Annotated in this window: 29 protein-coding genes and 2 pseudogenes; 15 read left to right on the forward strand and 16 right to left on the reverse strand. The window is 39.6% G+C overall.

Features of this window, described 5'->3' with window-relative positions; all coding sequences use genetic code 11:
• Positions 1-231 precede the first annotated feature (231 nt).
• Both RT138_RS07330 and RT138_RS07335 read left to right on the forward strand, forming a co-directional pair.
• Positions 232-669, forward strand: a complete 438-nt coding sequence (locus RT138_RS07330; protein WP_313190139.1) for a hypothetical protein — start codon at positions 232-234, stop codon at positions 667-669.
• A gap of 653 nt (positions 670-1,322) precedes the next feature.
• Positions 1,323-3,851, forward strand: coding sequence for a phosphocholine-specific phospholipase C (locus tag RT138_RS07335; RefSeq protein WP_313190140.1), 2,529 nt, complete (start codon positions 1,323-1,325; stop codon positions 3,849-3,851).
• A 50-nt stretch (positions 3,852-3,901) separates the two neighbouring features.
• Here RT138_RS07335 and RT138_RS07340 read toward each other — a convergent pair whose 3' ends face one another.
• The 7 genes and pseudogenes from RT138_RS07340 to RT138_RS07365 all read right to left on the reverse strand — a co-directional run bounded on the left by RT138_RS07340 (position 3,902) and on the right by RT138_RS07365 (position 13,924).
• Positions 3,902-5,410 carry a redoxin domain-containing protein gene (locus tag RT138_RS07340; RefSeq protein WP_313190141.1) on the reverse strand — a complete coding sequence of 503 codons (1,509 nt, stop codon included), beginning with the start codon at positions 5,408-5,410 and terminating at the stop codon, positions 3,902-3,904.
• 14 nt (positions 5,411-5,424) lie between these two features.
• Positions 5,425-6,960 carry a RagB/SusD family nutrient uptake outer membrane protein gene (locus RT138_RS07345; RefSeq protein ID WP_313190142.1) on the reverse strand — a complete coding sequence of 512 codons (1,536 nt, stop codon included), beginning with the start codon at positions 6,958-6,960 and terminating at the stop codon, positions 5,425-5,427.
• Positions 6,961-6,970: 10 nt separating this feature from the next.
• Positions 6,971-10,423 (reverse strand): SusC/RagA family TonB-linked outer membrane protein, encoded by a 3,453-nt coding sequence (locus RT138_RS07350; protein WP_313190143.1) that lies wholly within the window; start codon positions 10,421-10,423, stop codon positions 6,971-6,973.
• A 268-nt stretch (positions 10,424-10,691) separates the two neighbouring features.
• Positions 10,692-11,867: a FecR domain-containing protein gene (locus RT138_RS07355; RefSeq protein WP_313190144.1), complete on the reverse strand. Its 1,176-nt coding sequence runs from the start codon at positions 11,865-11,867 to the stop codon at positions 10,692-10,694.
• Between the two features lie 143 nt (positions 11,868-12,010).
• Positions 12,011-12,196: pseudogene (locus tag RT138_RS18885) on the reverse strand (RNA polymerase sigma factor); the annotation flags it as partial.
• 12 nt (positions 12,197-12,208) lie between these two features.
• Positions 12,209-12,610, reverse strand: a complete 402-nt coding sequence (locus RT138_RS07360) for an RNA polymerase sigma factor (RefSeq protein WP_313190145.1) — start codon at positions 12,608-12,610, stop codon at positions 12,209-12,211.
• Between the two features lie 84 nt (positions 12,611-12,694).
• Positions 12,695-13,924, reverse strand: a complete 1,230-nt coding sequence (locus RT138_RS07365; RefSeq protein ID WP_313190146.1) for a DUF3748 domain-containing protein — start codon at positions 13,922-13,924, stop codon at positions 12,695-12,697.
• Positions 13,925-14,404: 480 nt separating this feature from the next.
• Here RT138_RS07365 and RT138_RS07370 point away from each other — a divergent pair, with 480 nt between their 5' ends.
• The 11 genes and pseudogenes from RT138_RS07370 to RT138_RS07420 all read left to right on the forward strand — a co-directional run bounded on the left by RT138_RS07370 (position 14,405) and on the right by RT138_RS07420 (position 30,236).
• Positions 14,405-15,058: a hydrolase gene (locus RT138_RS07370; protein ID WP_313190147.1), complete on the forward strand. Its 654-nt coding sequence runs from the start codon at positions 14,405-14,407 to the stop codon at positions 15,056-15,058.
• Positions 15,059-15,112: 54 nt separating this feature from the next.
• Positions 15,113-16,405 carry an alginate export family protein gene (locus RT138_RS07375; protein ID WP_313190148.1) on the forward strand — a complete coding sequence of 431 codons (1,293 nt, stop codon included), beginning with the start codon at positions 15,113-15,115 and terminating at the stop codon, positions 16,403-16,405.
• 27 nt (positions 16,406-16,432) lie between these two features.
• Complete coding sequence (locus tag RT138_RS07380; RefSeq protein WP_313190149.1) at positions 16,433-18,349, forward strand: amidohydrolase; 1,917 nt, start codon at positions 16,433-16,435, stop codon at positions 18,347-18,349.
• Between the two features lie 9 nt (positions 18,350-18,358).
• Positions 18,359-18,781 carry a DoxX family protein gene (locus RT138_RS07385; protein WP_313190150.1) on the forward strand — a complete coding sequence of 141 codons (423 nt, stop codon included), beginning with the start codon at positions 18,359-18,361 and terminating at the stop codon, positions 18,779-18,781.
• Between the two features lie 5 nt (positions 18,782-18,786).
• Entirely contained in the window at positions 18,787-19,470 is a 684-nt protein-coding gene (locus RT138_RS07390) for a YoaK family protein (protein ID WP_313190151.1), read from the forward strand.
• Positions 19,471-19,666: 196 nt separating this feature from the next.
• Complete coding sequence (locus RT138_RS07395) at positions 19,667-19,933, forward strand: amidohydrolase family protein (RefSeq protein WP_313190170.1); 267 nt, start codon at positions 19,667-19,669, stop codon at positions 19,931-19,933.
• Positions 19,908-21,287, forward strand: a pseudogene (locus RT138_RS07400) (amidohydrolase); the annotation flags it as partial. The gene RT138_RS07395 and the pseudogene RT138_RS07400, both read left to right, overlap by 26 nt.
• Before the next feature lie 655 nt (positions 21,288-21,942).
• Positions 21,943-24,927, forward strand: coding sequence for a SusC/RagA family TonB-linked outer membrane protein (locus tag RT138_RS07405; RefSeq protein WP_313190152.1), 2,985 nt, complete (start codon positions 21,943-21,945; stop codon positions 24,925-24,927).
• 10 nt (positions 24,928-24,937) lie between these two features.
• Positions 24,938-26,344, forward strand: coding sequence for a RagB/SusD family nutrient uptake outer membrane protein (locus RT138_RS07410; protein ID WP_313190153.1), 1,407 nt, complete (start codon positions 24,938-24,940; stop codon positions 26,342-26,344).
• Positions 26,345-26,364: 20 nt separating this feature from the next.
• Positions 26,365-28,347 carry a S9 family peptidase gene (locus tag RT138_RS07415; protein WP_313190154.1) on the forward strand — a complete coding sequence of 661 codons (1,983 nt, stop codon included), beginning with the start codon at positions 26,365-26,367 and terminating at the stop codon, positions 28,345-28,347.
• The gene (locus RT138_RS07420; protein WP_313190155.1) at positions 28,347-30,236 is read left to right on the forward strand and encodes a CocE/NonD family hydrolase; all 1,890 of its coding nucleotides are present in this window, start codon (positions 28,347-28,349) and stop codon (positions 30,234-30,236) included. Before RT138_RS07415 ends, RT138_RS07420 begins: the two co-directional genes overlap by 1 nt.
• A gap of 42 nt (positions 30,237-30,278) precedes the next feature.
• Here RT138_RS07420 and RT138_RS07425 read toward each other — a convergent pair whose 3' ends face one another.
• On the reverse strand, positions 30,279-30,599 hold the full coding sequence (locus tag RT138_RS07425; RefSeq protein ID WP_313190156.1) for a hypothetical protein: 321 nt from the start codon (positions 30,597-30,599) through the stop codon (positions 30,279-30,281).
• Between the two features lie 180 nt (positions 30,600-30,779).
• On the reverse strand, positions 30,780-31,871 hold the full coding sequence (locus tag RT138_RS07430; protein WP_313190157.1) for a helix-turn-helix domain-containing protein: 1,092 nt from the start codon (positions 31,869-31,871) through the stop codon (positions 30,780-30,782).
• A gap of 178 nt (positions 31,872-32,049) precedes the next feature.
• On the opposite strand from RT138_RS07430, the gene RT138_RS07435 reads away from it, so the two are divergent.
• Complete coding sequence (locus tag RT138_RS07435) at positions 32,050-33,303, forward strand: YaiO family outer membrane beta-barrel protein (protein WP_313190158.1); 1,254 nt, start codon at positions 32,050-32,052, stop codon at positions 33,301-33,303.
• A 3-nt stretch (positions 33,304-33,306) separates the two neighbouring features.
• On the opposite strand, the gene RT138_RS07440 is transcribed toward RT138_RS07435, so the two are convergent.
• The 6 genes from RT138_RS07440 to RT138_RS07465 form a co-directional block, all read right to left on the reverse strand.
• On the reverse strand, positions 33,307-36,705 hold the full coding sequence (locus RT138_RS07440) for a sulfatase-like hydrolase/transferase (RefSeq protein WP_313190159.1): 3,399 nt from the start codon (positions 36,703-36,705) through the stop codon (positions 33,307-33,309).
• Between the two features lie 2 nt (positions 36,706-36,707).
• Positions 36,708-37,775: a hypothetical protein gene (locus RT138_RS07445; RefSeq protein WP_313190160.1), complete on the reverse strand. Its 1,068-nt coding sequence runs from the start codon at positions 37,773-37,775 to the stop codon at positions 36,708-36,710.
• A gap of 3 nt (positions 37,776-37,778) precedes the next feature.
• Positions 37,779-38,132 (reverse strand): response regulator, encoded by a 354-nt coding sequence (locus tag RT138_RS07450; protein WP_313190161.1) that lies wholly within the window; start codon positions 38,130-38,132, stop codon positions 37,779-37,781.
• A 4-nt stretch (positions 38,133-38,136) separates the two neighbouring features.
• The gene (locus tag RT138_RS07455) at positions 38,137-42,039 is read right to left on the reverse strand and encodes a response regulator (RefSeq protein WP_313190162.1); all 3,903 of its coding nucleotides are present in this window, start codon (positions 42,037-42,039) and stop codon (positions 38,137-38,139) included.
• A gap of 313 nt (positions 42,040-42,352) precedes the next feature.
• The gene (locus RT138_RS07460; RefSeq protein ID WP_313190163.1) at positions 42,353-43,036 is read right to left on the reverse strand and encodes a TrkA family potassium uptake protein; all 684 of its coding nucleotides are present in this window, start codon (positions 43,034-43,036) and stop codon (positions 42,353-42,355) included.
• Between the two features lie 3 nt (positions 43,037-43,039).
• Positions 43,040-44,425 (reverse strand): TrkH family potassium uptake protein, encoded by a 1,386-nt coding sequence (locus RT138_RS07465; RefSeq protein WP_185217038.1) that lies wholly within the window; start codon positions 44,423-44,425, stop codon positions 43,040-43,042.
• A 277-nt stretch (positions 44,426-44,702) separates the two neighbouring features.
• On the opposite strand from RT138_RS07465, the gene RT138_RS07470 reads away from it, so the two are divergent.
• Positions 44,703-45,545, forward strand: coding sequence for a mechanosensitive ion channel domain-containing protein (locus RT138_RS07470; RefSeq protein WP_313190164.1), 843 nt, complete (start codon positions 44,703-44,705; stop codon positions 45,543-45,545).
• 50 nt (positions 45,546-45,595) lie between these two features.
• On the opposite strand, the gene RT138_RS07475 is transcribed toward RT138_RS07470, so the two are convergent.
• A partial coding sequence (locus RT138_RS07475; RefSeq protein ID WP_313190165.1) for a hypothetical protein occupies positions 45,596-45,836 on the reverse strand: 241 nt, incomplete at its 5' end.

The raw sequence follows: 45,836 nt of genomic DNA on the forward strand, positions 1-45,836 counted from the left end.
ATTCCATAAATTTCCAGCTTTTGCCATTCTAACAACCCTAAAAAACACTATTATCTTAAACGACCCATTTAACGGGAAAATATTATTAACAGGAACAAAAAAGATACTCTAATAAATCAATAAATACTTCGCTAAGTATTCTTTTCACTGTAGTAAATTAACTAATATTGCCAAAATTATCTCTACATGAATAAAAAAACATTTTTTATATCATTGCTTACCTTGTGCACAATGAATGCTTTAGCACAGCACCGAAAATTAGCCTTCTTTGAGCTGGGAGGATCAAGCATATTTGGATCTGCTAATTACGACATGAGGTTTTCAAGGAATGTCAATGATGGATGGGGAGCAAGGCTAGGCTTCGGTGGAACTTTTGGCGCATTTGACACCGACAGAATCTTCACGGCACCCATAGGGATAAACTATATCTATGGAAAGGGCAAAAACGGTCTGCTGATTGGTGCAAATTCTGTTTTTGCATTTAATGGAGAAGTTGAAAAGAAACCCAATGACTTCAAATCTGTTATTTTTTCGGCTGATATCGGTTACAGATATTTTCCCAAGGATAATGGATTGAGCTTTCAGGCAACCTATACACCTTTATTCAATACCATTGATGGAAACATGCCTTTCTGGATCGGAGCTGGAATTGGATATTCCTGGAAATAATGGAATGAAGATTTAGAGTTCTTCAACCGAAGATCAGCTACATACTCTTGTCCTGACGAAGGACGGATCTAGGGACTATACCTGCTTATTACCTAATCAGAAAAAAAAACATTGGTGAACTGTTCCTGCACCTGAGGTGCAGGACGACAGGATCGTAGGGAGGAGAACCGTACAGATTCTTCACTAATCGTTCAGAATCAAAATCCGCTAAAGAGGGATTCAGAGTGAAACGAAGAATCTATTTCTTGTTTTTTTAGGATTTTTGTCATCTTGAGCACAGCGAAAGAACTGTTTTCTTCCTTCAAAAAGATTTATTGAAAAATATTTCTCCCCCGCTAGGGGTTGCCCACTACACACATCCAATTTCTACAAAGATTTCACCCCCGCTAGGGGTTGCCCACTACACACATCCAATTTCTACAAAGATTCCACCCCCGCTAGGGGTTTCTCTATATCAACAAACATCAATCCTTACAAAGAAATCCCTTTATAAAATATCTCCTTTCCTTAGCGGAAAAACGGAAAGAATGCAGTAGGCTTGCGATTCCTCATTCGTAACAATTCTATTCACTTAACAATTTCATAATCAATTCTCTCGAATTTATCTCTCCCAATGGGGTAAATTAGGTAAACCTAAACAAACCCAACATCTCATGGATAACCGCAGAGAATTTTTAAGGAAAGTAATTATGCTTTCAGGGGCGACAGGAATGGTGAATGTAATTCCTTCCGCTATTCAAAAAGCAATGGCCATCGATCCCGACCCTGGGAGTACCTTTCTAGATGCTGAGCACATTGTGATATTAATGCAGGAAAACCGCTCTTTTGACCATGCCTTCGGCTCTCTTTCTGGGGTTAGAGGTTTCAATGATCCGAGAGCAGTATTGCTTCCAAACAAAAATCCTGTTTGGTTCCAAACAGACCTCGCAGGTAAAACCTATGCTCCTTTTCGTTTGAATATCAAAGAAAGTAAAAGTACATGGATCGGGGATCTACCACATTCTAGAGCAAGTCAGGTCGATGCCTATAATCTTGGGAAATATGACAAGTGGTTGCCCTCTAAACGATCCAGCAACAAGAAATATGCAGATATGCCTTTGACTTTAGGCCATTACAATCGTGAGGACCTCTCCTTCAATTATGCCATGGCAGATGCCTTCACCATTTGTGACCAAAACTTCTGTTCGGCCATGACCAGTACAACCCCCAACCGTTCTTTTTTCTGGACTGGAAAAATCATGAGTACCCAAGACGGCTTGCCAAAGGCAAACATCCGGAATGAGGACTATTCCTATGGACAGGAGACCTGGAAAACATTCCCTGAATTACTAGAAGACAATGGCATTTCTTGGGGCTTTTATCAAAATGAATTGAGCAGTGTCGGTGGATTTAAAGGAGAAGAGCGATCTTGGCTCAGTAATTTCGGATGTAACCTGCTTGAATTTTTTGAAGCTTATCAGGTAAAATTCAATGATCGCTATATAGTAGGCCTTAAAAACAGGATAGAAACCCTACCAGGTGAAATCAATAAACTCCAGGAAGAAAGTCCCTCTTCCCAAGAACGGGCAAAGAAAGTTCAAGCCAGCATCCGAGATAAGCAAAAAGCATTGGATGATGCCATAGCAGAATTGGAAAAATGGAGCAAAACTAATTTTGAAAAACTGACTCCAAAACAGAAAAGTCTATATAAACGTGCATTTATTACCAATGAAGGTGATCCTGATTATAGGAACCTTGATACATTGACCTATCAGGACAAGGATACCCAAAGAGAACTAGCGGTGCCAAAAGGGAATTTACTTTATCAGTTCCAAGAGGATGTCCAAGCTGGAAAATTACCTACAGTTTCTTGGCTGGCCGGACCACAGAATTTTTCGGATCATCCTAGTGCTCCTTGGTATGGGGCTTGGTATGTTTCTGAGATCTTGGATATTTTGACCAAGAACCCTGAAGTATGGAAGAAAACCATTTTTATTGTCACTTACGATGAAAATGATGGATATTATGATCACATTCCTCCTTTTAGCATTCCTGACAATAACAAACCCGAAACGGGTAAAGTTTCCAAAGGGATTGAAACTGAAGAGGAATTCGTTAGGTTGAGCAATGAATTAAAACAAGGGATTCCAGAGAAACAAGCAAGAGAGGGAGCGGTAGGCTTAGGGTTTCGAGTTCCCATGATCATTGCATCACCATGGAGCCGTGGCGGAAAGGTATGTTCGCAGCTGTTTGATCACACCTCGACCCTACAATTTCTGGAGCATTTTGTTAATAAGAAATTCAATAAAAACATTCATTTCGATAATATAGGTAACTGGAGGAGAACGGTTTGTGGAAATTTAACCTCAGCTTTCTCCCCTTTCAATACTAAAGAGAAAAGCATCAGTTTCATAAATCGCAATCCATTTATTGAAAGCATATACAGTGCGAAATTCAAAGAAGATCCAGGGAACTTCCATGAGATCAGCGATCAAGATATCCAAGAAGCTCTTAAAACGGGAAATTATTCCAAATTGATGTCCCAACAAGAACCTGGAAAAAGAATATCAACAGCTCTGCCCTACCAGTTAAACGCTGACCTTGAATTACTGGATAATCGGCGAATCCGCATAAGCATGAAGGCTGACAATAAAATATTTGGCGATCATGCTGCCGGTTCAGCATTTACTGTATATGCTCCGGATAGTTTTACACAAAAAGGAAAGCAAGAAAGATGTAGAAACTGGTTTTTTGCTGTTAAAGCTGGCGATGAAATCCAATATGAGTGGCCTATCTCAGCTTTTGATTCAGGTAAATACTACTTACATTTACATGGTCCAAATGGATTTTTTAGGGAATTCGCCGGTACGGCAGAAGATCCCAAAATTCAAGTCCAAGTTTCAGGAGAATTGAAACGAATGACTAAAGCAGCAACTGAAAATATTAGCCTAAGGATAAAGAACAAAGGTTCTTCAACTTTACAGATTAGTGTGAAAGATATGAGCTATAAAAAAGGCGTCCTATTTGAAAGGAATATTCAGGCGAGCGCAGAGGAGAATTTGAGCATCGATTTGACTGGTAGTTCAGGCTGGTATGATTTCGTTTTAACTATACAAGGAAATAAAGATTTTTATCAAAGATTTGCTGGAAGAGTGGAAACCGGCAAAGAGAGCATAACAGATCCGTTGATCAATCGGGTATGATAAATTAAGAAAGGCGTTTCTGTCATGGAAAAGCCTTTCTTAATCTCCCTCTATTTCATCATGGATTCTATCATCAAGGTCAACATCTGTTCATTTTCTGCATCAACGGTAAAATCTGAATAGACGATCCTCCCCTGCTGATCGATGATAAAATTAGTCGGTGCAGCGACTATTTGATAATCTTTTTTGATTTCTTTACTTGCTCCCAAAGGGGTAAAACTAAAGCCTGTATTTTCTAAAAAGGATTTGATGAGCTTATCCTGTTCCCTATAGATATTGACTCCTAGGTATTGAAATTTATCACGATCGAAGCCTTTGATTGCATTTTCAAAGTGCGGCATCTCTCCTCTGCAGGGTCCACAGGCAGGATACCAAAAAGTCAATAAAGTCACTTTCCCTATTAGATCTTCAAGGGTGACTTTCTTTTCGGAGTCAAATGAATCAAGTGAAAAAGGCTTGGCATTTTCTGCCTGCTTCATGACATGCTGATAAACATCTTTATCCACTACCTGATTGCTCTTGTTCAATTTCGCTCCATACATATAAAGGGCTTCCTGACTGGCTAAGGAAGGTTTATGCGCCTGAAGAATAATCAAACTATCATATGCTGCTTGGGTCTCTTTGTTCGCATCTAAAGCCAAAGCCTTCTTCAGCATCAGTAAGCTCCCTAAATCATTACCATTCAAAGTTCTATATTGAATGTTGATGATCTGTCCTTTTGCTTCTGCAAATTGACTAGCATTCATATTTGCTTCAAATTTTTTGAGGTTTTGCGCTAGGGTGAGCTTTTCTCCTAATCCTAAATCAGCTTCTCCCTTATCCTTAAATTTTGTTGCTAGATCAATAGCCTTATCGTATTGTTCAGTCTTAATATAAGAATCCACCAGTCGCACCACCGCTACCAAGAAAACCAGACTTTCATTGTCCGGAAACAATTTCAACATGCGTTCACCGGACTGGATCTTATCAGCATCATTTTTTAATACGATTCCAGCAATATTAAATATGGTAATGGCTTGTTCGGAGTCAGGGTATTTATCGATAAATTCATTGGCCTTTACCTTAAACTCATCTGGATCATCAGAAAACAGGAACACATACCTGGCCTTTAGATCAAGGCTTTCTGGATTAGCTTGAATAGCTTGTTGTATATACCTGATTTCATCTTCTTTGTTTCCTTTGAAGGCTGCATCGCTTGCCAGATTTTCCCAGTTCTCTACATTTTTTGGGTCAATTTCTGCCGCCTTCAATAAGTATTGCTTTCTTTTGGGATTGAAATCGCCTAATTTATTGGCAATAGCTATCGGAAAAGTTGCAGAATTTGGGAATTTAGCTATTAATTTGATGTACTCATTTTCTGCCTGTTCAGGCTTAGCAAATCCCGCAAGATACTCTTCATGCAGCTCCATACTATCAGGATGAGCAAGTACCGCAGCGCGAAGATCAGCCATTTCCTTGGCAGAATATAAATACTCCTCTCCGGTTTGGGCATTTAGCTTTGCCAAACCTGCCATGAATACAATGAATAGGCAAGTGCTTTGAATAAGTTTGATTTTCATAATAAATCCGATTTCTAGTATTTATTCTGTTCAATTTTTCCATTACTAGCTTCTATATCCGAAACCGGAATCGGCGCTGCCCATCTTCTTGAGTCCTTGGATAACGTATAATCCTGTTTTGCCTGATCATCATTGACAACCGAATTATTATACGGATAGAAGGATTTTTTCATTATGATATCATCTGAAGAAATTTCATTGTGATTATATCGACGGACATCAATCCATCTTTGGGAAAAAGGCATTTCACGTCTCCTTTCTTCAGAAACCTTTTTAATGGCATCTTCCTTATTTGAAGCTGTTAAGTTGACCCAAGGTCCCGCCAACATTCTTTTAGAGCGTAAAGTATTTAACGTTTCCATGGCAGCAGCTGAATTACCTAAATGAGCTTGGGCTTCTGCTTTTGTCAATAGCACTTCAGCAACCGTTGGACCTGATGGGATACGATCTTTATAGAAGAAAACATAGCCCGGATAATCATAGGATGGCTTTATCATCCCTCTATCATAGGAGTAACCTTTTACGATATTAAATTTATACCGCAAGTCATTCTTTTGATCATACAAAGCTAAAAGATTGGGACTAGGCACATACCAGAAACTGGGATTGGAGAGCATCCTGAAATAAATAAACTCCTTCCATCCGATCATATCGGTATATTCCTCTTGGTTATTATGGGTATAGGGATATTGAATGGTAAATGATTTCTGGTTTGCCGCTCCGGCATCTAGCGTGACCGTTTTAGGTATTCCAAATCGCATTTGGGAATTATAATCGACAAGGGTACTGTAACCCGATAAAGCATCATTGGCATATTGCAGGGATTTGGCATAATCATTCCTGTTTAACCAATACCTCGCTGCAAAGGCATTTACTGCAGTCTTATTGGCTCGCCAATGCACTGCTCTCCCACTTTGGAGCAATGGCGTATTGATCTTTAAGGCCTCAGCAAGATCACTTTCAATCTGCGCATAGGTATTTGCCAAAGATTGACGCTCGCTATTTTCTTCAAAACTGATGGTCAATTTTATAGGCAATCCGAGTTCATTTGCATTGGCCTCCGTATAAGGTAAGCAATAGGTATTTGCCAATTGCCATAAACTATAAGCTCTGATAAAATGAGCTTCGGCTTTCATGTTGTTTTTCTGCTCAGCAGTTCCACCCGAAACTTGGTCCAGATAGGTCAAAACGGTATTTGCATAAAAAATCTTTTTATACTCAGCTGTCCAGAAATCATCACCCGTGTTTGTTGGCAAAAACTTGCTATCCCAAAGACCGTATTTAACTGCTGTGATGGATACAACCGAAGGATCAGCATCATAAATGGCCGTACTTAAGAAATAATCATCAGAACTAAAGACCGCAGTCATGTTTAAATCTTCAGCAAATACCTCGCTATAGTTATTCAACAACTGGTTCAACTGATCAAAGGTCTTGATTTCCAATTCCGAGGTTTTGCTTGGAGGTTCATTCAAGAAATCATCGATTTTACTACATGAAGCCAATAACACGGAAGATATGATCGATATCGCTAATATTCTTTTTTTCATTTTCTAAGTTTTAAAAGTCAAACTTCAACCCGAAGGTATAGCTAGGCATCAATCGCATTCCACCCATTGGAAATTCTGGGTCTTCCCCAGCCTTGTTGGAATAGATGCTGAATAGATTGTTCCCCTGCGCATACAACAGCACATTGTTGATCCCAATCCTTTTGGTTAAGGTTTCTGGAAAATGATACCCTAAATAGATTTCTTGAAGTCGCACATGTGATGCTGATTGGATCAGATAGTCCATTGAACTGGTCACGTAACTCCAGATATAATATTCCGAATCATCTTTATTCAACGGCAAAGGGACCATCTTGCTAGGATCTGCAGTATTCACCTCCGATAATTTTGAATTCGGCAAAACCCTAGAAACCCAGTTTGGTGGGTAATTGAATCCTAGCGTTTGAAATACATGACCAAATTTACCTGTGAAAATAAAGGAGAAATCAAAGTTCTTATACTTAAAGGAGTTCAAAAAGCCAAGAGTATATGGTGCTACCATGGTACCCATATTCCTCAAATAGGTTAATGGATTGCCTTCAGGAAAAGAAGATAATGGGAATGGTTCACCATCTGGGCCAATTCGGGTCGGTTGATTATCTACAATACCTGAATATTGCCATCTCCATGCAGTATTTGCATCATAGCCTTTTACATAAGCAGCGGAACCGCCCAAAGGCATTTGGAAAGCATTATAATTTACCACAAATAAATCCGTGATTTCATTTTTGTTATAAGCGAAATTTACGTTTCCGGTCCACTGTACTTGGTCGCCAAAATTCTGCGAAGTCCCAAGATCTATTTCAATACCCTTATTGACCATTGCCGCATTGTTCAGTTTCTGGATAAACGTACCGTGGATAGAAGGAATTGACAATTCTGCCAAAAGGTCCTTACCAGATTTTTTATAGAGGTCTACCTTACCAAATAGCTTATGTTCAAAAAATGAAAAGTCTACTCCGAAATCCCAATTACTGGTCTGCTCCCATCGTAGCGTTGGATTACCGTAACTTGCAAATCCAGCAATCAGTGCATTGATATATAGATCGGGAGACTGACTAGGTGTGATCAAGGGCCTGAATGTGGTGGATGGATCATAGTTGCCTAACTTTCCATAGGTCAAGCGCGTGGTTAACCGGTCTATCCAATCTACATTTTCCATGAACCCTTCCTTAAAGATATGCCACATACCCCCAACGGAAAAGAATGGGGCATATCGATATTTAGGATCATCAGTAATTAAATTGGATGCATCAAAACGGTAACTTCCGGATAGGATATATTTCTGCTTATAAGTGTATGCAGCATTCCCGTAAGCAGAGAATAGACGCTGTGTCGTGTATCCAAAAACATTAAGGTATGGAAAGGTAATTTCCTGTCCCATATAATCTAGGATAGGGTTCGTTGGTCCTCCCGGGCCATTAGGAAAAGTCCCTACCGACATGGTTTCTTCATTATAACCATAGGCAGGTGGATTTTCAACGGATTCCGCTGTTAAGCTTTGGAATTCCATACCCGCCAAAGCATCTAGCTCATGATCGGTTCCAAAATCGCGGTTATACCTTAATTGTCCCCTTACATTGTATAAATCCGTACGTACACGTTTTTGCTTTAATATGCCACCTTTGGGCAGGTTCATCATAAAGAGGTTGGGCTCAACGGATGGATCCCAAGTCGTCGATTCGTTGACAGCCTTTCTGACTTCAAAACTGTTTTCATTGTACAGATTTCGGGTATTGGCTGTTCCATATTCATATTGCCCCCTTAATTCTGCCGATAGGCCTTCTAATAATTTAAAATTCATGGCCCCTTGAAATCTAGCCTGTGTATTTTCGATACTGAGATTTCTGTTGGCAATTTCCAATATCGGGTTATAGGTCCAGTCAGCATATGGAAAAGAAGCAGTAGGAACTTCTCGATCTAGAATAGGTTTATAATACTTATGGACATTCGTATAGGAGCCATCAGGATTGACCAACATATCATAAGGAGACCAGCTATTCAGGTCTTCCAAGGAAACTCCACTGTTATAATCTTTATTGAACAGATAATTTGCACCCAAGGTTAAGTCTAACCATTTGGTAATGCTGGTATTATTTCTAAAGTTGATCAAGTATTTTTTACCCTTGGTTTCTTTAAAGTTTGACTGATTACTTTCATGCATCAGGGACAGATAGTTGGTCATTCTTTCAGAGCCACCGGAAATGGAGAAATTGTATTGGGTAGCCGCTGGATTGGCAAGCAAATGATCAGCGATCTGCTTCTTATTGTCCAAAGTTTTTAATTGAGCCAATTGTGCATCGCGCTCAGCCGTTGTTATAAACCCATAATTAGCTTCATTCATCAATATGGAAGCTGTCCCCCAATCAGAGCCTACATCATAAAAAGAAAATGGATCTGGTAGGGCTCGCCAATTTTCATAAGCTTTCATTTCATAATCTACCGTTTCGGAAGAAGAAGCCAGTGGACGAACATAGCTTAAATCCAGTTTGGGTGAGATTTTAGTGAATACATTTAATTCCACCTTTAGTGGAGCGTTTTTATTGGCACTTTTAGTCGTGACAACAATAACCCCATTTGCAGAACGTGCTCCCCATACTGAGCCTGCCGCGGCATCCTTCAAAACGGTAACCGATTCAACATCATTTGGATTAATGGAAGAGAAATCGCCTTGGATCGGAAACCCATCTACCACAACCAATGGAGACGCGTTAGCCATCAAGCTGGATTGGCCACGGATCTCGAGTTTTGGATTACCCTTATCATCTACAGATCTAGCTTGCATTCCAGGGACTGTCCCGATCAATCGTTGGGATATATTGGTAGAAGGTTTCTCCAATTGTGCCTTGGATACCGTACCATAGGAACCTGTGGATCTTTCTTTAGAAATGGTTTGAAAACCAGTATTGACAACCGTCACCTCGCCGATGCTTTCTGGTTTGGGATTCAATTGCACAGAGTAGAATGATTTCCCATCCAATTGGAGCTGCCTTTTTTCATAGCCCAAATACGAGATTTCCAAAATATCCGTCGCTTGTGCATCATCGATGGTAAAACTGCCCTGCGCATCCGTAGAATAGTTTTTCTTTGTACGAAGATTAATGATGGTGGCCCCAATCAGCTTTTCTCCTTTTTCATTTAATACCTGACCAGTAATGGTCTCTTGCTCTTGGCTTTCATTGACCTGCGGAGCTATTGAAGGATTGACTTGGCTTACTGGCTTTAATGAAATAGAAATTGATTTTCCACTTCTCTTGAATTGCAGTGGTTTGTTCTCAAGTAACTCAGGCATTACCTCTGAAAATTCCTTGTTCGAAACTTTTAGGTTAATTTTCCAATCCGGATTTATGACGCCATCCTCAAACACAAAGATATAGCCTGTCTGTTTGGTAAGCTCTAAAAATGCTTTCTTGAAGGTGGCATTTTTGAGGTCCAAATTGACTTTCTGTGCATTAGATTTTGCCATGACCCCTAGCATGGAAAATAAAAATAGAAAAATGGTCAGTTTCATTTTTAATAAAAAAACATGTTTTTTATTGCTCATCGGTACATCATAATGAACAATACATTCCATAATCAAGACGGACTTAAATTGTAAAATCCAGTCTAATGATTAAGTTTGTACTGTCTGTTTAAAAAATAGTTAGCTATACTTTTATTTTTTCAGGCATTACTGCCAGAGGTGTCTTCAGCACCTCGGCAGCTTTTTGTAATGTCAAACAATAGATTGAATCCTATTTATATGCAGTTACTTTCCTGTCTTTTACTTTAAATTTAATCTTGGTATTTAATTCAATTGCTTCTAAAACCTCATTTAATTTCACATCCCTTCTGATGGTAGCCGAGAGTTTTTGATCTTTATAAGGTCCCATATCTACTTCAACATCATACCAGCGTTCGATTTTCTTTCCAAAATCTTCCAGACTTAGGTTATTGATCATATAGATACCATCCTTCCAGGAAGCATACTCATCTGTATCAACTACCCTAGTTTGCAATTCTCCATTATTGGAAAGAATAGCTTGTTGACCTGGTTTAATCTTAACAACTGCTTTGTTCTGAGCAGAGCTCACTTCGACGCTACCTTCGACCAAAGTGGTGAGCACCTGCCCTTTATCACCATAAGCATTGATATTAAAGGAGGTTCCCAAAACTTTTACGACTTGCTTATTAGATTGAACGATAAATGGTTGCTTTGGGTTTCTCGTAATTTCAAAATATACTTCACCCGTAATTTTTACCTGTCTGCTTTCTCCGATAAATTGGGTTGGATAATTAATGGATGAAGCAGCATTTAACCAGGCTTTAGAGCCATCGGGCAAAGTCACTTGATATTGACCTGATCGCGGGGTGCTAATGGTTGCCAACTGTACTTCCGGAGTTTTCATAATGGTTGTCCCATCAGCATAGGTCATTTGATCTGCTGAGACCATAAGTCCTTCCTGTGCTTCACTTAAAGCAATGGCATTTCCATTGGAAAGGGTTAAAGTTGCGCGATTGGTTCCTGGGAGGATATCTGCTGAGGCAACCTGTTCCTGTGATGATACTTTCGCTTCATTGTACATATAGTACCAAACCGTTGAAATGCTCAACAGTAATAGTACAGCAGCAGCATACTTCAAAAATGGTGAAATTCGGTGCTTAGGAAATTCTATTACACGATGTTCTTCATTGATTTTTAGGTTCAATTGCTTCCAGGTTTCTTCCACAATTGGAACAGATTTGATCTTCAGGTTTTCTTGATCCTTCTCATTCTCGGAAAACTGGAAATATTCCCGAAAACAAGCATCCATTTCCTCCTCATATTCTTCAGAGTCAATCATGGATGTCAACAGGTCTAGATCATCCTTTTCCAAAGTATCGTTAATATACTTATGGAACAAAACACGATATTGTTCTTTCTTTTCCATATCGGATTTTAAAATTGGCTTTATTAATAGTTAGTGGACTATACTTAGAATACACCGAATACCAAAAAAGTAACAGTATAGTTTTATAAAAAAACTGAAATAATTTATATAGACCTGATTATCAAATAGATAATTTTAGGTTTTTAGCGAAAATAATTGCCTGAGACAAAGGGAACCAAGAATAAAAGGAGCTGAGGAAGCCTACTTTGCAGGAATAAACGGATCTGCTTATTAGCAATCTGCAAATGTTGGTTGATTGCGGAATGGCTGATCTGAAGTTGTTCACTTATTTCTTTATAGCTTTTACCTTCCAGCTTATGGAGTACATATACTTCTCTTTGTCAAGGCGTCAAAGCAGATAGCGCTTCTTCAAATATTTTATTCGTTTCTTCAAACTGTAAGTTCTCCTCCACGTGCGAGTAGAATTCTCCGGTATTCAATTGAGAAATGCGATTCTGCTCTCGAATTGAACTCCTAAATGCGTTCCGCGATTGATTGGTCGCCATGGTATAGAGCAAGGCGCCAAAAGATTTTTCTTCCTTTAATTCTGTTCTGATCTGCCAAATTTTCAGAAAGATATCCTGTAATAGATCTTGGGCAAGATCTTCTGATTTCACGAGTTGCAGAAGTTTTATCGTAAGTTTTTCAGCGTACCTATGGTATAGTTTTTCAAAAGCAATACGATTCCCAGCTTGCAATTGCAAAAGCAATTCTCTTTCGTCTATATTGTCTTGATCGACCATGTATTAATTTCCTTAGGGTGATGAACATCCCTAAATTACAAAAACCTTCGGTTATTGACGGATATTCATGTTTAAACGTACGCTCTATTTTAAGTAAATCAATTTGATCTGTAGATTCTGTTGGCCGTTATTTGCCACAAATTGATTAAATGCGATGATGCTACCGTCCCTAGAGAAGTTAGGGATTCCTTGAATAGGAAGGTCCTCTTCATTGAAATCGGTAAGTTTATCCAATTTGGCCTGCTTCAAATGGAAGAGGTAAACATTATTATTAGCAATAAAAGTAATCCGGTCTCCTTTTGGATCAAGATTGATAGCTGATGCAACCGAAAAATCAAAATCGCTAAGATAGGTCAGTTTCCCTGAAGGAATTTCACATTGAATGATCTGATTCTTATCCTGATTATCTTTAGCCAATGCATAAATGGTTCTTCCATCTGAACTTGCTCTTAGCCAATGCCTGAAATTTGACAAGCCTTTCTCCGATCTCGTGATCCTAACAGCTTCTATATCTTGAGGTACTATTGGATAATCCGAAATGTTATCATTATTAACAGAGCCCTTGAGCAAAAGATCAGTATTTATTTCAACGGTATAGATTTCGGTTATCTGCTTACCTTCCTTATTTAACGTATTACCTTGAAATGCCAAGACATCATCTTTTAACCAACATTCATCAAATGCTTTTACGATCTGATCCGAGCCTGGGATGGCCTTTGGTACCACTCGCGCTACAAGGCTGGAAAAATAGATCCCTTGGATATTCCCAGGAATTGGTTCAACTTTTTCTACAGAGCTCTTTTGAAACATTACTCCAACGGTCCTTAAATCAGGATCAATAAATTCGTCATTATAGGTGAAACTGAGCATTTCTCCGTTGGGACTCCAGCAATGCGAATGCGTTCCACCCCTTAGGCTTCCTTTTGAAAACGGCTTTTGGATATCCCTTGAGTCTGCTGGATATGCGCGGTTGTCATGGTCAAGATCGACCATCATACCAAAACGACGGGTCATTGCATAAGGTATTTCCGCATTGGCCTCAGGTAATCCATGAATAAAGATCACACGGTTTTCATGCGGATGAAAAGAGGCTGCTCCTACCCCTGGACCATACTGATTTGGGTTCATGGTCTGGTATATGATTCTCTCCTCCTTGGAATTAACATTGACCATTCCAATTTCGGTACATTCCCCAATTTTTGTATCGTCGTTCCTTGCGTCGAAAACGATCCATTCATTATTGAAGTTGAAAACGGAATTGTGGTGAAGGGTATGTCCTCGATCGGATTGGGTAAGCGTTTCAATTTTATACATGGAAATAGAATTCTGATTACGACCGGTAAAAAAACAGCTGCAATAACAAGAAGCAAATTATGGATTTTAGCTGGAAAGAAGGCAAAGATTGCTGTTTTGGATTGACCTTGCGATTCCTACCCTATGTTCAGCCCCTTAAATATTGATAATATTTTATCCAAAAGGCCTAATTTTTGGTTAATAACTTTAATATTTTTTTCAACTTTTTAAGATTTCCGTTAGAATTTTCTTTTAAAACCTTGCTAAAAGCAAAGGGCGCATCCCTGCTCTGCTGTTAATAATTTAACATTAATTGTGAAAACAAACTAGAAATTAGATGGTTAAACATTTAATTGTTCTTTTTAAATTTATTAACATAAATCAATGGATGGTTATCATTCAGGAAATACCTTTGAAATATGTTTTAGGTTTTAAACATTATTTTAATATCCGCGAAACTAATTAACTAAATATTTTTTTCACTATTTAATTACAAAGACCATGACATCCAAAAATCCAACCCCAGCAAAATCACTTCTGACACCAGACAACCATGCTTTAGTGTTGATCGACCATGAAGGACAAATGGCTTTTGCAACTTCATCCATCCCCATGATGCAGTTGCGCGCCCATGTAGCCTTGCTAGCCGGAGGATCTAAAATCTTCAATGTCCCTACCATCGTAACTACTGTAGCCGAAGAAACATTCTCGGGTCCCGTTTTCCCTGAAATCGAAGATGTATATCCGCAAGCAACCCATCCTTATATCGACCGTACCACCATGAACACTTGGGAAGACCAAAATGCCCACGACGCCATCGTAGCTACAGGAAAGAAAAGATTGGTATTGGCTGGTCTGTGGACCAGCGTATGTATCGCTATGCCCGCACTTTCTGCAATTGAGGAAGGTTACGAAGTATATGTGGTTACTGATGCCTGTGGTGACATTACACCTGAAGCCCATAACATGTCATTAGTTCGCATGCAACAAGCTGGTGTAATTCCGATCACAGCTGTTCAATATGTATTGGAACTACAGAGAGATTGGGCACGTCAAGAAACTTACGAACCTGTAAACAACTTAATCAAGCAAAGAGCAGGATCATACGGTTTAGGTGTGCACTATGCGAAACACATGCTTAATAAAAACAATTAATCCTCTAACCCTATTATTTTAAGGTAGAAGATGAACAAAACCAAAAACTGGCGAATGACTATTAGCAGATATATTTTTATTTCAATCATATCATTAATTCCAGTTTTTGGTTTTTCCCAACAGCAAGATTCCATAGAACGATCAAACAAAATCAATTTCAAACAGGGAGGAGATATCCGCGTGCAATATTTTCATTTCAACAATCAAAATTGGAAAAAGGGAAATGATTCCGATTATTTATTGACCCGATTTTTATGGAATGCCTCCATAAATGTAGGTGCATCCCATCAATTCAAGGTTGAGTTCCAAAGTGGATTGGCGAATGGAATTCCTAAACCGGTATCCCCCGTCGATGAAAATGTTTTGGATCTACATCAAGCGTACTATAATTATTCCCATAAAATCAATGACTCGAAAAAGATTTCAGCGACAGTAGGAAGACAGGAGCTGCAATATGGTTCGCAAAGGATTATTTCCGTTCGGGAGGGACCTAACAACAGGCAGTCGTTTGATGCCATCAAGGTTAAATATGAGCAAAATGACCTGTCGGTTGATGCTTTTCTTTCTACATACGTTCAAGCCAAGACCGGTTTCTTTAACGATAGATTCTTAAATCAGAACAATGTGCTTTGGGGGATATATGCGGTTAAGCATCATGTTCCTGTGATCCAGAATTTTGACCTATACTATTTAGGTATCCATAGAAAACAGGAAGTGATCAACCTAAATAGTTATGAAACCAAGAAGCACTCTTTAGGGCTTCGGATATGGGAAGGCACCTCAAACTTCACTTATGACCTGGAGGCGCTCCTTCAATGGGGGAAGGCTAATTCAGGGGAACAGATCAATTCCTCTACAGCCTCAGCCCATATCACGTATAAGTTTGCGGAACTAGATTGGAAACCAATTTTAGGCTTGAAAGCGCAATACATCAGCGGTGACAAGGATTCAACAGATCAAACACTGAATACTTTCGACCCCATCTATCCAAAAGGAGCCTATTTTGGTTTAAGTCCGATCATCGGTCCTAAAAACTTAACCAACATCCATCTATATAGCAAAATCAATCCGATCAAGGACCTTACAGTTTCCTTAGAATACATTTATTTCTGGAGGAACTCGAGTGAAGATGCCGTATATGATGTAGGTGGAAATCCTTTGATAAAAAGTCTAAATCAGGAATCGAGAAACATAGGTAGCCAATTTCAGGTCAGCCCTCAGTACCATCTCAAAGAAAAGCTTGTTCTCATGGGTGACTTTGCCTATTTCAAAACCGATCAATTCTTACAGGAATCCGATGCTGTAGACCTGTTCTCAGCTGCATTGGGAATTCAATATTCATTTTAGAAGTATAATTTTTAAAAATAAATAATCATGAAAGCAGACATAATATTATATAATGGAAAGATTAATACTTTAGATAAAGAAAACCAGTTAGCCAATGCAGTGGCTATAAAGGACGATAAATTTATTGCAGTTGGTACCGACAAGGAAGTGATGGAGTTTTCGGACAACAAGACAAAACTTGTGGACCTGCAGCAAAGGACGGTTATTCCGGGAATCAACGATTCGCATACCCACTTAATTCGCGGTGGACTGAACTACAACCTGGAACTGCGTTGGGATGGGGTACCATCTTTGGCTGATGCCTTGAGAATGCTTAAGGAACAGGTGGATATCACACCGAGTCCACAATGGGTCAGAGTTGTAGGCGGTTGGACAGAGCAACAGTTTGCGGAGAAAAGGATGCCTTCCTTGGAAGAGATCAATGCCATCGCTCCTGATACCCCTGTTTTTATCCTTCATTTATATGACCGGGCATTTTTGAATGCCGCTGCCCTACGTGCAGTCGGTTATGATAAAAACACGCCTAACCCTCCGGGAGGAGAAATCCAAAAGGATGCCAGTGGCAATCCAACAGGTTTGATCCTAGCGACCCCAAATGCGACTATCTTGTACGCGACATTGGGTAAAGGTCCAAAATTAGGCTTTGAGGAGTCCTTAAATTCTACAAGACATTTTATGCGTGAATTGAATCGCTTTGGGATTACCAGTGTAATCGATGCTGGCGGTGGCTCACAAAATTATCCGGATGATTATAAAGTCATCGAAACCTTAAGGGATGAAGATGAACTGACCGTAAGGATAGCATACAACCTATTCACACAGAAACCTAAAGAGGAGTACCAAGATTTTCAAGGCTGGATAGACAGTGTAAAGCTTTTCCAAGGGGATGATAAATATAGGCATAATGGTGCTGGCGAAATGTTGGTATATTCTGCTGCCGACTTCGAAGACTTTTTGCAACCAAGGCCTGACCTTCCAGAATCCATGGAAGAAGAGCTGGAAAAAGTAGTGAAGCTTCTGGTTACCAACAGATGGCCATTCAGGTTACATGCGACCTATAACGAGAGTATCAATAGATTCTTAAATGTCTTTGAAAAAGTAAATAAGGAAGTTCCTTTTGATGGATTGCACTGGATTTTTGACCATGCAGAGACCATCACCGAACAAAACATTGAACGTGTCAAAGCTTTAGGTGGAGGTATTGCGATTCAGCACAGAATGGCCTATCAAGGGGAATATTTTACCGAACGATATGGCAAAGATGCAGCGGAACATACCCCGCCGGTGAAAAAGATGTTGGAGATGGGTATTCCTGTAGCCGGAGGTACTGATGCCACTCGTGTTGCAAGTTATAATCCATGGATTGGCCTATACTGGTTAGCTGCCGGGAAAACAGTAGGTGGACAGAAAATCTATTCCGATCAAACCATTTTGGACCGTCAAACCGCTCTTGAACTATATACCAAAGGTGGGTCTTGGTTCTCAAACGAACAAGGTAAAAAGGGAGAGATCAAAGTTGGCCAATTAGGAGACTTGGTTGTTTTGGACCGTGATTATTTCAATGTTCAGGAAGAAGAAATCAAAGATATCGAAGCCGACCTGACCGTTGTTGGGGGTAAGATCGTCTATGCAAAGGGTGATTTCCACAACGAAGCCCCTCCTGCCCTTCCAATTTTACCGGATTGGTCGCCGACTAAAAACTACAATGGCTATTTCCCAGGATCTAACAATCTTGAACTTTCAAGCCTCAATAAGAATAGCAGCGATGTGAAATCGGCGAAAGCAAAGGCTATGGCCCAAGCCCAAGCACAGTACATACATGCATGTATTGGCTCATGCAACGTGCATGGTCATAACCATAATGTGGCTAGGATGAGCAATGTCCCAGTAAATAATTACACGTCTTTCTGGGGTACATTAGGCTGTTCTTGTTTTTCATTTTAACAAATATCCATGCAAGAGCTAATAACCAAACTATTATTCTCTGATTTAGGATCAGAATTTAACAATTGGGTATTCCTTGGGTTCAGGGTGTTATTGATGATCGAACTGATGCGAGTACATGGTCTTAAGAAAACGGACAGCCATCACGACACCCCAAATCCTTTGGGTTTACCTCAAAAACTGAATAATTTAATTTCAGTATTCGCCACCCTATATCTTCCACTATTAGGAGTCATAGGGCTTGGTACCCGCTTAGTTATGCTGCCAGCATTAATGATCACGGCTATTGGATACTTTGTCATCCATAGGAAAGATAGCGTGGTAGAAAGGGATGTGCCCTTTATGTACAGTCTTTCTCTCTTGTTGTTGGTACTATTTGGAGCAGGAACCAAATCAGTGGACTACTGGATCATAAACAACTATCTACATTAAAAAACATGGAAAACAACATTTCAAAAATCATCGCTAATTTTCTTTTGGTATTTGTTGCCGGCTATGCCGATACCGCAACATTCACTTCTGGAAATGAAGTTTTTTCTGCCCATGTGACGGGAAACTTTGTCGTCTTTGCCAATAAGTTGATCCACAATCCACAACTTTCTGATTACAGGATTTTACTGACCTTTCCTGTATTTATTGTTGCTGTTTATTTTACGGGATACCTTAACAGCAAAATCAATAATGAACGGACTCTTTATTTAGTAATGGGTACCATATTAGCTTTTTCGGGGCTTTTAGCTCATTTCATCGGTAAAGATTATCCCATTGAATCGTTAGTGAATTTCGGAATAGTGCTGGTTGTGGTGTTTGCTTTAGGTATTAAAAACGCCATCAATAAACTATATGGTAAATCTACTTTTGGACCAACGACAGTGATGACTGGAAATGTGACTAAGGCAACATTGGATTTTTGTCATGCTTTTATGGGCAAGGAAAAAGATGTTGATGCCAGAAAAAGTTTCTGGAGGATGCTCATATTAATTGTCGGTTTCTTGATTGGCTGTATCTCAGGAGCCTTGCTTTCGGCAAAATATGGCTTAGTGGTCCTGCTGATTCCGGCAACATTGGTCCTAATCTATTACAGCCTGTTTTTTTCAAAAGCAAAAATTGCAAGCAGTTAGTTCTTTAAACATATCTATCATGAGAAAATTCAATCACTACATCACACTTGCCTCCACTATTATTCTTGCTGTTTTTTGCAGTTCGCAACTATCGGCACAAGGGAAGGCAGATATTATTATCCATAACGCCAAAGTCCATAGCATGGACAAAGCTAATCCAACTTCTGAAGCGATCGCAATCAAAGGCAATAAGATTATGGCCCTAGGCAGCAATGCTGAAATCAATAAGCTGAAAGGAAAATCCAGCAAGACAATAGATGCCAAAGGGAAAACAGTAATACCTGGCCTTTTTGACTCCCATTCTCATGTGATCCGAGCTGGCAGATTCTACAACAGCGAATTGCGCTGGGATGGAGTGAGCAGTCTGGAAAAAGCACTTCGGATGTTTAAAGGAACAAGCCGAACGGACTCCAAAAGGTCAATGGGTACGAGTTGTTGGTGGTTGGTCTCCGAATCAGTTTAAGGAAGAACGCTTTCCTACCCTTGAGGAAATCAATGAAGCGACCGGCGATGTACCGACTTTTGTCCTTTATCTTTATGGAAAAGTATATTTAAACAAGGCAGGTGTTGCAGCTCTGAAACTTAACTCCGAAAGTGAAAATCCTCCTGGAGGCTTAATAGAGAAAGATAAACATGGAAATCCAACTGGGATGTTATTTGCAGAACCCAATGCTTTTATCTTATACTCTACCCTTTCCAAACTGCCTGAACTGAGTGATGCGGAAAAGATAAATTCAACCTTGCTCTACATGACAGAATTGAATCGCCTAGGAATCACTTCTGTTATGGATGCTGGAGGTGGTTTCCAAAACTATCCGGATGATTATAGCATCACCGATAAATTGAATGATGAAGGAAAAATCAGCATTCGACTTCCACATTATCTTTTCGCCCAGAAAAAAGGTGAAGAGCTGAATGACTATACCAAATGGGTAGGTATGGTTGATGTGGGCATCCACCCAAAAGCAACAGCGGTTCCCAAAGATTATTATGTAGCTGGCGCCGGTGAGAATATCGTCTCTGATGCGGGAGATTTTGAGAACTTCCTTTTCCCCAGACCGGAGTTACCAGAATCCATGGAAACTCAATTGTTGCCTGTAATCCGATTGTTGGTGAACAATAAATGGCCGTTTAGATTGCATGCCACTTATGATGAAACCATTGGAAGGATGTTGGATGTAATCGAAGCCGTAAATGAGGAAATTCCTTTGGGTGACCTTGTTTGGTTTTTTGACCATGCAGAAACGGTAAGTGATGCCAACCTAAAAAGGATCAAGGCATTAAACGGAGGGATTGCCATTCAAAACAGGATGTCTTTCCAAGGTGAGAATTTTATCAGAAGGTACGGCAAGAAGGCTGCTAACCAAGCGCCACCTATCCATAAAATCCTAGAAATGGGAATCCCAGTCGGATTAGGCACCGATGCCACCAGGGTCTCTTCTTTCAATCCATGGTTGGCAATCCATTGGTTGGTCTCTGGAAAGACGGTCGGAAATACCGAAATCCTACAAAAGAAAAATAGATTGGACCGGACACTGGCACTTGAGCTGATGACAAAAGGTGGCTATGACCTCATCAAACAAAGCAATGAAAAAGGCTTGTTAAAGCCAGGTTATTTTGCTGATTTGATCATTTTGGACCAGGATTATTTTACCATTCCTGAAGATGATATCAAGAAACTAAAAGCTAACTTAACCATCGTAGATGGAAAAATAGTATATGCAGATGATCAGTTCAAAGCTTTCAGCAAAGAAAAACTGGAGGTGATTCCTGCTTGGAGCCCAGTTAAATATTATGGTGGCTACCAAGAAAATTAATTGTCTCTGAAAAAATGAGCTGTCGAGATGGACAGCTCATTTTTTATTTCATACCCTTTACTATTCTTCTTCGGTATTCTTTAATTTCAACAGAAGTGTATAGGCATTCTTGCTGACAACCTTCTTTTGAGAAAAATCCTGCGCATTCAACACCTGGACAAATCCCTTAATATTCATTTCATAGAAAGCAACTATCTAACAAGCCCTATTCCCGAAAATTAACTACCAATTATCAATAGCGAAATTATTCACAAGTGTTTTCCTAAAAATTTATTTTTGGATTAAGAAAGATTTGGTGATTTTATCATCAATTTTCAACAATGGTTAATGGGGGGTCATACTGATTTATTCCCTTTAGAACGAGAAATGGCATCTTTTACAAAGTCTACAATATTTATGGACTTTTAAATAAAATTGCTAAATCTTTAATTATTTGCCAATTAATTTCGTTTTCTGTAAAAATATTGATAACCAGCAATGTATTGGTAACAAAGTAGTGACAACAATAATTCTAAATTGTAAAGCTGTTCCAATTAAATTAGTTTTACCGCCTGAGACCTTAACAAACCGAATTTAGCCGTAGCCTTCATCTAGAAAAATATTCTAGTAATTATTACTTTTTTAACCTAAAAACTAACCCTAATTAATCAATCTTATGAAGAAACATAAGCTGCTCTATGTGCTTTTCTTTTGGCTTAGTCTTGTTCAGATGACTTATGCCCAGACAACCATCTCAGGAAAGGTGGTTGATGAACTTTCAGGTTCAGCACTCTCTAATGTCAGTGTAAGGATTAAAGATACCCGAATTGGTGGTGTCTCTGACAACAATGGAAATTTCTCCATCAATGCCCCAAAACTTCCTGCTACCATCCTCTTTACCATGGTAGGCTTTGAAGATCAAGAAGTCCAGGTCTCTGCTGCAAGCAACAACCTTGTCATCAAGATGCAGGAAAACATGAACAATACCTTAAATGAGGTCGTTGTTACCGGTTTGGCTTCCTCTATCAAAAGAAAAAACTTAGCAAATGCTGTTAGCTCGGTGAATGCCGCTGAACTGACTGGTGTGACCAAACCTCAAACGACCGATGCAGCACTGTACGGTAAAGTTACGGGTGCAAACATCCGTTCTAACTCTGGAGCGCCAGGTGGTGGTATGTCCATACAGTTAAGAGGGCTTTCGAGCCTTGTTGGTGCCTCTCAACCTTTGATTATCTTGGATGGGGTCTATGTGAACAACTCTACCCAATCAACCGGTAGAGCGACTGTAAATGGCGCTGGTAACTCAACACAAGATGATGGCTCAAACCGACTTGCCGACATTAACCCTGATGAAATCGAAAATATCGAAATCCTTAAAGGTCCTTCAGCCGCTGCGATTTACGGAACCCGTGCCAATGCTGGGGTTATCATTATTACGACCAAAAAAGGTAAAGAAGGCCGTACTAAAGTTTCGATCTCCGAAGACTTTGGTCTAACGACTCCACTTAAACTTCTGGGCTATGATGATTGGTCAGAAGAAAAAATTAATTACTTCTATGGGGGTACCACCCAAAGCCAAACAAACCGAAGAAACCTTGAACTGGAAAGATTCCGTGAAGCTAAAGCAAACAATAGCTTTGTGAACTATGAAGATTACTTCTATGATCATCAGCGCTTTTCAAGCAACACGCGTCTAAATGTTTCTGGTGGTACAGAAAAAACAAAATTCTTTGTTGCAGGTGGTATCAATGATGAAAACGGCTTGATTAAAAACACCGGATTCCAGAGGTATACCGTGCGTGCAAACATTGACCAAAAGATCACAAATGCTATCCAATTGTCTGTAAATTCCAGCTATATCCGTTCGAATACCGACCGCGGTTTTACTGGTAACCAAAACAGAACCGGAGCGAGTATTGGCTATGCTATCGCTGCAACGCCAAACTATTACGATCTGAGACAACGTCCTGATGGCACTTACCCTGACAATCCATACTTTACTGAAAATCCTATTGCCCTAACTGATAAATCTACCAACAACTCCTTGGTAAACAGATCCATCAGTTCTTTCAACCTAGGAATAGATCTATTCAAAGGGGAAAGCAGTTATATGAAATTCGTATTGAACGGTGGTCTAGATTATTTACAGAACACGACAAATATCCACCTGCCAGAAGATTTACAATACCAACGTAGTATTGCCAATCCTGGGGATATCATGAACGGCAAGCAAGAGAGTTTCAACACAAACTTACAGGCTGCCCTGGTTTACAACTTCAACCTGAAACGTGTGAACATGAATTCTCAGGTAGGTATGGTGAGATTGGATTTCAAAGATGACTTGCTTTTTGTAAGAGGTCAAGGTTTGGCGCCGCTTCAGAAAAATGTTAAACAAGCTGCTGTTCAGACTATCTTCAACCAGTTCTTTATGAGAACTCAGGAAGCTGGTATCTTCTTACAACAGGAAGCAAACTTTGAAGATAAGATCATAGGTACCCTGGGTGTCCGTTTTGATAAATCCTCTTTAAATGGCAATCCAAATAAATTATTTGCATTCCCTAAGGCATCCTTAGCGATGAACTTAACAAGCTTCGACTTCCTAAGAGACCACTTCATTTCTCAATTGAAACCAAGGGTTGCCTATGGCGAGACTGCTGGTCCAGTAGCCTTCGGTGCAACTTACTCCTCTTTGGTTGGTGTGAACATTGGTGGATTATTAGGTTCATCCCTTTCAACCACTGTAGGAAATGTGAACATCCTTCCTGAAACCGCTAAAGAATTGGAATTCGGTGTGGATGTCGGAATTTTGAAAAATAGACTTTCTTTGGAAGCGACTTATTACATCAAAAATACGGCAAACAATATCCAGCCATTGAACCTTTCACCTTCTTCGGGATTTACTTCAACTTCCAGCAACCTAGCTGAACTGAGCAACAAAGGTATCGAGCTGAGCCTGTCCGGTACTCCATTCGAAAGGGAAAACTTTAAATGGAACAGTAGATTGATGTTCTGGAAAAACGATATTACCATCAGTAAATTAGGAATCCCGACCTACACCACTGGCGGATTCGGCGTTAGTTATGGAACATTCCTGATGAAAGAAGGCGAAAAGTTAGGAACTATCGTTGGTACTCCACAGATCAACCCAGGTGAATACACGGTTTGGGGCAACTCCCAACCGAAATTCAACATGAGTTTCAGCAACAACTTGACCATCTACAAAAACTTTGACTTCTCTTTCTTGTTTGATTGGAAAAAAGGTGGCTACAATGTCAACTTAACTAACCTAAACTTAGATGAAGGTGGTAACTCAAAAGATTGGTTCGGTGATAGAAACGGTGATGGTATCCCGAATGGTAAACAAAGAGAACCAGAACCATTCAACAATGCCGGTCGATTCGTAGAAGATGCTTCATACATCAAATTAAGAGAGGTTGGTTTATACTATAGCATGCCAACTGAGGTTACCCAAAGATTGTTCAAAAACAAAGTTCAACGCTTTAGAGCAGGTATCTCGGGCAACAACCTAGTAATGATAAGCAAATATTCGGGTTATGATCCTGAAACTTCAACATTTGGAAATGGTCTTGCCAACAACATCGATGTTGGTCCTTACCCAAGTGCACGCAGATTTTTCTTAAACCTTAGCCTAGATTTTTAACCTTATTATCATGAAAACGACAACATTAAAAAATACGATATTCATGCTCTCGTCAGTTTGCCTGCTTGCTTCTTGCAACCCATTTGACATTGAGTCCATGATAGATCCTAACAACCCATCGGTTGCTTCGGTCAATAACAATGCTACTCCACAACAGATCCAATATTTAGTAACGGGCTTAGAATCCAGGCACCGCGATTATGTTTCCAACGTAACGAATGGTTGGGCCAGCTTAGGTCGTGAAATCTGGTTATTGAACTCTTCGGATACCCGCAACATGACCGAATGGTTAGGCCTTAACGACTACAGTCTAAACTCCAATGTCTTCGGCTATGGAACAACTGGCGGTGGTTCTTATGCCTCTCCTTACGGAGCCATCAATCAGGCAAACCTGATTTTGGATGCCTTGGCCAATACCGACAAAATGAACGAAACAGAGAAAGCTGCTGTTTCAGGATTTGCAAAAACCATTATGGGCTACCAATATATGATCCCTGCCAACTGGCTTTACCAAAATGGTATTCGCGTGGATGTTAAGGATGAATTGAACCCTGGCCCTTTTGTTTCCTATGATGAAGCCTTAACCTATATTAAAGGACAACTGGATGCAGGTTTCGAAGACCTAAAGAAGGCAGGCACTACCCTTCCTTTTAAACTAAGCACAGGATTCTCGGGTTACAACAACCCTGCAGGCTTGGCCAAGGTCAACCGGGCCATTTCCGCACGTCTGGCGATCTATCGCAAAGATTGGCAAGGAGCACTAGATGCACTATCAGGTTCTTTCATCGCTGAAAACGGAAATCTAGAAGAAGGGCCAAAGCACACTTTCAGTAGCGGTGCTGACCTGAACAATCCTTTGTTCATGGCCTTAAACATCCCTAACCCAGGAAACCTTAGGGTTGTAAATCCTGGATTGATCGCCGATGCTACTCCCGGAGACAGCCGTGTTGCCAAGAAGTTCTTTAAATTAACTACTCCTTTCGTAGTTACTACTTCCACTGTGGCATTAACAGGTGAATACCAAGACAATCGCTATCCAACCAATACTTTGCCAGTAACTTTTATCAAAAACGAAGAATTGATCTTGATCAAAGCCGAAGCACAAGCCCAATTAGGACAAACAACCAATGCTGTTGCCAGTATCGATATTATCCGTGAGGCAGCTAACATTGGCAAATACACTGGTCCTACCGACAAAAACAGTCTGCTTAAGGAAATCTTATACCAACGTAGGTATTCCCTTTGGGCGGAACCTGCTGGTCACCGCTGGGTAGACGTAAGACGCTATACTGGACCAGGTCTATTATATGCTAATATGAGTGAAGCAATTGATGCGACTTATGATAAAGGAAAAGTATTTACCCAGTTCCCACTACCACAAGCAGAAGTGAACTGGGACCTTTATAAAAATAAATAACATCAAAAAAGACAAATTATATGAAGTTAAAATATCTATTATTGATGGGAGCTGTATACATGGGCAGCTCCCTTCAAGCCCAACAAAAAATAACGGAAGAGACTAGTTTCTCTATGCCCTCCATTGCTGGGCAAGCATTATCTCCAAATGGCGAAAAATTAGCTTACGTACAAGCGAAAACCAATTTGGAAGCCAATAAAGTACAATCGGAATTAATTATCCTCGACATAAAATCAGGAAAAAAAGAAACTGTAGCGACTCAGGTCAGCGACCCTCAATGGTCTCCTGATGGCAGTAAATTGGCTTTCCGTGGTAATATCAATGGCCAAGCCGGAATATTCTATATTACAAACAGCGACAACAGTCCAAAATTTGTTGCCCCGGTGTATTCCAGCAACCATTTCCTGGGCCACTCTGCAAAGAAGAATTACGCATGGAGCCCTGATGGAAAGTACATCGCTTATGTAGGTGCAGACGCTGAAAAGGCTCAAGTCAAAATCGACCCTGCTGCCCCTAAAGTTATCGAAAGGATCCTTTATAAGTCCAGGACTTCTTTCTCTGATAATGTACTTACAAAAATCCATTTGGTGGATGTAGCAACAGGAACAGTAAAGGTATTGACGGATGACAAGTTTGATAGCCATTCTTTGACCTGGGCACCAGATTCTAAAAGAATTGCTTACGTTTCAAACCACACCGATGATCCAGATAATAATTACAACAATGACCTGTTCATAGTCGACATCTCTAATTCCAATGTGAAACAGATTACCAATACCATTGGTACTGAACATAACCCAAATTGGAGCCCAGATGGAAAATACATTCTCTATCCAGCTACGATCCGCCCGTTAAACACCAAAGATAGTTCCCCAGAAGACCTAAAGCTTTACCTATATCAGGTTGCTAATGGCGAGGTAACTTGCCTGACCACTGATTTGGACGAACGACTAAGCGGTGGCGAATGGATGGATGATAGCAAGCATTTTTACTTTGGATTCCCAAGACATGGAAAACGTGTCTTGTACAAAGGAAATATTGACGGTAAAACATTCACGCCGGTAATCGATAAGGAAGCTAGCGTTGGAGCTGTCAATGTTTCCAACAAGAGAATTTCCTTTACCATGTCAGATTTCAATTCAGCAAATGAAGTATATATTTCTGATAATGAAGGCAAGACAATTACACAATTGACTAACGAATCCAGCAATTGGCTAAAAGACAAGGACCTTTCCAAAAAAGAAAGCTTCTGGTTCAAATCCCATGATGGCGTCAATGTCCAAGGATTTATCGCCTATCCAGCTAACATTCCTGCAGGAACAAAGATCCCAGTTATCCAACGTATTCATGGTGGTCCACATGGCGCCTTCGGTTATAGCTATACCGATATCGTAGAGGTGTTGACTGGAAAAGGATATGCTGTAGTCTTTATCAATCCAAGAGGTTCAACGGGTTATGGACAGAAATTTTCCGATGGTACTTACCAAGCTTGGGGCGGCGGGGATTATTTAGACCTGATGAAAGGATTAGATTATGCCCTTGAAAAATACCCTTTCTTGGATAAAAACAGAATGGGAGTTACAGGAGGTTCTTACGGTGGCTTTATGACCAATTGGGTGGTTACTCAAACAGATCGATTCAAAGCTGCAGTAACCAGTGCTTCTGTCAGCAACCTAATTTCTTTCTACGGTACATCGATCTATCCGGATCTGATAGAAACTGAATTCAATGGCATGCCTTGGGACAATTACAGCCTTTTATGGCACTTCTCCCCAATGGCCCATATCAATAAGGTGAAAACTCCTACCCTAATTGTCCATGGAGAAAACGATATGGATGTTCCAATTACCCAAGCTGAAGAATTCTTTATCGGATTGAAAAAAGTAGGTATCCCTACTCGTTTCGTTCGTTATCCGAATGAAGGCCATGGAATGGCGCAGCCAAAAAATAGGCTCCACAACAATAAGGAATTATTAGCTTGGTTTGACAAATACCTAAAATAATGGCTAGATCAATATTAGCGAAATGGACAGTAAGTCTATTTCTCCTGCTCGGCGTCTTTTGCTCGCAATCTATTGCGCAAGCAATCAACCAAGATTCCATATACTTCCGTGAACACTATGACAAGAAGGAGTATATGGTCAGTATGCGCGACGGCGTCAAATTATTTACTGTTGTTTACAGTCCAAAGGACAAAAAAGAAAAATACCCTTTCCTGATGATGCGTACGCCATATAGCTGCGCTCCTTATGGAGAAGATAATTACCCTGGCAGCCGCTTTGGACCTTCCATGGAATTGGTTCGCGAAGGGTATATCTTCGTTCGTCAAGATGTCCGTGGAAGATTTATGTCAGAAGGTACATTTACTTGGATGGCTCCAAATCAATCAGATCCTAAAAAATGGGATGAAAGCATGGACACTTACGACAGCATCGATTGGCTTGTCAAAAACATCAAGAACAACAATGGCAAAGTAGGTACTTATGGTGGCTCCTACCCTGGGTTTTATGTTGTTGCCGGCATGATCGATGCCCATCCTGCATTAAAGGCGGCTATGCCATCAGCACCTATGGCCGACCTGTGGCAAGGTGACGACATGGTGCATAATGGCGCTTTTCTAATGCCTCATAACATCAACTTCATAAACAATTTCGGTGTAAAGAGACCCGTTCCTCTGAAAAAGTACCCAGCAGGAAACATGCAGTATGATACGCCCGATGGATATGACTTCTGGCTACGCCAGGGACCGCTTTCCAATCTTAACAAAAACTTTTTCAAAGGTGAAAACATCCATTGGGAAGAATACCGAAACCATCCAACTTACGATGAGTTTTGGAAATCCAGAAACGTACGTCCGCATTTAAAGAATATCACGCCGGCAGTTATGACAGTGGGTGGATGGTTTGATGCGCAAGATATCCGGGGACCATTTTATGTGTATCAAGGTATCAAGAGTCATAGCCAAAACACATCCAACCGCCTGATTTTAGGCCCTTGGTACCACGGCAGCTGGTCATCGCAAAAAGGCGACCGCTCGGCCAACATCTATTGGGACAGCAATACCGGTGAGTACTACCGTCAGGAACTGGAATTGAAATTCTATAATTTTCACCTGAAAGGAAAAGGATCGATGGACCTTCCTCAGGTAATGGCTTTCAATACCGGTGCCAACAAATGGCATAATTTCGATCAATGGCCACCAAAGGATTTACAGACAAAAAACCTGTATTTTAATCCGAACGGAGAGTTAGCTGAACATGCTAAAAGCGATGGGGATAACTTTGATGAATTTACCCACGACCCGAAAAAGCCTGTGCCTTTTACCCAAGAAATTACAACTAGATTCGGCAATGATTGGATGGTAGAGGACCAAAGATTTGCAAGCAGAAGACCAGATGTACTGGTTTATGTATCGGAGCCTTTGAAAGAAGACTTGACCATTGCAGGAAGTATAGGCGTACATTTAGTAGCTTCTACCTCGGGAACAGATGCAGATTTTATTGTCAAGGTCATCGACGTTTATCCAAACGATGCCGCTGACCCTGCTGACAATCCGCAGAAAATCAAGATGGGTGGATACCAAATGTTGTTGCGGGGTGATCCAATCCGTGCTAAGTTTAGAAACAGTTTAGAGAAACCTGAACCTATGGTTCCTAACCAACCAACCAAACTGAACTTTGACCTGACGGATGCCTTTCACACCTTCAAAAAAGGCCATCGTATCATGGTACAGGTTCAAGGATCATGGTTCCCTATGCTAGATATCAACCCTGGTAAGTTCATGGATCTATACAATGACTCCAAAGAATCTGATTACCAGAAAAATACACAAAGAATTTACAGGTCTAATACAGAGAAATCATTTATTAGCCTTCAGGTTTATCAACCGTAATAAAGATTCTATTTGATTGAACTAAACATTAGAGCAGAAGAATTAATTTTCCTCTGCTCTTTCTTTTATCCCCTTTAATGCCTTTTGCATATACAACTGAATTTCCAATCCATCCAAATCTTCCTCCAAACCATTCGCTTCTAGGCCCAATTTCGTTCCCAAAATATTTTCCTTCAGCCGATAGGTATAATCTATGTTTTTCTCGATATCCCAATGGATTATACAGCTTTCCTTGTCGTCCACTATCAAATCCTTGAACATCTCAAATCCCCTTTCCCAAACTTTTATATGGTGATGACGGATCAACAATTCTTGAATTAATTCTAGATCTGCATTGATAGCGATTTCTTGATAATATTTCATACTAATTTCTTTACCCTTAATACAATTATGTTCAAGGGCCAAATTAGTCGATTACTAAGCTGAAAATGTCTTGACTTATAGATCAGAACAACAAATCAGCTCAACTACTTAAAACCTTTATTTTCTAACACTTACGTGTTCAAGTTTATAAATTGGCACCAACTTAACAGGAGCAAACCCTTATTTTCGAGAATTTCTGAACTCAGTTGGAGTCAGTCCGGTCATATTTTTGAAAACTGTGTTGAAGGCTGTCTTGGAATTAAAACCTGAAGCATACCCAATTGAAATCATGTTATAGGGTATCATGGTTTGATCAACCAATAGTTCTTTCGCTTTATCTACCCGATACCGATTGATGTATTGAAAGAAATTCATTCCAAATCCAGAATTAATAATGTAAGATAATTGATGTACAGTTATCCCTAGGCGATTTGCCAATTTCAATAAATTGAGTTCACTATCTAAAAACAATTCCTCTTGGATCATCAATTGACTTAATTTTTCTTTGTAAAGGATCAAATCTTCATCTGACAATAATTTAATTTTATGCTCAGATTGCTCCCCTTCTATCTCATCGGAAATATCCAATGTTTCCTCTACATCTATTCCTTTAGGATAAATCTCTCCTTGACGCATGGAATAAAATGCAACTAAATAGAGCACGCCCATGAAAAATAGATTGATGATGATATTGAGGTTAGTTTCAGGAAATAATAGGTTATAGATTAAAATCAGGACCGAAGAAATGATGCAACAGTATATAATGTACTTTATCCATCTCAAATCAATATTCATGGTATTTGAAGAAAACGACTGGATAACTTTCTGATGCTTCCGCACTTTGAGATAGGCCAAAACCGTACACAACAAGGCTTGAATAAAAAACAACATCATCAATATCGGTTTGTAGAACCCTTGGGGATTGCCCTTTCCAAGGATTAGGACGGACAGAAAAGCTACGGGTAATAGAAATAACAAACTATCCTTCGCTTTCCAATTATACTGAGGGTTTGTATAATAATATACACTTATAAGGAAGCTCAAGGGAACAAAAAACTGAACAGTACGGAACAGGATATAAGCTGAATAGTTAGTGAATTGATTATCCGGAAAGATCAATTCATCCAACCAGAATGTTGACCATAGTAACACAAATAAGCCAAACCATAGGTTAGCTTTTCGATTTACCCGGATGGCATTACTAAAATTTAGAAAGGCTAGCAGAAACATCCCGCCAACAAGCGCTCCTTTTATGATCAATTCTAGGTTCATCCTTTAATCATTAATTTGATGGTTAATTTATTCCCTAAAGAAAAATAAAACAAACCAAACCCCAAAACTTATTGTTATGTTCACATTTTGGGATAATTTTTTTAGCCAAAAATCTATTTGTTTAGACATAAATCCACTTAAAGAGGTTACCTTTGTTCTCTATCGAGTCAATCTACTTATGAATTTAAAAACGCAACTATTAACTATTCTAGTCTTTGTTTTGAGTTTTGGAACACAAGAGCTATGTGCTCAAGAAAGCAATTTGAATTCGGATGAATTGTTCCAAGCCGCTCGAAAGGAAGCATTTGATAACAAAAACTACCCCGCTGCTGTAAATCTAGCAAAAACAGCCCTAGCTAAAAGTCCAGATTATACAGATATCTCCGTATTCCTGGGCAGGTTATATACTTGGATGGATAAAATCGACTCCGCTCGAATCGTATTCAAGGAACTTGAAATTAAAGAAGCGAAGGATCCAGATTTCTATTTCGCTTATGGTTCCCTTGAATATTGGGAAGATAATTATCCGGAAGCTCTCCGAATTGTAAACAAGGGATTGACCCATGACCCTAAATCCATGGATCTTCTTTTGTTAAAATCCAAAATCGCAAATGGCACTAAAGATTTTAAAACGGCCAAAGCAACTTTAGATGAAATCTTGGAAATTGACCCTAAAAATGCTGATGCCAGGACTCTGCAAATAGCCATCAAAGAACAGGTTGGAATCAATGAGGTTGGTGTCACCTACAACTGGATGTATTTTGACAAGCAATTTGAAGACAACTGGCATATCGTAGGCTTAAGCTATAAAAGAGGAACAGCAATCGGATCATTTATTTTCAGGGCTAACCTGGCAAATAAATTCGGGAGCAATGGAACTCAATTTGAACTGGAGGCCTACCCTCGCCTATCCAAGACGTTCTATATGTACCTTGGTACAGGGTACTCTAACAGTACAGGCTTGTTCCCTAAATTTAGGACCGCAGCCTCCCTATACGCCAACTTACCCGCCAGCTTTGAAGCAGAAGTCGGATTTAGGCAGTTGAAATTTACCGATAATGTCTGGATGTATACCGCCTCTATTGGTAAATACTATAAAAACCTTTGGTTCAATGTTAGAACTTATCTTACTCCAAGTGATAACAATATCTCTCAATCCTATGCCGGAACAATCAGATATTACACCAAGGGTTCTGATGATTATCTAGGCTTTATCGTTGGAACAGGTATCAGTCCTGACCAAAACAGAGAAAACTTGCTATTTGACAATATGTATAAATTGAAAACCTTTAAGACAGGTTTAGATTACAACTTCAGCGTAAAATCCAAGAATATTTTCAATATCTCTGGCACCTACTACAATGTGGAGTACAAACCAAAAACCAGGGATAATCAACTTGATTTCACGGTCGGCTATAGAAGAAGGTTCTAGACTTTAATCCTTAAAATAAGATCTAAAAACACTGTCAGGCAATAGCTTCATTTTTGAAGTAAATTGCCTGTTCATTTTTTTGAAGGTCTCAAATCTTTGGCTCAGCTCTTCAGCACCCGATTTATTATCTATCCCTTCTTCACTGAGGTCTTTATTTAATTTGTATAAAGCACCTGAGTTCAAATGCAGGTCGGCAGAAACAAAATCAATTAACTGTGATTTACTCTGCATCATTGGAATCCCGAGCCCCTTCTTGTTAGCCCCGACATCCAAACCCTGTCCTACCCAAGCAACCTGACCTGGAATCTTCAACTGATAATTATTTTTGTAAAATGCCAAAATGCTTGGAGCAAGATCAAAATGACTGACCACATTTTGAAACTTACGTTTGGTTTTCAATAGTGGAGAATATACAATCAAAGGAACATGATAACGATCGATCTTACTTTGCAAAGGTATCTCTGGCATACTATGGTCTCCGGTGATAATAAAGATTGTATTCTTATAATCACTTCGCTGTTGATAATAATGGAAGAAATCCCTTAAAGCCTCGTCCACATTCAACACCGAAATCAATTGCTTTCTATTTTCCAAAGCAAAATTCTTTTGGATACTGTTCAACTTAATCGTCTTCAGCCTTTGATCAAACATGGAAGCAAACTTTTCCTCATTATTGATCAGGAATGGATTATGGGTTGATAAAGTCAGCGCAATATGGAAATGTGGAACACTCTTCTCCTGATCTGCCAATCTTAATTGTTCTAATACCGCTTGATCTTCATAACCCCAACTCTCACCATTGCTGCTCGGAAGTTTTTTATACCCTTCCGGAAAGGACCTCACATCGATTAACTCATCAATATTATTCGCCTTCAGGTATTTGCCCATATAGTCAAACTCCGCATCTCCACCGTAGAAAAATGCTGTGGAGAAGCCATTTTCCTTCAAAATATTGATCAGGTTAAAATGTTCCGGATAATCTTTTAATTCTAGGAAGCCCGAATTTCCAAATGGCAGTGAACCTAATATCGTCGGAAGCACGGAGAAAGTTCTTCCGGATGAGCTTAGGTTATTTTCCCATACCAAAGAGCTATCCTTTAAGGAGCTCAGGAATGGTGTAAAATCACCGATATAGCCATTAGGATTACTATATGCATTTCCCAATCCCTCCACAATAATAAATACAAGATTAGGAACAGAATCGCTCTTGTTGAATAATGGTCCAAGCAAGTCTTGGGTTTGATCTTCTCGCATAAATGGAAAGTCTCCAGAAACTTGTGCATAGCTAGCAGATGATGTATTCAAACCTAACCCCTCTTCAATATCTTCAATGAGCATCTTGGCATTACTCTCCATGAAAAAACCAAGCTTACTTTTCTCTGCAGTTTCCAAAAACTCATTTTTTGCGGCACTTTTCACATTTCCACCCATCGAAAGATATCCAAAAGCTAAAATCGCCAAACCTAGAAAAACTGCAGCCAATTTCCCTGAGCCTTTAAATCGGCTACTCGTTTTATGGAAAACAAAAATTAATACAGCTAAACCGACTAACAGAATCAGAATATTAACCCAATTCAATACCCCACTGGCAAGCAATATATTCTTCAGCTCATCCGCTGAATAAAAAAACAGATCGGTACCCAATAAATTTCTTGATTCAGCAAAATAAAAAGCCAATACGAGTTGAGAGATCAAAATCAAACTCGCCAAAACATGAAGGGCAACTCTGGAAAGCTGTCGATTAAAGATTGCCAAGATTGCATAGATCACGAAAAAGAGCACCAGGATAACAAACCCGATCAATACGTTATTCAACAACAAGACAAAAAACGAACCCAAGCCATTGAATTGCTGAATATTATGACTATATATAAAGTATTCCAATATGCTAAAAACCGAAATTAGGATCATAAATAGACTTGCAACCGAGCTAAACTCCCGGAACAAGGTTGTTATAATCCGAAAAGCCTTTTCCTTGAAAGTTTCATGAACTTGGTCCGAGAAACCTTGTCTTGTCATTTCACCCCAAGTATGCCCTTTCTTGAAATAATCAATCATTCCCCTGATACCTGCCATGGTGACTATGGGGTGAAAATAAAAAGGCTCTATCATTGCCGTCAGGATCAATTTGGTCAAATCCTTTCGCTTGGTATAAACTTGGTAACTCACTAAGTCCACCGAAATCGCATATACCGAATAGAGTATACTAGAAAATAAGACCAAGGCAAATAGGACAAAGAAGAAAGTCCAGTTCAAGAGGCCCATAAATAAGAATATCCAGAAAATCACATAGCCCGAAAACTCAACCAAGGGTCCTAGAAACTCAAAGAAAAACCAATATGGCAAACTGAGCATTCCCATCTTGCCGTATTTAGGATTGAACATCATTTTCCTATGCTTCCAAAGGGTCTCCATCGTTCCACGCATCCAACGGTTCCTTTGTTTCTTTAAAACGGCTTTATCCTCGGGAACTTCGGTCCAACATAAAGGGTCTGGAATGGTGATGACTTGATGAGGCAATTTATGCTCTTTCATATACCTTCGCATTCTGACCACCAACTCCATATCCTCACCCACTGTCTTTGGGTCATATCCACCGCAGGCCAGGACAATCTCTTTGTCAAAAGCGCCAAATGCACCTGAAATCAAGATTAATCCACTGGCTCTCGACCAGGCCATACGTCCCAATACAAATGCCCGGATATATTCCAGAGCTTGACTCCGGCCCAACCAGCTTTTTGGTAAATTAACTTCAACAACCTTACCCTTCTCTATCTTACAGTTATTCGCTAAACGGATGGTCCCCCCACATGCAATCAATCGCTTATCTGTCTGCTCCATAAAAGGCTTCGCCAATCTCAAAATGGCATCTTGCTCAATGATACAGTCCACATCGATGCAGACAATATAGTCAGCCTTTGAAATATTGATCCCAACATTCAGTGCATCGGCCTTCCCCCCATTCACCTTATCCACTACAATCAATTTCTTAAAAGCAGGATTCTTACTTTTGTATACCTGCCTTACTTCTTTGGTTGCTATATTCCCAGGAATGATATAAGAAACTTTTTCTAATTGATAGGCCTCGATCAATCGTTCCATTGAATCGTCCTTAGATCCATCATTGACGATGATGATCTCCAATTTATGGTAATAGATGGAAAGCAGTGAGCGGACATTCTCCACCACCGTCATTCCTTCGTTATAAGCTGGTGCAATCAAACTGAAACTTGGCGCATTCGGATTGGAGGCTATAATGGAATAATCCGTAAAGATATTACCATGCTTATAGCGCAGCACAGCACCATAGGAAAATAGAGCGATCCAGGTATAAACACTGAAAATTCCAATGGAATAAAGTAAAAATAACCAAACAATGATTACATAAACAATCTCAGCCATAATTAGGATTTTTTCTGCAGAGCGTGATTCAAAACCATTAAAGTTGGATCTTCAGGAGCCAACTTATTACTTAAGTCAATTAAATATTTAAATTCTCCAAGATTCGCTAAGGCTTCAGCAGCCGAAACCTTAATCCGATTGGTAGGATTGTCCATTAATTGCGATCTTAAAAATTCTAATTGGTCAAAAGCCCTCGTCTGCCCAAATCCCCTAAGGATTTCAAGTTGTAGGTCTTCCTTCATTTTAGGATAATAAATGGCCAATAGACTGGATGTATCCTGAGCATCCAAACTAAAGAGTGTTTTGATGGCATCCTTCAAAATCAAATCCTGCTCATCCGCCAAAAGTGCCACAACCTGATCATGCAACTCAAAAATTTGAAATTTCCGGACCAACTTTAATGCAAAATGCAAAACCGATGGGTTATTGGATTCCAACCATTTACTGATCTTTTCAGTGGCATTTTTTGGCAATGATTTTATATTGTTCAAAATTCGCAACTGTTGCCAATCCGACAGTATTCCTTCTAGCGAGTCTAAAAAAGATAAGCCCTCAAAACCATTGAAATGTACCATGGCATATTGTACCTCATGGACCACATTCTTTTTCCGATGATTCAGTTTGGACTCAATTTCAGGTAAGGCCAAACGCACATCCATGATCGTCAATGCCTGAATGCCTCGTGCAATTAAATGTCCCTTATAGCTTCTCAGTAAACTATAGGACTCTTTATCTAACTGATAGGAATAAAAGACCCGTTGTAGGACCGCAGCAGCCACTCCGGAAAACTTACGGTCAGCTTCGATGAGTTGCCCCAAGAAAAACCTCCTGAAATTCTCATGCTTGAGTAATTCCGACAGATTAGGATCGATATACAGATCGGTTTGGTTTCCTTCAACGAGTACTTGCATCAAGTAGTCGTTCAACATATTCTTCCAATACTTCCTATTGATTTCCAATTTATAGGCTCGGAAACTGTAGATCAACAATCCAAGCGTAAATAGGAAAACCAATATCAGAATGGTCAATATTCCTAATGTCAACTCATGAAGGGTAAACATTTTCTCCATAGGCTATCGAAGCAGTCTATTTACTCTAATGATCAGTTCATTGGGACTGAAGGGTTTGACCATAAAATCAGAAGCTCCCAAGTCGAATGCTTCCAATACGGTATCTTCTTGCCCCATACTGGATAACATGATAATGGGTATCCTCTTTTGTAGATTCTTTACCTCCGATAGAATTTCGATACCCGATGCAAAAGGCATCATGATATCGCTGATAATAAGGTCGATTTCTTCTTTATTCAACAAATCGATGGCCTCCATTCCATTCCTCGTTAAAATAACCTGGTAACCCTCTTTTTTTAGTTTATGTTCGATAGTTTTGAGGATTAATTCATCATCTTCAGCTAATAACACAACCATTTCTTTATTCCTTTATATCAATTAATAATTTCTGTAATATTTCAATTTCATGTAATACCTTCGGCATATGCTCCCATACCTCAATCCCTTTCGAAAATTGACTGTCCAATTCAATCAACATATGATTCAGTTCGGTCAAGCCGGCACTTCCTGATGTACCTTTCAATTTATGTAAGACCCGTCCCAAAAGATTTTCATCTCGATTCTCGATCAATTCCTTGATGTCCAATTCCTGCATTTGCAGTTCCTGAAGGATCAAACCATAAAACTGTTGTTTAAAAACCGGATCAGAATCGGTCGCTTCTTCAATTACATCAAAATCTATATGCTTGATCTCATTAACGTTGGATAAAGTTTTATCTGAGGCCTTTTGCAGACAATTGTACAGCACTTCTTTAAAAGTCTCAACCTTAATGGGCTTGGTCAAAAAATCATTCACACCAACCTGTAAGCACCTTTCTCTTTCCCCAACAACATTTCCTGCAGTAATACCAATGATGGGCACATGCTTGTATTTCTCCATCTCTCGAATCCTTTTTGTCGCTTCCAGCCCATCCATCACTGGCATCTGAATATCCATTAAGATCAGATCGAAATCCTGCTTTTCACAGGACTCCACGGCCAATTGTCCATTCTCAACACAGACCGTACTACAATTTGGAAGTAAATTTTCTATAAGACGGTTATTCAGGGCCATATTCACCGGATTATCATCTGCCAGAAGAACATGATATGACTTTGTGGATATCTTTTCTTCCATAATAGTATCCATGTCCTGGACCACAGGAACTGATTTATCAGCTTCTGCATCTTTCTTCAAGATCCTATATAAATCTTCTGAAATAATAGGTTTGGTTAATATATGTGAGTTGGGTTCTTGACGGAAATGGCCAATATGCTCTTCATCATCTGAAGAGGTATGTAAGATCATGATCGGTAATTCCTCTCCGTTCTGACGGTATAATTCCTTGATTTTGGAAAGAGTTTCTAAACCATTTAGGATTGGCATCCTATAGTCCATCAAAATTACATCAAAACGCTTTCCAATGGACAAAAGCTGTAAGGCCTCAAAGCCATTTTCAGCAGTTTCGGTTTCCACTCCTTTATAGGCCAACATGTGCTCCAAAATCATTCTATTGCTGCCATTATCATCCACAATCAAGGCAGAATCGACCGCCAAATTATGTTCCGCCTCAATAGGGTTCTCATAAGGTACTTCAATTTCAAAAAAGAACTCCGAACCTACCCCAACTGCACTCCTTAAAGATAGATTGCTGCCCATATAATTTAGAATATTGTTGGATATGGTCAGACCTAAGCCCGTTCCACCAAAACGTTTGCTGACAGAACTATCTTCCTGGATAAAAGCATCAAATATGCGCTGCTGCTTTTCTTCAGGAATCCCGATTCCGGTGTCTCGAACCGTAAATCGCAATCCAACCTTCTCCTCATTCCTGAAGGTTTCCTCCACCCGCAATTCAATCTCTCCTTGTTCCGTAAACTTCACCGCATTCCCCAAGAGATTGATCAGAACCTGCTTAATCCTAGATTCATCAACATAGATCATGGTCGGCAGACCCTGCTCAATATTCAATAATAGCTCGATATCCTTGTTTTGGGCTTGATAGAGAATCACATGGATGACCTGGTTCACTAATTCATATAGGTTGTATTGATCAATGTAGAATTCAAGCTTTCCTGATTCTATTTTTGAAAAATCCAAGATATCATTAATGATCGCAAGGAGGTTTGTCCCAGATTCATTTACATATTTTAAATATTGCTTCTGTAGATCGTTTAGCGGTGTTTTCAGCAATAGATCGGAAAAGCCAATTACACCATTTAAAGGTGTCCTGATTTCATGGCTCATATTGGCCAAGAATTCTGATTTAGCTTTACTGGCTAGGTCCGCGAGCTGTTTTGCTTTCCTTAGTTCCTCATTGTTCTCGACCTGTTCTGTTATATTTTGTGAGAATATAATAATCCCCCCAATATTATTGTCCGAGATACGCCATGGCCTCACTTCCCAATTATAATGTTGATTTTCTGCAGCACCTTCAACTTGAACAATCTCATCTACATTTTTATAGGGTATTCCTTCTAAGGCGCGCTGATAGATCTGCTTGCGACTTTCGGGAACATTTGGAAAAAGCTCAAAAAGGTTCCTTTTGTCGTCTGAATTCTGCCCCTGATGGAATTCCTCAATCCATTGTTGACTGAGCGCCAAATAATTGAGATCAGTATCAAACATGGCTACTGCAGCTGGAACATGCTTGACAAAGGTTTGAAGCATGGCTTCTTTAAGTTCAATATCTAAATACAGTCTCTTGCTCTGGTCGATATCTTGAATAATCCCAAAAACCCTTTCACATCGCCCTTCGATATATACAGGATTGCCTTTAATACGGACCCAGATCTGTTCTGAATTCGGTTTTCTTAACTGTATTTCAAAATCATAGGATTGTCCGGTTTCGATGGCCGTGTAAAATCTATGCTCAATGATCGTTCTTTCTTCCGGGTCGAAAAATGAAAACACATTCTCCATATCGGGCTGAAAATCCTCAGAAACACCATGGATCAATCGTGTTGAATCAGACCAATAGATTTCATTCTTTTTGACATCAACTTCCCACCCCCCAACTTGTGCAACAATATTGGTTTGCTCTAGCATCTGTTTGGTATGTTCTAGGTCCTTCTCCAACCTGATCCGATCGGTTAAATTTAAGGCGGAACTCACGACATATGACTTACCGTTTTGGTCTTTTTCGACCATATTGTTGTACAACCAATAGATCCATTCTCCATTCCGTTTTTTCAAGACCATCATGCCAGAATCCTCTCCATTTTTCAGGATTCTATCTAAATAAGGTTGAACAAGTGATTTATTTTCATCTGGTACTAAATCCCTTAAGTTTAAACCTGGAATTTCTTCCAAGGAATATCCAAGAACCTGTCTACCCTTTTCATTGACCTCTAATATGTTCCCTTGGATATCATGCATGCTCGTCAACCCGATTCCATTCTCAAAGAAATTCCTAAACTTTCTTTCTGACTCCTCCAATTTTACACGCTCTGAATTCTCTTTGGTCATGTTCCTGCCAAATGCAAAAATCTCCTTATTTTCTTGACCATGTCTCAGATGCCAATCAATCGTCACCGATTCCTCTTCACTAAGCTGTGTTTGCGTTTGCACCATGACTTCCAGATCTGAGTTGGAGACGGACTTGATTTTCGAAGCCACTTTCCTATCCTTTATTTTCAATACCTCCAAAAAATTAAGGCCATTGAATTCGCGGATAGGGATTTGCAACAACTCAGCAAAAGCTGGATTTACTTCCTTTACGGTAAAATCTTCATTCAAAACACAGATCATGTTCTGCGTCACGGAAAGGATATCCTTGAAATAACCCGCTTGGTTTAATTTCCGCTTAGCCAATAGTACGGCCAAAACGGCTTTTGCCAAGTGTTCCAGTTCTTCTAACTGTTGCTGGCTTAATGTTTTGGGATGATAATCGATCACACACAGTGTACCTAAAGCATGGCCACGTTCGTCCAATAATGGTACTCCAGCGTAAAACCGGATCTGTCCAGCAATGATGAGCGGATTATTCGCCGTCCTGGCATCCAGGAAGGTATCCTCAATCATCAATGGCTCCGCACTCAATATCGTATACTGACAGACCGTATTCTTACGATCTACCGTTTCTAGGTCCAGGCCTATGCAGCTTTGGATTCGCTGCTGATCCATTTCCATGATGGCAATGATGGAGGATGGACAGTTCGTAATACGACATGCCAGTTCTGCAAAAACATCCAGTTCCGGCAATTTTCCAACAGCAATCAGTCCAAAAGAATATAGGATATTTAAACGCTCCGATTCATTTTCCGGGACAATAGGCATGCTCATACAATATTGGTAGATTAATAAGTAATGCAAGATAGTTATTACTTATGTTATAACTTCTTTTTTATTAATTTAAACCATAAAATTGCGATATAGTTCTAAAATTATTTTATCATTTTAAAAAAAATTAACAAAACTAAAATCATACTGAATAAATAACTTTCATATAGCAATATATTAGCGTTAATAATAGTATATGGAAATGCAGATATATTCTTTGAGGATAATTCTAAAATCCATTTTGGGAAAGCATTGTCCCATAAAAAAAGGGATGTCAAGCATCCCTAATATTTCCTAAAATTTATTGATAGTAATCCTATTTCAAGAACTCTTTTATGTTTTTGTTGCTACCATAAATCACGATGATTTCTCCTTCTTGCAATACCGTATCAGGTTTAGGGATACCGTGCAAAATCGTAGTGACAATCCTGCTTTTGCCAAATAAGGTATCTCTTTCAGCACTCTTCAGAATGGTAAGCACCAAAATTTCGTATTTCTCCCTAAAACCGATTTCCTGGATTGTTTTTCCTACATATTGTCTTGGAATAATGGCTTCTACAATGCTGTAATTGGCATTTAATTCAAATGAATCAACCAAGCCGGATAAACATAGCTTCTTCGACCAGCGCTCCGCTGTTTCTTCTTCTGGGTGGACAATCTCTGTAACGCCAATGGCATTCAGGACCTTTTCATGTAATGCATTGACCGCACGACTCACCAAACGCTTTACTTGCGCTTCCTTACATAATGCAGTCACCATAATATTGGCTCCTTCATCCTCACCTATGGCCACAATCACAACATCGGTGTTCTTTAAAGGCAAAGAATGAAAAGCACTTGGCTCGGCTGCATCAAGCGCAATGGTATGTGTGATTTTCTCTTTCAAAGCGGTAATGCGCTCCAGCCTCAAATCAACCCCAATCACCTCGTTTCCTTGGGCTGTTAGTTTCATGGCCAAAGAGGCTCCAAAATTCCCTAATCCTATGATGATAAATTTCATTGCTTAATTTATTGTAAGTTCTTCTTTTGCGTATCTATAATTCGTGAATTTCACTTTCTTGAACATGGCAATCATGATTGTCAGCATGGTTACCCTTCCTATAAACATCAGAATAATCAGTGTAATCTTACTGCCTGCGGATAACTTTGCCGTAATACCTAAGGTCAATCCCACCGTACTATAGGCCGAAAAACATTCAAATGCGATTTCTACCAAAGTACATTCCGGATCAAATACAGATATCGAAATGATACAGCAACCGATCACAAAAAGTGATAAGGTCATGATGGCAAATGCACGTTTAATGGTAATGCCTGCGATTTCACGTTGGAATACCTCTACCCTTTCTTTCCCTTTCACCAAACTCAGGATATTCAAAACCGCTACGGCAAAGGTACTCGTCTTAATACCACCCCCAGTGGAGTTCGGTGAGGCACCGATCCACATCAGCAGGATAATGAACAGGATACTGTAAATATGTAAAGCACCATAATCAATACTGTTATAACCTGCAGTACGTGGAGAAACAACGGTAAAAAGTGCTGTTACGAATTTTCCTATCCCCTCATGCGTTACCAAGATATTATCATATTCCAATATAAAGATCAATATGGTCGCAAAAACAGTAATGCTCAGCGTCGTAATCAAATTGATCTTACTGTTGATATTGATCACCCAAGGCTTATAATCAAATTCCCGATAGGCAATCTTCTTAAATATACGGTTGAAAACATGTTTCAGGTATTTCAATATATTGATCACAATAGGAAAGCCCAGCCCTCCAAAAATAATCAAGATGATCAAGACCATCTGAAATGCATAGTTATGGATAACTAGCGGATTGGTCAGACCATCCGGCACAACGGAAAAACCTGCATTACAAAAGGATGAAATCGAATGAAAGACGGAAAAAAACAGATGTTCCAAAAAGGACTGATCCATCAACTTTGCCGTAAAAAGGAAAATGAAGATAGCTCCAACCAATTCTATGGAAAACGTGATGATGATGATTCTCTTCAACATTAAAAAGACTTCCCCCAGCTTTTCATTGTTGGAAAAATTACTGGTCGCAATTTGGTTTTCGTATGTACTTGCTCCTTTGAAAAAATAAGCGAAATAGTTGGTAAAGGTTAAGATACCCAATCCTCCGATCTGAATCAATAGAATAATGATAAAATGACCTATGGGCGTAAATGCAGTTCCGGTATCCAAAGTAGTCAATCCCGTGACACAGACCGCACTGGTTGCCGTAAAGAGTGCATCGATGAAATTGATCGGAACTTGGGTTGAAAAGGGCGCCATCAACAATAAACATCCAGTCAATATGATCATGATAAAACTGAACGTAAAGAGTTGCGCAGGGTTATAGAATGCTTTAACGTTTTTCATATTTCAGAGTGCTGGCAAAGTAAGGATAATTTCAAAAATTCTGCAATAATTCATCAATCCAGTGCTAAAATTGCTTATTAGTTTATTTTTTAGTACCTTTGTGTCTTATTTATTAAAAACAACAGCAAATTAGCATTCGCAATTCGCTGCAAATCCCATACTATCTTTAACGCTTCTAGGTGATTAGCCGTGGGATCTCTTTTGTTCCCTACGAAGGGTTCATCGAATTTATCATACTGAATACTTACTATTAATACGCACCACAAAAACAGAAAAAATGCAAGACGCAAATTTGAACGGTATAGAAAACAAACTTGAAAAATTTATTGACAGTGCAATCGCATATGCTCCAGTTTTATTGAGCTCCTTGATTTCTGCCGCACTTGTTCTCTTCTTGGGACTATGGTTGATCAAGCTATTTGGAAAACTTTTAGGAAAGATTTTCGAAAAGCGCGATGTAGACCCCAGCATCAGGACATTTTTGGGAAACCTATTGAATTGGGTCTTAAAAATCATGCTTTTCATTGTGGTAGTCAGCCAATTAGGTGTACAGACTTCCACCTTTATTGCGGTAATTGGTGCTGCCGGTTTAGCAATCGGTATGTCATTACAAGGATCGCTTTCTAACTTTGCTGGAGGTGTATTGATCCTGCTGTTCAAGCCTTTTAGGGTCGGTGATTATATTTCCTCCTCATCAGGTGTGGATGGTACGGTCAAGGTAATCGATATTTTCAATACCAGATTGGTAACTCCACAGAATCAATTGGTAATCATTCCCAATGGGGAACTTTCCAATAGTAACATCACCAATTATTCTGAACTTGGAACCCGAAGAACATGGTTCAACATAGGTGTAGGCTATGATACGGATTTAAAAGCAGCAAAACAATTGTTGTTGGACACGATCTCGAAAAATGAATTTGCCTTTAAGGATCCAGCACCAGACGTGGTTGTCACTGAATTAGGTGATAGTGCTATCAACCTCTCTATCCGTGCCACGACCTCCAACGAAAATTTCTGGGCCATGCAGGAACAACTGATCATACAATGTAAAGAAGACCTGGATAAGGCAGGAATCGATATCCCTTTCCCACAAACCGATATCCATATCAAAAAATAAAACCAATGGCGAGAAAAGAAATTCTCGCCATTTATATTTCTAAGCATCCTTTAGTAAATACGAAGGAAGGATTTCGGAACAACGCATACATATCCATGTTGTATTGGCGTACTTTCCTTTACCTGCGGTTTTCCTCTCCCTGTCGTCCTGATGCAGGAAGGATCTCGGAACAATGCATACATATCCAGGTTGTATTGGCGTACTTTCCTGTACCTTCGGTTTCCCCCTCTCTGTCGTCGTAAGTTTGAGAAAGTATAATTGGAGATCAATCGACAGAATATTATTTTGTTG

The sequence above is a fragment of the Sphingobacterium sp. genome, assembly GCF_032065005.1.
GTDB lineage: Bacteria > Bacteroidota > Bacteroidia > Sphingobacteriales > Sphingobacteriaceae > Sphingobacterium.

Excerpts from the sequence above, each read along its gene's own strand:
- RT138_RS07425 (WP_313190156.1), bottom strand. The coding sequence starts at position 30,599 with ATGAAATATTATCAAGAAATCGCTATCAATGCAGATCTAGAATTAATT.
- RT138_RS07385 (WP_313190150.1), top strand. The coding sequence starts at position 18,359 with ATGCAAGAGCTAATAACCAAACTATTATTCTCTGATTTAGGATCAGAA.
- RT138_RS07345 (WP_313190142.1), bottom strand. The coding sequence starts at position 6,960 with ATGAAAAAAAGAATATTAGCGATATCGATCATATCTTCCGTGTTATTG.
- RT138_RS07335 (WP_313190140.1), top strand. The coding sequence starts at position 1,323 with ATGGATAACCGCAGAGAATTTTTAAGGAAAGTAATTATGCTTTCAGGG.
- RT138_RS07340 (WP_313190141.1), bottom strand. The coding sequence starts at position 5,410 with ATGAAAATCAAACTTATTCAAAGCACTTGCCTATTCATTGTATTCATG.
- RT138_RS07445 (WP_313190160.1), bottom strand. The coding sequence starts at position 37,775 with ATGGAGAAAATGTTTACCCTTCATGAGTTGACATTAGGAATATTGACC.
- RT138_RS07360 (WP_313190145.1), bottom strand. The coding sequence starts at position 12,610 with ATGGTCGATCAAGACAATATAGACGAAAGAGAATTGCTTTTGCAATTG.
- RT138_RS07405 (WP_313190152.1), top strand. The coding sequence starts at position 21,943 with ATGAAGAAACATAAGCTGCTCTATGTGCTTTTCTTTTGGCTTAGTCTT.
- RT138_RS07350 (WP_313190143.1), bottom strand. The coding sequence starts at position 10,423 with ATGGCAAAATCTAATGCACAGAAAGTCAATTTGGACCTCAAAAATGCC.
- RT138_RS07395 (WP_313190170.1), top strand. The coding sequence starts at position 19,667 with ATGGCCCTAGGCAGCAATGCTGAAATCAATAAGCTGAAAGGAAAATCC.
- RT138_RS07370 (WP_313190147.1), top strand. The coding sequence starts at position 14,405 with ATGACATCCAAAAATCCAACCCCAGCAAAATCACTTCTGACACCAGAC.
- RT138_RS07460 (WP_313190163.1), bottom strand. The coding sequence starts at position 43,036 with ATGAAATTTATCATCATAGGATTAGGGAATTTTGGAGCCTCTTTGGCC.
- RT138_RS07390 (WP_313190151.1), top strand. The coding sequence starts at position 18,787 with ATGGAAAACAACATTTCAAAAATCATCGCTAATTTTCTTTTGGTATTT.
- RT138_RS07380 (WP_313190149.1), top strand. The coding sequence starts at position 16,433 with ATGAAAGCAGACATAATATTATATAATGGAAAGATTAATACTTTAGAT.
- RT138_RS07430 (WP_313190157.1), bottom strand. The coding sequence starts at position 31,871 with ATGAACCTAGAATTGATCATAAAAGGAGCGCTTGTTGGCGGGATGTTT.
- RT138_RS07455 (WP_313190162.1), bottom strand. The coding sequence starts at position 42,039 with ATGAGCATGCCTATTGTCCCGGAAAATGAATCGGAGCGTTTAAATATC.
- RT138_RS07435 (WP_313190158.1), top strand. The coding sequence starts at position 32,050 with ATGAATTTAAAAACGCAACTATTAACTATTCTAGTCTTTGTTTTGAGT.
- RT138_RS07375 (WP_313190148.1), top strand. The coding sequence starts at position 15,113 with ATGACTATTAGCAGATATATTTTTATTTCAATCATATCATTAATTCCA.
- RT138_RS07365 (WP_313190146.1), bottom strand. The coding sequence starts at position 13,924 with ATGTATAAAATTGAAACGCTTACCCAATCCGATCGAGGACATACCCTT.
- RT138_RS07415 (WP_313190154.1), top strand. The coding sequence starts at position 26,365 with ATGAAGTTAAAATATCTATTATTGATGGGAGCTGTATACATGGGCAGC.
- RT138_RS07450 (WP_313190161.1), bottom strand. The coding sequence starts at position 38,132 with ATGGTTGTGTTATTAGCTGAAGATGATGAATTAATCCTCAAAACTATC.
- RT138_RS07470 (WP_313190164.1), top strand. The coding sequence starts at position 44,703 with ATGCAAGACGCAAATTTGAACGGTATAGAAAACAAACTTGAAAAATTT.
- RT138_RS07465 (WP_185217038.1), bottom strand. The coding sequence starts at position 44,425 with ATGAAAAACGTTAAAGCATTCTATAACCCTGCGCAACTCTTTACGTTC.
- RT138_RS07355 (WP_313190144.1), bottom strand. The coding sequence starts at position 11,867 with ATGGAAAAGAAAGAACAATATCGTGTTTTGTTCCATAAGTATATTAAC.
- RT138_RS07420 (WP_313190155.1), top strand. The coding sequence starts at position 28,347 with ATGGCTAGATCAATATTAGCGAAATGGACAGTAAGTCTATTTCTCCTG.
- RT138_RS07330 (WP_313190139.1), top strand. The coding sequence starts at position 232 with ATGAATGCTTTAGCACAGCACCGAAAATTAGCCTTCTTTGAGCTGGGA.
- RT138_RS07440 (WP_313190159.1), bottom strand. The coding sequence starts at position 36,705 with ATGGCTGAGATTGTTTATGTAATCATTGTTTGGTTATTTTTACTTTAT.
- RT138_RS07410 (WP_313190153.1), top strand. The coding sequence starts at position 24,938 with ATGAAAACGACAACATTAAAAAATACGATATTCATGCTCTCGTCAGTT.